50 protein-coding genes and 1 riboswitch (2 of these 51 only partly in view) are annotated in these 57,671 nt (G+C 64.3%); of the genes, 14 read left to right on the top strand and 36 right to left on the bottom strand.

All coding sequences use genetic code 11. The features are described 5' to 3' along the window. Positions 1-1,092, bottom strand: the 5' portion of a protein-coding gene (locus CXR03_RS08980; protein WP_104103460.1) for an ABC-F family ATP-binding cassette domain-containing protein. Its footprint begins 501 nt before the window's first position; the window shows 1,092 of its 1,593 coding nt (coding positions 1-1,092); it begins with the start codon at positions 1,090-1,092; its stop codon lies beyond the left edge, outside the window. 192 nt (positions 1,093-1,284) lie between these two features. On the opposite strand from CXR03_RS08980, the gene CXR03_RS08975 reads away from it, so the two are divergent. Both CXR03_RS08975 and CXR03_RS08970 read left to right on the top strand, forming a co-directional pair. Then, positions 1,285-2,106: an SMP-30/gluconolactonase/LRE family protein gene (locus CXR03_RS08975; protein WP_104103458.1), complete on the top strand. Its 822-nt coding sequence runs from the start codon at positions 1,285-1,287 to the stop codon at positions 2,104-2,106. A 104-nt stretch (positions 2,107-2,210) separates the two neighbouring features. Continuing rightward, the gene (locus CXR03_RS08970) at positions 2,211-2,792 is read left to right on the top strand and encodes a TetR/AcrR family transcriptional regulator (RefSeq protein WP_104103457.1); all 582 of its coding nucleotides are present in this window, start codon (positions 2,211-2,213) and stop codon (positions 2,790-2,792) included. Positions 2,793-3,065: 273 nt separating this feature from the next. Here the strand turns inward: CXR03_RS08970 and CXR03_RS08965 are convergent, their stop codons facing one another. The 6 genes from CXR03_RS08965 to CXR03_RS08940 all read right to left on the bottom strand — a co-directional run bounded on the left by CXR03_RS08965 (position 3,066) and on the right by CXR03_RS08940 (position 11,495). After that, positions 3,066-4,346, bottom strand: a complete 1,281-nt coding sequence (locus CXR03_RS08965) for an acyl-CoA dehydrogenase family protein (RefSeq protein ID WP_104103455.1) — start codon at positions 4,344-4,346, stop codon at positions 3,066-3,068. Positions 4,347-4,433: 87 nt separating this feature from the next. Beyond that, positions 4,434-5,672 carry a cobalamin-independent methionine synthase II family protein gene (locus CXR03_RS08960; protein ID WP_104103454.1) on the bottom strand — a complete coding sequence of 413 codons (1,239 nt, stop codon included), beginning with the start codon at positions 5,670-5,672 and terminating at the stop codon, positions 4,434-4,436. Positions 5,673-6,048: 376 nt separating this feature from the next. Further along, the gene (locus CXR03_RS08955) at positions 6,049-6,381 is read right to left on the bottom strand and encodes an Lsr2 family protein (protein WP_104103452.1); all 333 of its coding nucleotides are present in this window, start codon (positions 6,379-6,381) and stop codon (positions 6,049-6,051) included. Between the two features lie 238 nt (positions 6,382-6,619). Next, a complete protein-coding gene (locus CXR03_RS08950) occupies positions 6,620-8,020 on the bottom strand; it encodes an MDR family MFS transporter (RefSeq protein WP_258073619.1) in 1,401 nt (466 codons plus the stop codon). A 224-nt stretch (positions 8,021-8,244) separates the two neighbouring features. Beyond that, positions 8,245-10,737, bottom strand: a complete 2,493-nt coding sequence (locus CXR03_RS08945; protein WP_104103451.1) for an FtsX-like permease family protein — start codon at positions 10,735-10,737, stop codon at positions 8,245-8,247. Between the two features lie 2 nt (positions 10,738-10,739). Beyond that, complete coding sequence (locus CXR03_RS08940; protein WP_104103449.1) at positions 10,740-11,495, bottom strand: ABC transporter ATP-binding protein; 756 nt, start codon at positions 11,493-11,495, stop codon at positions 10,740-10,742. Between the two features lie 163 nt (positions 11,496-11,658). Here CXR03_RS08940 and CXR03_RS08935 point away from each other — a divergent pair, with 163 nt between their 5' ends. The 4 genes from CXR03_RS08935 (at position 11,659) to CXR03_RS08920 (ending at position 15,719) form a co-directional block, all read left to right on the top strand. Next, positions 11,659-12,966 carry a histidine kinase gene (locus CXR03_RS08935; protein ID WP_219816215.1) on the top strand — a complete coding sequence of 436 codons (1,308 nt, stop codon included), beginning with the start codon at positions 11,659-11,661 and terminating at the stop codon, positions 12,964-12,966. Next, a complete protein-coding gene (locus tag CXR03_RS08930; RefSeq protein ID WP_104103446.1) occupies positions 12,954-13,598 on the top strand; it encodes a response regulator transcription factor in 645 nt (214 codons plus the stop codon). The genes CXR03_RS08935 and CXR03_RS08930 overlap by 13 nt, the downstream gene beginning before the upstream one ends. Positions 13,599-13,810: 212 nt before the next feature. Continuing rightward, positions 13,811-14,422: a hypothetical protein gene (locus CXR03_RS08925; RefSeq protein ID WP_104103445.1), complete on the top strand. Its 612-nt coding sequence runs from the start codon at positions 13,811-13,813 to the stop codon at positions 14,420-14,422. Between the two features lie 235 nt (positions 14,423-14,657). Beyond that, positions 14,658-14,809, top strand: a riboswitch (cyclic di-AMP (ydaO/yuaA leader). Positions 14,810-14,813: 4 nt separating this feature from the next. Further along, the gene (locus CXR03_RS08920) at positions 14,814-15,719 is read left to right on the top strand and encodes a LysM peptidoglycan-binding domain-containing protein (RefSeq protein WP_181034541.1); all 906 of its coding nucleotides are present in this window, start codon (positions 14,814-14,816) and stop codon (positions 15,717-15,719) included. 148 nt (positions 15,720-15,867) lie between these two features. Here the strand turns inward: CXR03_RS08920 and CXR03_RS08915 are convergent, their stop codons facing one another. The 6 genes from CXR03_RS08915 to CXR03_RS18605 all read right to left on the bottom strand — a co-directional run bounded on the left by CXR03_RS08915 (position 15,868) and on the right by CXR03_RS18605 (position 23,748). Next, positions 15,868-16,374: a hypothetical protein gene (locus CXR03_RS08915; protein ID WP_104103442.1), complete on the bottom strand. Its 507-nt coding sequence runs from the start codon at positions 16,372-16,374 to the stop codon at positions 15,868-15,870. A gap of 117 nt (positions 16,375-16,491) precedes the next feature. Further along, positions 16,492-17,721: a HAMP domain-containing sensor histidine kinase gene (locus tag CXR03_RS08910; protein ID WP_104103440.1), complete on the bottom strand. Its 1,230-nt coding sequence runs from the start codon at positions 17,719-17,721 to the stop codon at positions 16,492-16,494. Positions 17,722-17,756: 35 nt separating this feature from the next. Then, positions 17,757-18,425, bottom strand: coding sequence for a response regulator transcription factor (locus tag CXR03_RS08905; RefSeq protein WP_181034540.1), 669 nt, complete (start codon positions 18,423-18,425; stop codon positions 17,757-17,759). Between the two features lie 39 nt (positions 18,426-18,464). Beyond that, complete coding sequence (locus CXR03_RS08900) at positions 18,465-19,526, bottom strand: FUSC family protein (RefSeq protein WP_146070477.1); 1,062 nt, start codon at positions 19,524-19,526, stop codon at positions 18,465-18,467. Between the two features lie 63 nt (positions 19,527-19,589). Next, positions 19,590-22,292 (bottom strand): ATP-dependent helicase HrpB, encoded by a 2,703-nt coding sequence (gene hrpB, locus CXR03_RS08895; protein ID WP_258073572.1) that lies wholly within the window; start codon positions 22,290-22,292, stop codon positions 19,590-19,592. Between the two features lie 43 nt (positions 22,293-22,335). Then, positions 22,336-23,748, bottom strand: coding sequence for an HNH endonuclease signature motif containing protein (locus tag CXR03_RS18605; RefSeq protein WP_258073571.1), 1,413 nt, complete (start codon positions 23,746-23,748; stop codon positions 22,336-22,338). Positions 23,749-24,566: 818 nt separating this feature from the next. On the opposite strand from CXR03_RS18605, the gene CXR03_RS18600 reads away from it, so the two are divergent. The 3 genes from CXR03_RS18600 to CXR03_RS08875 all read left to right on the top strand — a co-directional run bounded on the left by CXR03_RS18600 (position 24,567) and on the right by CXR03_RS08875 (position 26,393). Next, the gene (locus CXR03_RS18600; protein WP_258073570.1) at positions 24,567-25,181 is read left to right on the top strand and encodes a DUF4334 domain-containing protein; all 615 of its coding nucleotides are present in this window, start codon (positions 24,567-24,569) and stop codon (positions 25,179-25,181) included. Positions 25,182-25,244: 63 nt separating this feature from the next. Beyond that, positions 25,245-26,087: a putative protein N(5)-glutamine methyltransferase gene (locus tag CXR03_RS08880; RefSeq protein ID WP_104103435.1), complete on the top strand. Its 843-nt coding sequence runs from the start codon at positions 25,245-25,247 to the stop codon at positions 26,085-26,087. Positions 26,088-26,126: 39 nt separating this feature from the next. After that, positions 26,127-26,393: a hypothetical protein gene (locus CXR03_RS08875; RefSeq protein ID WP_104103433.1), complete on the top strand. Its 267-nt coding sequence runs from the start codon at positions 26,127-26,129 to the stop codon at positions 26,391-26,393. A 6-nt stretch (positions 26,394-26,399) separates the two neighbouring features. Here the strand turns inward: CXR03_RS08875 and CXR03_RS18595 are convergent, their stop codons facing one another. Together CXR03_RS18595 and CXR03_RS08865 are read right to left on the bottom strand one after the other, a co-directional pair. Further along, positions 26,400-28,847 (bottom strand): alpha/beta fold hydrolase, encoded by a 2,448-nt coding sequence (locus CXR03_RS18595; protein WP_181034539.1) that lies wholly within the window; start codon positions 28,845-28,847, stop codon positions 26,400-26,402. A 115-nt stretch (positions 28,848-28,962) separates the two neighbouring features. Then, the gene (locus tag CXR03_RS08865; RefSeq protein WP_104103432.1) at positions 28,963-30,048 is read right to left on the bottom strand and encodes an alanine racemase; all 1,086 of its coding nucleotides are present in this window, start codon (positions 30,046-30,048) and stop codon (positions 28,963-28,965) included. Positions 30,049-30,177: 129 nt separating this feature from the next. Between CXR03_RS08865 and CXR03_RS08860 the strand changes: the two genes are divergently transcribed. Further along, positions 30,178-31,791 (top strand): Na+/H+ antiporter, encoded by a 1,614-nt coding sequence (locus CXR03_RS08860; protein WP_104103430.1) that lies wholly within the window; start codon positions 30,178-30,180, stop codon positions 31,789-31,791. 27 nt (positions 31,792-31,818) lie between these two features. Here CXR03_RS08860 and CXR03_RS08855 read toward each other — a convergent pair whose 3' ends face one another. Beyond that, the gene (locus CXR03_RS08855) at positions 31,819-32,592 is read right to left on the bottom strand and encodes a hypothetical protein (RefSeq protein ID WP_104103429.1); all 774 of its coding nucleotides are present in this window, start codon (positions 32,590-32,592) and stop codon (positions 31,819-31,821) included. Continuing rightward, on the bottom strand, positions 32,593-33,432 hold the full coding sequence (locus tag CXR03_RS08850; protein ID WP_104103427.1) for a formate/nitrite transporter family protein: 840 nt from the start codon (positions 33,430-33,432) through the stop codon (positions 32,593-32,595). Positions 33,433-33,553: 121 nt separating this feature from the next. On the opposite strand from CXR03_RS08850, the gene CXR03_RS08845 reads away from it, so the two are divergent. Beyond that, positions 33,554-34,855 carry a glycosyltransferase 87 family protein gene (locus tag CXR03_RS08845; RefSeq protein WP_104103425.1) on the top strand — a complete coding sequence of 434 codons (1,302 nt, stop codon included), beginning with the start codon at positions 33,554-33,556 and terminating at the stop codon, positions 34,853-34,855. On the opposite strand, the gene CXR03_RS08840 is transcribed toward CXR03_RS08845, so the two are convergent. The 3 genes from CXR03_RS08840 to CXR03_RS08830 form a co-directional block, all read right to left on the bottom strand. Then, entirely contained in the window at positions 34,750-35,448 is a 699-nt protein-coding gene (locus tag CXR03_RS08840) for a maleylpyruvate isomerase family mycothiol-dependent enzyme (protein ID WP_104103423.1), read from the bottom strand. The two genes, CXR03_RS08845 and CXR03_RS08840, sit on opposite strands and share 106 nt — an antisense overlap. Positions 35,449-35,564: 116 nt before the next feature. Further along, positions 35,565-36,707 carry a serine hydrolase gene (locus tag CXR03_RS08835; protein WP_104103422.1) on the bottom strand — a complete coding sequence of 381 codons (1,143 nt, stop codon included), beginning with the start codon at positions 36,705-36,707 and terminating at the stop codon, positions 35,565-35,567. A 46-nt stretch (positions 36,708-36,753) separates the two neighbouring features. Further along, positions 36,754-37,314 (bottom strand): GNAT family N-acetyltransferase, encoded by a 561-nt coding sequence (locus CXR03_RS08830; protein ID WP_181034538.1) that lies wholly within the window; start codon positions 37,312-37,314, stop codon positions 36,754-36,756. 220 nt (positions 37,315-37,534) lie between these two features. On the opposite strand from CXR03_RS08830, the gene CXR03_RS08825 reads away from it, so the two are divergent. Then, a complete protein-coding gene (locus CXR03_RS08825) occupies positions 37,535-38,233 on the top strand; it encodes a M23 family metallopeptidase (RefSeq protein WP_104103419.1) in 699 nt (232 codons plus the stop codon). Positions 38,234-38,330: 97 nt separating this feature from the next. On the opposite strand, the gene CXR03_RS08820 is transcribed toward CXR03_RS08825, so the two are convergent. The 13 genes from CXR03_RS08820 to CXR03_RS08760 all read right to left on the bottom strand — a co-directional run bounded on the left by CXR03_RS08820 (position 38,331) and on the right by CXR03_RS08760 (position 53,483). After that, entirely contained in the window at positions 38,331-38,858 is a 528-nt protein-coding gene (locus tag CXR03_RS08820; protein WP_181034537.1) for a MarR family winged helix-turn-helix transcriptional regulator, read from the bottom strand. Continuing rightward, the gene (locus tag CXR03_RS08815) at positions 38,825-39,715 is read right to left on the bottom strand and encodes an alpha/beta fold hydrolase (protein WP_104103418.1); all 891 of its coding nucleotides are present in this window, start codon (positions 39,713-39,715) and stop codon (positions 38,825-38,827) included. The genes CXR03_RS08820 and CXR03_RS08815 overlap by 34 nt, the downstream gene beginning before the upstream one ends. A gap of 195 nt (positions 39,716-39,910) precedes the next feature. Next, entirely contained in the window at positions 39,911-41,362 is a 1,452-nt protein-coding gene (locus tag CXR03_RS08810) for an MFS transporter (RefSeq protein ID WP_104103416.1), read from the bottom strand. Positions 41,363-41,375: 13 nt separating this feature from the next. Then, complete coding sequence (locus tag CXR03_RS08805) at positions 41,376-42,176, bottom strand: HpcH/HpaI aldolase/citrate lyase family protein (RefSeq protein ID WP_181034536.1); 801 nt, start codon at positions 42,174-42,176, stop codon at positions 41,376-41,378. Then, the gene (gene hpaH / locus CXR03_RS08800; RefSeq protein ID WP_104103414.1) at positions 42,161-42,946 is read right to left on the bottom strand and encodes a 2-oxo-hept-4-ene-1,7-dioate hydratase; all 786 of its coding nucleotides are present in this window, start codon (positions 42,944-42,946) and stop codon (positions 42,161-42,163) included. The genes CXR03_RS08805 and hpaH overlap by 16 nt, the downstream gene beginning before the upstream one ends. 42 nt (positions 42,947-42,988) lie before the next feature. After that, complete coding sequence (gene hpaD, locus CXR03_RS08795) at positions 42,989-44,074, bottom strand: 3,4-dihydroxyphenylacetate 2,3-dioxygenase (RefSeq protein ID WP_104103413.1); 1,086 nt, start codon at positions 44,072-44,074, stop codon at positions 42,989-42,991. 42 nt (positions 44,075-44,116) lie between these two features. After that, the gene (gene hpaE, locus CXR03_RS08790; protein ID WP_104103411.1) at positions 44,117-45,634 is read right to left on the bottom strand and encodes a 5-carboxymethyl-2-hydroxymuconate semialdehyde dehydrogenase; all 1,518 of its coding nucleotides are present in this window, start codon (positions 45,632-45,634) and stop codon (positions 44,117-44,119) included. A 43-nt stretch (positions 45,635-45,677) separates the two neighbouring features. After that, the gene (locus CXR03_RS08785) at positions 45,678-46,361 is read right to left on the bottom strand and encodes a GntR family transcriptional regulator (RefSeq protein WP_258073569.1); all 684 of its coding nucleotides are present in this window, start codon (positions 46,359-46,361) and stop codon (positions 45,678-45,680) included. Then, positions 46,358-47,833: a fumarylacetoacetate hydrolase family protein gene (locus CXR03_RS08780; protein ID WP_104103410.1), complete on the bottom strand. Its 1,476-nt coding sequence runs from the start codon at positions 47,831-47,833 to the stop codon at positions 46,358-46,360. The genes CXR03_RS08785 and CXR03_RS08780 overlap by 4 nt, the downstream gene beginning before the upstream one ends. 436 nt (positions 47,834-48,269) lie before the next feature. Further along, on the bottom strand, positions 48,270-49,388 hold the full coding sequence (locus CXR03_RS08775) for an ABC transporter substrate-binding protein (RefSeq protein WP_104103408.1): 1,119 nt from the start codon (positions 49,386-49,388) through the stop codon (positions 48,270-48,272). After that, positions 49,385-51,178 (bottom strand): iron ABC transporter permease, encoded by a 1,794-nt coding sequence (locus CXR03_RS08770; RefSeq protein WP_258073568.1) that lies wholly within the window; start codon positions 51,176-51,178, stop codon positions 49,385-49,387. The genes CXR03_RS08775 and CXR03_RS08770 overlap by 4 nt, the downstream gene beginning before the upstream one ends. Beyond that, complete coding sequence (locus CXR03_RS08765; RefSeq protein WP_104103407.1) at positions 51,178-52,263, bottom strand: ABC transporter ATP-binding protein; 1,086 nt, start codon at positions 52,261-52,263, stop codon at positions 51,178-51,180. The genes CXR03_RS08770 and CXR03_RS08765 overlap by 1 nt, the downstream gene beginning before the upstream one ends. A 35-nt stretch (positions 52,264-52,298) precedes the next feature. Continuing rightward, entirely contained in the window at positions 52,299-53,483 is a 1,185-nt protein-coding gene (locus CXR03_RS08760; protein WP_219816214.1) for a PrpF domain-containing protein, read from the bottom strand. Between the two features lie 99 nt (positions 53,484-53,582). Here CXR03_RS08760 and CXR03_RS08755 point away from each other — a divergent pair, with 99 nt between their 5' ends. Beyond that, entirely contained in the window at positions 53,583-54,554 is a 972-nt protein-coding gene (locus CXR03_RS08755) for a LysR family transcriptional regulator (protein ID WP_104103404.1), read from the top strand. A gap of 318 nt (positions 54,555-54,872) precedes the next feature. Here the strand turns inward: CXR03_RS08755 and CXR03_RS08750 are convergent, their stop codons facing one another. After that, a complete protein-coding gene (locus CXR03_RS08750) occupies positions 54,873-55,532 on the bottom strand; it encodes a TetR/AcrR family transcriptional regulator C-terminal domain-containing protein (protein WP_258073567.1) in 660 nt (219 codons plus the stop codon). Positions 55,533-55,670: 138 nt separating this feature from the next. Here CXR03_RS08750 and CXR03_RS08745 point away from each other — a divergent pair, with 138 nt between their 5' ends. After that, entirely contained in the window at positions 55,671-56,540 is an 870-nt protein-coding gene (locus tag CXR03_RS08745) for a DUF4386 domain-containing protein (RefSeq protein WP_258073566.1), read from the top strand. On the opposite strand, the gene CXR03_RS08740 is transcribed toward CXR03_RS08745, so the two are convergent. Next, complete coding sequence (locus tag CXR03_RS08740; RefSeq protein WP_181034535.1) at positions 56,456-57,073, bottom strand: RES family NAD+ phosphorylase; 618 nt, start codon at positions 57,071-57,073, stop codon at positions 56,456-56,458. The two genes, CXR03_RS08745 and CXR03_RS08740, sit on opposite strands and share 85 nt — an antisense overlap. Next, a protein-coding gene (locus tag CXR03_RS08735; protein ID WP_104103401.1) for a hypothetical protein crosses the window boundary here: on the bottom strand, positions 57,070-57,671 show its 3' portion. The gene runs 43 nt beyond the window's last position; the window shows 602 of its 645 coding nt (coding positions 44-645); its start codon lies off the right edge, out of view; its stop codon occupies positions 57,070-57,072. Before CXR03_RS08735 ends, CXR03_RS08740 begins: the two co-directional genes overlap by 4 nt.

Below are 57,671 nucleotides of genomic sequence, written 5' to 3'. Positions count from 1 at the left end.
GGTTTTGCCGCTGCCGTTGGAACCGAGGACCACCAGCCGGTCCCCGCGGCGGATTTCAAAGCTCAGGTCCTGAAACAGCGTCCTGTCACCGTAGGTCTTGGCCACGGACTCCACCCGGCACAGGTTGTCCTTGACGTGCAGGCCACCGTAAATCTCCGTGATGATCTGGTCCACCGGACGCGGAGCCCGGGCTTTCTTGATCTTCGCCAACTTGCTGCCCAGGCCGTCGCTGCCGGATTTAGCCGCTTCCCGCCGGTCGGAAATGCCTTCGGCTTCAAAAGCCAGCAATTCGGACTCATGGACAAACTGGCTTTGCAGCGCCTTGAGCCGGAACTGCTTCTGGATCACGTATTCGCCGAAGTTTCCGGGGTATTCGTGCAGATGGTAATTCTCCACCTCGATGATGCGGGTCACCACGGCGTCCAGGAACTTCCGGTCGTGGGAGACGACGACGGCGGCGCCCCGGAAATCGCGGAACCAGCCTTCCAGCCACTCCACGCCGGCAACGTCCAGGTAGTTGGTGGGTTCGTCCAGCAGCAGAACATCCGGTGCTTCGAGCAGGATTTTCGCCAGGGCGGCACGGTTGCGCCAGCCGCCGGACAGGGCATCGATGGGACAGGTCCGGTGTGCTTCGCTGAACCCCAGGGTGGTCAGGGCGGCGTCGATCCGGCGCGGATAGTCCCAGCCGTCCAGCCGGTCCATGGTTTCGAACAGTTCTGACTGCCGGCGGATCAGCCGATCCAGCGCCTTGGGCTCAGGATCTGCGGCAATGGCTTCGTCTATGGAAGCAAGCTCGGCTTCAGCGGCCTTAATCTCCACGAACAGGGCGTCCAGGACCTCGGTAATAGTGGATTCACCGTTGAGCTCGGAGAACTGGGAGAAGTAGCCAATTTTCAGCCCCGTCTCCACGCTGACCGTGCCGGAGTCCGGCTGCACCTGTTCCAGGATCAGTTTCAGCAGGGTGGATTTACCCGAACCGTTTTTGCCGATCAGTCCCACCCGGTCCTTGGGCTCCAGCCGGAAGAACGCCTCACGCAGAATCTGTGTCTTGTCGAAGCCAACATTGACGTCCTGCAGCCGGATTAGGCTCATTCGGGGATTTCCTCTCGGGATGGGAACTGGTGAACGGTGCCGGCGGCCGGATGGGACGCACGGCTGGTCTTGCATCCGTTGACCAGCCACTCATCTTATCTGTTGCGGACTCTCCCTGTTCGGACCCCGGCCGCAGCGGCATACTGGACATTCCATGGCAGGTTCACCTTTACCGATTAAGAGAGGTGTTCGATGTCCGACGCGAAAACCCTTGTGTCCGGGCTGGGAATGGGCGAATCGGCACGCTGGCACGGCAGCGAGCTGTGGTTTGCCGACTGGCTGGCCAGCACAATTTCCGCTCTCGACGCGGCGGGGAACGTCCGGCGGGTTACCGGCGTGCCGTCATCACCCATTTGTTTTGACTGGCTGCCGGACGGCCGGATGGCGGTGGTCTCCGGCAGCGATGCAGCCGTCCTGCTGGAGGTGCCGCATGCAGGCCTGGTCCCTCTGGCGGACCTGCACGGAATCTCCGAGTACCCGTGGAATGAAATCGCGGTGCATCCGGCGGGCAATATCTATGTCAACGGCATCGGCTACGACTATTCCAGGGAATCAGCCGACAATGGCGCCATTGCCCTCATCCGGCCGGACGGTTCCGTGGAACAGGTTGCCGGCGGCCTCGCCTTCCCCAACGGCATGCTGGTGAGCGGGGACGGCAGCACGCTGGTGGTGGCGGAGTCCAATGCCGGGCGCCTCACCGCGTTCCCTATCCGGGAAGACGGAAGCCTCGGCGCAGGCTCACTGTGGGCTGATCTTGCCGGCGGTGCTCCGGACGGAATTTGCTGGGACGGCACCGGCGGGATCTGGTTCGCCGAGGTCCCCGGGGAACGCTGTGTCCGGGTGGCCCAGGGCGGCTCGGTGCTCGAAACCATCCAACTGGACCAGGGCTGCTTCTCGTGCGCCGCGGGAGGCGAAGACGGCGGACTGCTGTTCATGATGACGGCGCAGTGGCCTCAGGCCATGGACCCGGCGGCCGAGCGCACCGGCCACGTCATGGGGTTGCGGGTGAAGTAATCGCGGGTGAAGTAACTGCCGGGCCTGCATGGGGCCGCTGTTACGCTGGTTGCTGATCGCTCATTCAGCGACACGTCACGCACGCAGAATACGGAGCAACGGCCATGACCGACACAGCACAGCGGTTGCTCTCCTCCGCCACTGCCGCCTTCGCAGCGAAAGGGTTTCACGGCACCACTACGCGGGACATCGCCTCCGGCGCCGGGGTGACCCCCGGAGCCGTCTACGTGCACCACAAGTCCAAGGAAGATCTGCTCTACTGCATTTCCAAAGTGGGGCATGAGAAGACTTTGGAATTGGTGCGGGCCAGCGCGGGCAGCGCGAAAGACGACGGCCCGGTGGACCGGATGGCAGCCCTGGTACGGAACCTGGTGGAATGGCAGGCGGTCAACCACACCAGCTCACGCGTAGTGAACTTCGAATTGCCGGCGCTGAGCAACGAGCATCTGGCCGAAGTCCTGCAGATGCGCCACCAGGTGGAGGATGAATTCCGCTCCATTGTTGACGACGGTTTGAAGCAAGGTGTGTTCAACGTTCCGGATGCGAACATGGCGGTGGTTACCCTGCTTTCCCTGTGCATCGATGTAGCACGCTGGTACCGCGGTGACGGGCGGCTCAGCGCGGCGGAGATTGGTGAGCACCATAGCCTCATGGCTCTGCGGCTGCTCGGAGTCGACAACCTCTGAAGGATTGAACTTCGGTCCGGAACCTGTCCCCCCGGTTGCACCCTTCCCGTCCTTGATGGGTTTCGAACGTGTCGGAGGTGAGGCAAGGGGGGTGATTTTGTATGGGGTGAGGGCATTGCAGCTTATATCCGGAAAACTTTATATGAGTGGATACTAGTGGATAGCAACAACTCCAGGCAGCGGATCCCAAAAGATGCTCTACAAAAAGGAAGGCGGCGCCTCAGCGCCGCCCTCCCGTTACTCCGCTCCCACTACTCCCTCGCGGGCTCCCGCTTATGCGAACGCCGAGAACCCCGTGATATGCCTGCCCAGAATCAGGGACTGCATGCTGTCGGTGCCTTCATAGGTGAAGACAACCTCCATGTCCGTGAGGTGCCGGGCAACATGGTTTTCCAGGAGCAGTCCGTTGCCGCCCATAATGTCCCGCGCCTCCGAGCAGATCCACCGGCCCTGGCGTGCGGCAAACATCTTGGCCATGGAGGCCATGGGGCTGGTCATGCTTCCTTCGTCGGCCAGCTCGTTGAGCCGGAAACACGTCAATTTGATGGCGGTCAGCTGTGCCAGCATGTTCGCCAGCTTGTTCTGCACCAGCTGGAACCGGCCAATTTCCTTTCCGAACTGCACACGCGTCTTGGCGTACGCCACGGCAATCTCGTAGGCCGCAACCGCATGCCCGAGCGCCTCCCACGCCACTCCCCCGCGGGTGGCCGCCAGCACCTTGTTGACGTCCTTAAACGAATTGCAGTTCTCCAACCGGTTTTCCGCCGGAATCCGCAGGTCCTCAATGGTGATATTCGGCTGCAGCACGGCCCGCTTGCCTATCTTGCCGGTAATCACTGTGGCGTTATAGCCGGCCGGATGGTTACCCTCCCCGTCCTTTTCCATCACAAACGCCTTCACCGCACCGTCGGCTTCATCCCGGGCATAGATGATGACGACGTCGGCGAAGCTTGCGTTGCCGATCCACCGCTTGCTGCCGTTAAGGACGTATTCGTCCCCTTCGCGCCGCGCAGAGGTCTCCAGTGACACGGAATCTGAACCGTGTTCCGGCTCAGTCAGCGCAAAGGCACCGATTTTTTCGAACCTCGCCATGGGCGGCAGCCAACGCTGCTTCTGCTCCTCGGAGCCCAGCATGTCGATGCTGCCCATGGCCAGGCCCGAATGCACACCAAAAAACGTGTTGATGGATCCGTCCCCACGGGCCAGCTCAGCCGCTGCGGTGGAAGCGGCAAGCCGGGTCAGCCCGGGGCATCCGTGACCCTGGATGGTTCCGCCGGCAATATTCAGGGCCGCCAGCTTTGGGATCAGCTCATACGGAACCTCAGCGCGCTCCCAGTAGTCATTGATGACCGGCAGAAGATCATTGTCCACAAAGGCGCGCACCCGGCGCTGGACATCCCGCGCCTGCTCATCGAGGAGGTTGTCCAAAAGGTAGAGGTCACTGTCGACGTCCTGCACCGCGGTCGGATCGAAGCTGAAACCGGTCACCTCCGGAGTTTCCGTGGCTTCACTCGGCTCAGTAATTTCCGGTTGGTTTGCAATTCCTGCGGTCATGTCGGCTCCGGCCTGTTGTTCGGCAACTAAATGATCGTTTAGTAACCGAGTATGTCCGCGGTGCAGGACCTCGTCAAGGGTGGCGCACTAGCTGGTGGAAGACACCCCGGCGAACAGGCGGCGTCCGGCAAGCTGCGCGCCTGCACCCAGTGACTCGAGTTTCGCAGCGGCAATATCCGGATGGATCCGGCCGCCCAGACCGCAGTCGGTCCCGGCAATGACGTTCTCCCGGCCCACGAGCCCGGCAAAGCGTTCAATGCGCTGGGCCACCAGCTCCGGATGCTCCACCACGTTGGTGGCATGGGAAACGACGCCGGGAATCAGGACCTTGCCTTCCGGCAGCTGCCTGTCGCGCCAGATGGTCCATTCGTGCTCATGCCGGGCATTGCCCGCTTCAAAGGAATAAGCGCCGGCGTTGATGCCCAGGACCAGGTCCACGATGGCGCTGAAGTCGATGTCGGTGGTGTGCGGTCCGTGCCAGGATCCCCAGCACACATGGAATCGGACCTGCTCCTCCGGCAGCCCGCGAAGGGCATAGTTCAAAGCCTCAACGCGGATTTGGGTGAACCGAAGGTAGTCTTCCACGCTTGGCTCGGGATTGATCTGATCCCAGTTTTCGGCAATGGACGGATCATCGATCTGCACAACGAGACCGGCTTCTACGATGGCGCTGTATTCCTCCCGAAGGACGTCGGCCCAGGCGTAGATGAATTCTTCTTCACTGCCGTAGTAGTCATTGCCGATGCGGCTGGCAGATCCGGGCGACAGCGCCGTAATAAATCCGGTGGGAAGATCGGCGGCTTCCAATCCTGATGTGAGGTTGTCAATGTCGCTGGCCAAGGCTGCGTGGCCGGTATAGCTGATGGGTCCGGTGGCTGTAGGAAACGAGGTGGCGTTCCTGCCCAGATGAATTCCGCTTTCCGGATCCGAATAAGCTGCAGCGAATCGGGTCCAGTCCCTCCTGTCAGCGAACGACGTCAGCCGGACGTTTCCGGGTTCACTGCGCAGCGGACCGGCAGTGATGGGATTGAACTCGGTGAGTTCCAGACCTGCGGTGCGCTGGAAGCTGTATGTCCACCACGCCCCGTAGTCCACCGCATTGGACATCGCCTTGCCGTATTCGCCGTCGCCCGGAATGGTTATGCCAAGATCCTTTTGCCGCTGCACCAGATCGATTACCGCTCCGGTAAGCAACCTGTCGAATTCGGAGGTTCGTTCCAGGGTGAACCCATCGTCTGCGAAAGTGCGTGCGGCGTTGGCTGCAATCAGTTCCGGTGTCCGGGGCAAAGAGCCGGCGTGGGTGGTGGGAATGTGATCAAGCGTCATGGGGCTTCCTTCCATCGTTCCTGCCGTTAGCACCTTTTCGGAAAGGAAGTTCCGGGGGAAGCTGCAGCGTCGCGGAGGCAGGTCTCTCAGCTGCTCTGGATGGTGTGGGTAAAGCTTTATCCACTGGCAACGCGTGGGGCGCCCCCTCCCCGGCGGGTGCCGGGTGCCGTGCGGAGGGGCTCACATCCCAGCATGCACGTGCAGGCAGGCCAAATCCCAGTGGCGCGTTATATGACGCCCGGAAGCCGACATGTGGCGGAATGTTGCGCTGGATTAATGCGGACAGACCACGGCGAGAAGCCGCAGCAATGACCTCGGATCTGAATCAATGATCCGAGGTCCCTCCGGCGCAGCCCTGCGGAACTGCCCCAAACATTCAGCTCTGGGCAGCGTTGTACGCGTCCCGGATTTCCTGGCTGATACGGCCGCGCGCGCTTGGTTTGTAGCCATTTGCAATGGCCCATTCACGAATCAATCGGCTGTTGTCGCTGCGCGGCGCACTGTCGCGCCGGGAGCTGCGCCCGCTGGAACCACCCCGCAGACGGCGTCCGCTGGAGATATAAGGGCTCAGCTTTTCCCGAAGCTCAGCCGCATGCTCCGATGTCAGGTCCACTTCATACTGGGCCCCGTCCAGGCCGACTTTCACCGTTTCCTGAGCGTCTTCACCGGTAAGGTCATCAATCAACAGAACTTGAGTTCTCTGAGCCACGTGGTTTCTCTCTTTTCCGCTAATTCTGAACCACCCCTGCCAATCAGTTTAGTCAATCGGCTTCCCGGGAATAGGCTGCCGGGCACATTTTGCTTTCAGCCGGCACAAGTAATTCTTCGCGGCGGTTTCAATGCCGAGGGCGAATCGGTCAGAGTATGCGCAAAACGGATTCCGGCCCCTTGCTTTGCACAACGGCATCCGCGGCCCGGAATGCCCGGGTCCTGCACTGCGCGGGCGTTTAGTGGATGGTCACGCCGTCGGGCAGTTCATTGGTGGGCCGGCGCACAAAGAAGGACGCAGCCAGGGCCACCAGCGAGATGACCGCACCCCAGAAGAATGCAGTGTGCACACCGGCCGCAGCGGCCGGAATGCCCGCCATTCCGTCGTTGACCGCAGCCGTGGTTCCGGTGGTCATCAGGGTGATAAAGACTGCTGTGCCTGCGGCACCGGCCAGCTGCTGAAGCGTATTGATGATCGCACTGCCGTGGGAGTAGAGCGATTTGTCCAGGGAACCCAGGGCCGAGGTGAACAGCGGCGTGAAGATGAAACCCAGGCCGGCGTTGAGCAGGCAGTGGAGCACGATCACAACGGGCACAGGGCTGGACTCGTCCAGCGTAGTCATGCCCCACAGCGCGCCGCTGAGCACCAGTGCACCGGGGATCACCAGGGGGCGGGGACCAAACTTGTCGAAAAGTCCTCCAACAATCGGGGAAAGGATCGCCATGACGGCACCGCCGGGCAGGAGCAGCAGGCCGGTGTTCAATGTGCTGAGGCCCAGGACATTCTGCAAATAGAGCGGAAGAACAATCAGGCAGCCGAACAGGGCCATCATGCTGACCAGAACCAGGACAATGGCGACGACAAAGGGCTTGCTGGCGAAGGTGCGAAGGTCCATCAGCGCCCGGTCCGTGCGCTGGAGTACCAGCTGGCGGAAAACAAATCCGGCCATGGCCAGGGCACCAATGGTCAGCGGAATCCACAGCGGCATCAGGGCCTCGCCCTGGGCGGCTTCGCCGATGCTGCTCAGGCCAAAGATCAGCCCGCCGAAGGCCAGAGTGGACAGCACGATCGAGAGCGCATCAAAGGGAACCTTCTTGGGTTCGGTCAGGTTTTGCACCTTCAGTGCACCCACCACGAGGGAGAGCACCGCGATCGGCAGAACCAGCCAGAACATCCAGCGCCAGTCCAGGGCATTGAGGATGATGCCCGAAACGGTGGGGCCAATGGCGGGGGCGACGGCGATGACGATGGAAATGGTGCCCATCATGCGTCCGCGCCGGTGGGCCGGGACGGCGTTTAGCACCGTGGTCATCAGCAGCGGCAGCATGATGGCGGTCCCGCCGGCCTGAATGATGCGGCCGCAAAGCAGCATTCCGAACCCCGGGGCCAGTGCCGCGAGCAGTGTCCCCGCACTGAAGAGCGACATGGCGGTCATGAAGAGGCCGCGCATGGAGAATCGCTGGAGCAGGAACCCGGTGGCGGGGATGACCACGGCCATGGTCAGCATGAACCCGGTGGTTAGCCACTGGGCCGTACCGGCGGTGATATTCAGATCAGCCATCAGGCGCGGCAGCGCAACGCTCATGATGGTTTCATTCAGGATTACCACGAAGGACGAGACGAGCAGCAACCCGATCACGGTCTTGGTGCGCGGGTCCAGGGCGTCGGGTGCGGCCGGTTTACGGCTTTTCGCTGCGGTGGACGACGGCGGCGCGGAAGTGGCGACGGAAGACGAGTTAATGCTCAAAAGGGTGGAGTCCTGTTCACGGTGTTGGGCGTTTAAAGCGGGTCTGGCCCGGGGTGCAATCCTATGCGGGCCCCTAACGGGACCCGCAATCGGACGCAACCGGCCTTTCGGCTGGTTTATTCCCGCACCTGCCGCAGTGCAGCACGCGTGGCCACGGCGATGGAGCCCAGCCCAAGTGCCGCCGTCGTCCCTGCCAATGCGAGAAATATCCCCGGAACAATGGTGGGAACAGGCTGCCCGGAAACGTTGGAAGCGATGCCGATCAGCGGCGGCAGGGCCAGCAGGCTTCCCAGCAAAACTGCGGTTGTCACCATCAGTGCCGCCTCCACGCCGGTCATGCGACGCAGTTGCCGGTCCGTTGCCCCAAGCGCACGCAGCAGCATGAGCTCCGGTCGCCGGCGGGCGGTTGCCATGACCAAGCTGTTGACCACGGACAGACCGACATATCCCAGCAGGACCAGCAGGCCAACAACGGAAATCCAGGACTCGGAACTTCGTTCGGCAGCCCCGGCAGCACCCAGCGCGTCACGGTCCAGCATCGTCAGCCCCAGGTCTTCCATGGCAGCGCTCAGCCCGCCGGTATCCGCACCGGAGTCCGTAGTGATGAGCACATAGTCGTTGAGTCCCGAGGTGGTGTGTTCCCGCAAGGTTCCGTTGTCGATGGCTAGATCACCGAATCCCAGTCCCCGCTCATAGGTTGCGACGACGACGGCGGCAGCCTCGGTACCGTCCCCATAGTGGAAGGAAAATTCCTCGCCCACCCTGGTGCCTGAGGACCGTGCCAGGTCTTCACTGAGCGCTACGGTACCGGGCTCTGCCAGCCGTTCCAATGAACCCTCACGGGTGCCCAGATCCAGCGTTGAAAACAGGTCCTGTTCGCCCAGCCCTGAGATCATGTACGCCTCCACGGTGTCTTCCATCCCCAGGAAGGTGGTTTGCGCGAGAACCGCGGACCGGGCTACGGGTGTTGCGGCCTGCACGCCCGGCACTGCCGAAATCCGTGCGGCAAGATCCGCGGAGATACCGGCGGGTGCGGAGACCAGATAATCGGCCGTGATGGCATCACGGGACTGCTGCGCGGCTTCGGCCTCCACTGTGGGCGCCATGAATAACTGGACAGACCCCAGGGCCACCGCCAGAGCCAGCGGAACCATGCCGGCTGCCAGCCTCCGGGGAAAGGCAGCAATATTGGCCTCGGCCAGCACCATGGATGCGGACGGGCTGCGCCGCAGCAGCGGCCGTACCGCTTGGAGGACACCAGCCACAATCCGGGGGCCCAGGACTCCCGCCGCGATGATCAGCAGCAAGGCGCTTCCCGCGGCCGCCGTCAGGCCTGCCAGTCCGGGAACGGCCAGCGGTGTGAGTGCTGCACCCAGCCCGGTGCCCAGCAGGACCAGTCCGGTAATGGTCCGCCGCCGACCCAGGGCCTGGTTTTCGGTGACAGCTTCACGCAGGGCCGTGGTCGGTGTCGCCCGTACGGCTCCGCGGGCAGCCACGAGCGAGGCTCCGGCAGCGGCAGCGACGCTCAACACCATGGCCGCGAGCGCCGGGAGCGGACTGTAGGCCAGGGCAAAGTCTGCGGGGATAATCCCGCCGGTTGTGAATTGCCGTGCCAGCAGCTGTGCCAGCCAGAATCCGGGCAGTGTGCCCAGGAGCGCGGCGGCTCCTGCGACGAGCACCACTTCGCGCAGAATCAGCCCCAGGGTTTGTCGGGTTCCGGCGCCGACTGCACGCAGGAGCGCGAACTCCCGGCGGCGCGACATGATGGACAGGGACAGGGTTCCGGCCGTGACAAAGACGGCTGTCATGACCGCCGTCCCGGCCAGGGACGCGCTGAGCAGCAGCAACATGGACCGGCCGGCGGCACCGCCTGAGGCCTCCGCATCTCCGCGGCGCTCTCCGGTGTAGCCGACGACGCCGTCCACTTCCGTTTCGATGGCGGCGGCCAGTTCCCGGGGGTCAGCACCGGGTTCCGCAATCACCCCAACTGTGGTGACGGCCTTCCCGTGCGGCCACAGGGCTTCCGCGCCGGAGGAACTGAGGAAAACTGCGGGTTCGCCGGATACGGCGCCCTTGCTCCCGGTACTCCCACCAGCTGCGACGGTACCGGTCACGGTGTACTGAGCGGATTCTCCCCCGTGGGACAGTTCAATGCTGGACCCCGGTTCTGTGCCAAAGGAGCCGTCCAGCACTACCTCGTCCGCTGCCTGCGGAGCCCGGCCGGAGACCAGCGTGTAGGGTGCCAGCGCCGCCGAATCCCATGCCGCTGCCTCGATACGCTGCCCGTCTCCGGCAGCCAGCGGGATGCTAACGTTCCCTACCGCCTGCTCCACCCCGGGCACCGAAGCAATTTCGGCCACCTTGTCTTTGGGAAGCAGCACGCGCTCGGGAAAGGGCACGGCAACATCCTCAGGCACGGGCATGGACTGCGGAGCTCCGATGACAACGTCGGCACCGGCCAGGCGCTGCGGAGCGGTGCCGCCGCGCAGTCCCGATTCGATGAGGACCCCCATGGCGGTAATCAGCCCCGCGCACAGGAACACGGCAACAAAGACACCGGCAAAACCGCCGCGGTGGTGCCGGATGGATGACAGTGCAAGTGCAAACATGTTCACCGCTCCCCCAGGTAGGCCACACGCTCGGTGATGTCCCGGACGCTGGCATTGGCCATACTGCCGTCCAGCTGCCCGTCGGCGAGGAAAAGGACGTTGTCCGCCGAACAGGCCGCCGCCGGATCATGGGTCACCATGATCACGGTTTGGCCAAGATCGGTCACCGTGTGCCGCAGCAGGTCCAGGACCTGCCGGGCGGCGGCGGAATCCAGGGCACCGGTGGGCTCGTCCGCGAAGACGGCCGCCGGCCGTGTGATCAGAGCCCGTGCGATTGCTGCCCTCTGCTGCTGTCCGCCGGACAGTTCCTGCGGCTTCCGCTCATCAAGCCCGGTCAGCCCCACAGCTTCCAGAACGTACTTGAGCCAGTCCCGTTCCACGCTGTGCCCACCCAGCAGCAGCGGCAGGGTCACGTTGCGGACAACGGAAAGCTGGGGCAGCAGGTTGTAGGACTGGAACACAAACCCGACGTGGTCGCGGCGGAAAGCCGGCAAGGCCCTCCTGCGCAGGCGGGACATGTCAGTGGATCCCAGCAGCACCCGTCCGCTGTCCGGGGTGTCCAGTCCGGCGGCGCACTGCAGCAGCGTGCTCTTGCCGGAACCGGAGGGTCCCATGACGGCGGTAAAGGTTCCGGCCGGCACCGATAGGGAGACCTCCCGCAGGGCCGGAACGCGGGCATTTCCGGTGCGGTAGCTCTTGGACACTCTCTCCAGCCGCAGAGCAATCGGTCCAGGGACTTCACTGGCATCGGTGTACATGGGAATTATCCTTCTCTCGGGGTCCAGCGGCCGGTTGCCGCTGCGTATTCGCTGTCTACGACGCTACGGAGAAGGTGTTCCCGGTCCGATACAGCCAGCACCCCAATCGGAGGTATAGCTGGCTATACCCCCGCTGGAACCGGAGCAGGGCATAATCGAGTAGGTGAAGCTTCCTCCCCGTGCCAGCCTGGAGACCCGTCTCAGCGCCGTTCGTTTCCTCCTGCATGAGGCGATGTCCTGGCCCGCTTCACTGGGGGTCCTTGTAGCCGCCGTCGTCCTGCTTCCGTTCCTGCCTCTGGGCGTGGGCTTGTATCCCGTTCCCCGCCTTTTAGCAGCCCTGAACCTGCTGGCCTCCCGGGCGCAGGCCCGTGCGGCCGCCTACAGCTGTGCCGTCGTGCCCTTTGACCGCCGCCGGCTGGAGGACAGATATACCTTCGGGGAGCTGGCGGTGCTGGTGAGCGCGCCCGAAACGAAGCGTGACGTGTCCTGGCTGTTGTTCCACGGGGCTTTCGCTCTGCTGTCCGGCTGCCTGGCCGTGGCGCTGCCGCTGGCCGCGGTGCTCTACGTATTCGCGGCGCCGTTATGGATGCTGTTTCCCTCGGCGACGCCGCTTGAGCTCGCCTTTCCGGTGACCAGCTGGCCTGCGGCAGGAGCCACCGTCCTGCTGGGCCTGATCTACGGATATGCAGCCTGGCTGCTGCCTCCGTGGCTGGCGCGGCGTCTCAGCGGCGGGACGCTGGCAATTCTTTCGCCCCGCCGGTATGACGAGCTCTCCCGAAGGATCCAAGATCTGTCCGCTGCCCGTGCCAGCGCCCTGACGGCCCATGCCGCTGAATTGCGCCGGATCGAAAGGGAACTGCACGACGGCGCCCAGAACCGGCTGGTGGGCGTGGTGATGATGCTTGGGCTGGCCCAGCGCGCAGCGGAGAGCGATCCCGCCGCCGCAGCTCCCTTCATCAGCCGCGCCCAGGACGCCGCCACCGAGGCACTGGCCGGCCTGCGCGAGGCCGTGCACGACATCTACCCGCCCATCCTCGATGAGCTGGGCCTGGGCGGAGCTGCTTCAGCACTGACCAGCCGCTCTCCCATTCCGTGCTCCCTGGACGTCCATGGCCTGCTGCGCGCTCCTGCGGCTGTGGAATCAGCTGCTTACTTTGTGCTGGCTGAGGCGCTCACCAATGCGGCGAAACATTCGAATGCGTCGCGAATCGAGGTGGTCCTGCGCACTGAGGCCATACCGCGCGAAGATGTGCTGGTGATCCGGGTGGCCGACGACGGCGACGGCGGGGCTGCTGTCCCGCCGTATGGTGCGGGGTCCGGCGCCAGTACCGGTCCCGGCCCCGGGGCCGGCAGGGGCACCGGGCTGGCGGGAATTGCCCGCCGGGCCTCCGCTTTTGGCGGCAAGCTGATCCTCAACAGTCCGCAGGGCGGACCAACCGAGCTAAGGGTGGAACTGCCATGCGCCTTCTGATCGCCGAAGATGATGCCCTTCTGCGCGCCGGACTGGAGCTGCTGCTGAAGGGCGAGGGTTTCGAGGTGGTCGGCTCGGCTGACAACGCTGAGGACCTGCTCGCCGCCTTTGAGCCGGGGAGCGCGGACGGTGCGGTCCTCGATGTCCGGATGCCGCCGTCGTTCACTAATGAGGGGCTGCGCGCCGCGCTGGAGCTGCGTTCGCGCGTACCGGACTTTCCGGTCCTGGTCCTGTCCTCCTATGTGGAGGACAGATATGCCAGCCGGCTCCTGGCCTCCGGTGCGCAGGGCGTGGGCTACCTGCTGAAGGAACGCGTGGGCAAGGTGGGCGATTTCGTGGACGGCCTGAGGCGTGTCCTGGCCGGCGGAACGGTGATGGACCCGGAAGTCATTGCCCAGCTCTTCAGCCGCCGCGGCACGCAGGACCCGGTGAGGTCACTGACCCCGCGGGAGTTCCAAGTGCTGGGGCTGGTGGCCGAGGGACTCGGCAACACTGCCATTGCCCAGGCCATTTTCGTTTCCGAAACCGCCGTCAGCAAGCACATCGGCAATATCTTCGCGAAACTCGGTCTTTCTCCGTCTGACAGCGGCCACCGCCGGGTTCTGGCCACTTTGGCGTACCTTCGGTCCTAATTGACTGGGATTTACGGAAAGCATTTGCTGACCCAAACATTTTTTCTCCTGCGCACCCCGCCCGCACTCTGGACAAACGTGTCACCGGACTGTACCGCTGGTCCTTCCATCCAGTCCGCTGCGGCACAGCGAACAGGACAGGTAGGCTAAAGAGTGCCCCGGTTCCGGTTGATGCATACCCGGTCCGGCAAGATGACGAGGAAGAGATGAATATGCCAGAGCTTCAAGGGAACGATCCCGACAGTATTCGCCAAGAATTCGGTTACCTCACCGTCGCGGAAATCCTGCAGCTCTGTGCCACCCAGAAGATCCTGGACCCTTCATCCATACTGATTTCCCGCAAAGCACAGCTGGGCGAGGGTAATGTGTTTTATCCCGGAACCGTTATTGCCGTCGACGAACAGAGTTTCTGCGTCATTGGAGACCGGAACATCTTTTATCCAAGTACGTTCTTGTCTGCGGAGGACGGCGGAATGCTTCTGCTCGGCTCCGAAATCACCCTGGGGCCGGGCGGCGTCCAGCTCACGGCGGGCCGGTCGGATGCTGTTGCAGTGGGCGACCGCGCCCGGCTCACCCACGGTGCCGTCGTGACGGGAAGGTCGGTGCTTGGCTCCGGATCGCAGATCGTTGGCGCGGTCCGTGCGGAGTCAGTGGTGCTGGCCGACGGCGGGGACCATGCTTCGCTGCCGGCCGAAAAGCGCGGTTCAGTGCTGAAGGGATCCGGTGTTGCCCGCGGGCTGAGGCTTGCACCCGGTGACCTGGTGCACGGATTCGGGGAGTTGACCTCAGCCACGCTCCAGCGCCAGACGGATTCGCCTGCCTAACGGTCTCCGGCGGGCTGATTGCGGGGATCCGCCGGCTCCCCATACCCCCGGTTTCCGGGGGCGCGGCGGCCTATTGTGCCACCGGCCACCAATACCATACAGCGGCGCCACTCACACGCCTGTGCGACCTTCGTTACTAAATAGTTATCTGCCCGTAATCAGCTTGTACTGTTGAAGCCATGCCGTTACCTGAAACGGCGCCCTTGACTTGTTACCTAGCTCTGCCGCTGGTCAAGGTCCACAGATTTCACACTTCGGCAGAGGCGGGGGAACCACTTACGGGTTCCTTGAATCCTTGGGGTTAAGTCAGCCGAGGGTTTCTTCGGCGGACCGGATGACTCCCATCCGCATCCGACAGCTCACCTCGCAGGTATCGGGAGAGGTAACTCTAATGTTGAACAATACTCGTGGACGCCACCGTGCCGGAAATATCGGAATGTGGGCCGCAATCGCAAACACCGCAAGCGGCAAGGCCCGCACCGTGGGCAGCGCCGCTGCAGTCATGGCGGCAGGCTCCGGCCTGGTGCTGAGCATGGCCGGCCCCGCCTCGGCAGGCGTCATCGCAAACGACTCAACCGAGTCTTACAGCGCTCCTGCGGCTGTCACCGCGCCCGTGGAAACTCCGGCACCCGCCGCGGTCTCCACCGCGTCAACGCACGTTGTCCAGCCGGGCGACACCCTGAGTGCAATTTCAGCCACCTACGGCGTCAGCCTGGACAACGTCCTGGCACTGAACGGCCTTGCGCTGGAATCCATCATCTACCCCGGTGACGTCATCACGTACGCCGGAGGCGCTGTTGCTGAGGTAGCTGAAGCTGCCTACGCCGCACCCGCCGAAGCTGCCTACGCTGCACCGGCTGAGGCCGTCTACGCCGCACCGGCGGAAGCCAGCCCGGCCGCAGCCGACTTCAGCACCTTCAGCACCCAGGCGTCCTCCGTGACCCCGGCCGCTTCCACGGGTGCAGCTGTCACCGGCACGAACTCCATCATGCTGAACTCCGCCTACGCCCAGATGGGCGCCGCCCAGGACTGCACCGTCCTGGTGGAGGTTGCCCTCCGGGCAGCCGGCCACTCGGTGGGCGACCTGGCACCGGCACAGCTGGCTGCTTACGGAACCCCGGTTTCTGACCCCCAGCCCGGCGACATCATCTACTACGCCGACGGCGGCATGGGCTTTGCCCACATCGCCATCTACGTTGGTGACGGCCAGGCCATCCACAGCGGATGGAACGGCAACCAGACTGTCCAGCAGAGCGCCAACGTCGGTTCCGGCGCTGTCTACTACCGCGTAGCGTAATCTCGCAGCAGTAGCTCCTATCGGGGCGCAGGAAGCGAACGGACCTGCGCCCCGATAAAGGTAAGAGAACGCCCGGCCAGTTGGCCGGGCGTTCTCTTTGGTTAGTTAGGACACGCACCCGGTTGGGGTGCGCCGGTGAACTGAAATGTCAGGCCGCGGGCTCGTTCTCAGTGTTTTCGTTTCCATCGTTCCCGCCGTCTTCATGGTGGTCACCGTCGCTGTGTCGGTCCCTGGCGGGGCGGTCTTCGTCCGGGGTGCCATCGTCGAACTTGCCATCGTGATGGCGGCCGGCGTGCCCGCGTTCCGGTGCATCCTCGGGGGTGCCATCCTCGGTGGCGCCGTCGTCTGTGCCTTCCTCGACACCCTTCTTGTCGCCGTTGTCCGGCTCCTGTCCGTCGCCCTGGGCTTCCCCGTCGTCGCCGCGCATCTTGTGGTCGCCGTCGCGCATACCCTTTTCTGGCTTGGAATCAGTGTCCTGGTCCGTGTCCGGGTCCTGCTGGTTTTCCTGCTGTTCGGTCACTGACGCCTGTTCCTGGTCGACACTGTTGTCACCAGTGGCCAGGCCGGCAAAGAAGGCACCAACCAGCAGTGCCAGACCTCCCACGACACCAAGAATCCAGCCGAGCGGGCCCCTGACCTTGTCCCGGAAAGCCATCGTGTTTACTCACCTCCAATAGTGGTTTACCTACACAACTATTTTCGGAGCTGATTCTTCGAGGATTCTTAGACTTCCACGACTCTCGGGCTTCCAAGGCTCTCGGGCTTCCGCTGCTCAGAACGGGGAATGCTCCCGGGCTGCCGGAAGCCGCACTTCCAGCACACCTCCGGACCCGTTCACCGCCGGCAAGGCCTGGACGCTGCCGCCGTACCGTGCCGCAATTTCCGCCACGAGGGCCAGTCCCAGACCGTAATGCCGTGGTCCCGGCGTTTCTTCTGCCCTGTCGCGGGCCGAGGCAAACCGTTCGAAGGCGTGCCGGCTGAAACCGGGCGGAAAGCCAGGTCCGTCGTCGGACACACGAATGACCGCTTCTCCGCCGCTTTTTCGAACCGAGAAGCGCACCTGTGAACGGGCAAAGTCCAAGGCGTTGGCGCCGAGCGCCGTGAACACCCGCTGCAGCGCGAACTGTCCGCCGCGCACCAGCACCTGCGGCTCGGGGGCTTCAAGTTCCAGTGTCAATCCCCGCCGATGAGCCGCGGGTTCCAGGGAGTTGACGGTGGAGCCGGCCAGCGACACCAGGTTTACCTCCTCCAACGGTCCCGATTGGCGGGGATCAGCAGACATCAGCAAATCTTCGAGGATTCCGTTAAGCACCTTGGTGTCATCCACCACCTCGTCGGCAGCGTGAACGGCTGCCTCGCGGGACTTCGGCGCATCCGTTTCCGCGGCCAGCCGACGGCGGAGCATCTGTGCGCGCATGCTCAGGAGTGTGAGCGGTGTCCTCAATTCATGGCTGGCATCGGCAACAAAGCGCCGCTGCAGGGCCAGGGCTTCGGCCATCGGCCGCATGGCGGCCCGGGCCGCCCAGGCCGAAAGTGCACCGGCGGCAAGCCCCGCCGCAAGAACCGACACCACCAGCGCCAGAGCCAGGCGTCGCAGCTGTTCAGTGGCCTCCCGTGTGTCGACGGCAGCCTGCACCACATCGCCGCCGCGGCGGGCAGTGAGGACTTCATAGCTGCGGTCCCCGGCGGTTACCGTGTCCCGGCGGGATTCCCCGGTTCTTGCCACTTCAGCCAGCGCCTCTTCGTCCGGCAGACCCGAGGGCATGTTGCGGGACACGGCCAGCCGGCCGTCGTCGTACACCGCCAAAAACACATCCAGCGGAGCTTCCCGCGGAGAGTCGGACTCCACAGCCGAAATGAGGGTTTGTTCCACGGCGCTCCGGGTCTGGGCGGACACAAGCCCGTACACGAGAACGCCGGCCAAACCCAGCAGCACCACGGTCAGCGCCGTGAACTGTACCGCCAGGCGCAGCGCCGCCCGCCGCAGTTCAGTGTCCTCCAAACTGCGGGGTTTCCCGCTCCACGGCCGCCGAACCCTCATGACCTGGTACCGAGCCGATAACCGATTCCCCGCACCGTCAGTACTGCCTGCTTGCCCAGCTTGCGCCGAAGGTAATGCACATATGTGTCCACCACCCCGTCGTCGTCCGCTTCCGGAAAGACCGCGCTCAACAGGTCAGCCCGCGGAAACACCTGACCGGGCCGGCGGGCCAGGTGTTCCAGCAGCGCGCTCTCCCGGTCCGAGAGCACCACCACTTCCCCGGCGTCGGTGGTTACCGTGCGGCCCGCGGTGTCGAAAACTCCGCCGGGCACGGACAGGACGGGAACCCGGGCGATGTTCCGGCGCCGCAGTGCCCGAAGGCGGGCCAGCAGCTCGTCGATGTCAAAGGGCTTCGCCAGGTAGTCTTCGGCTCCGCGGTCCAGCCCCTCGACGCGGTCCGCGGGGTTGCCCAAGGCGGACAGGACCAGGGCTGGTGTCAGGATCCCGCGGCTGCGGAGCCGCGACAGCACATCCAGCCCCTCGATGGCGGGCAGCCCGCGGTCCAGGAGCAGAACGTCGAAGGGGTGGGTCAAGCCCTCGTGGAGTGCGCGCTGGCCGTCAAAAGCCAGGGTCACGGCGTAGCCCTCCGATTCCAGGAGGTCCGCCAGCATCCGGGACAGCTGCCGGTCATCTTCCACGACGAGAATCCGGGGTCGGTCCGTCATGCCGAAAGTCTATTCGCCGGGCGCCCGGCGGGCCCGGGGTCAGCTCGGGTTTGGGTACCGGTGGCCCTCGATTGCTGCTGAATCGTTCGCTATGGAGGGCGCCTGCGTTCCCCTTTGGCGCGTGGTGAGCAGGACGACGCCGACGGCGACCACCGCGCCGATGGTGGTTTCCACCGCCCGGTCAATGGTCAGTTCCCAGACCGGCTGCATGGACACAAAGCCGCCCATCAGCAGGGCCACAGGGGTCAGGAACACCATGGCCAGCGCATAGTGCCGGATCACGTAGATCTCACCGGCAAACTGCAGCAGGGTCAGCAGGACGGCCAGCTGCACCGGGGTCCAGTCCGGTTGGAGCAGCAGCGCGGAGAGCAGCACTCCGGCGTAGGTTCCCAAGATGAAATGCGCCGCCCGCAGCGGAGCACGTGCGGCGTTCACGGCAGCAATCGGGGCGCATGCCGCCAGCATCGCCCAGTAGCTGTGTCCGGGTCCAACCAGTACGGCAAGGGAACCGGCCGCTGCCACAGCAGTGACGTATCTGCCCGAATGCTGCAGGATCGCCCGCCGATCCGGCGGCGGCACGGTCGGTCGGTGCCACAGCGGGCTGTGGCGGCGCGCATGGGCCCGGCCGGCGATGCCCAGGACTATTGCCGTCGCCGCGCCGCCTCCTGCGGCCAGGGCAGCTTCACTTACGGTTCCCGTAAAGGGGGCAGCGGCAGTTGCGGTGAAAGCAAAAATATAAGTGAACGGCCCGGCGGGCCGGACCCTCAGATAATCGGCGGCAACGGAAATGGTGCCGGCGATGACTGTCGCGGCTGCAACGACTTCCCAGTCGCCTCGTCCGGCCAGGGACATCGAGACGCCTGCAACCACGGTCAGGATCATGAGCACCCCGGACTGTGATTGATGCCGGAGCCGGCGCCAGTGGGGTTCACTGCGGCCAAAGACTCCGGTCAGCGAACCGAAGATGGCGCACATGGTCAGGTCCGTGCGGCCAAGCAGGATCAGCACCAGCAATGGAACCAGAAGGCCAGCGGCTACCCGAACTGCCGGAAATCGGTGGCCACGGCCTGCCGGGACCGCCAGGAAATCTCGAATTGCCACCCAACAAGCCTATGAGCGAACTTGACCGCAGCCGCGGAGTCACCCGCGTGATACCCGTCGCAGCTACATCCTTGCCTTCGTTTTTGCCGTGGCCTTCGCCGACCAGGGATCCTCGGGCCAGGGATGTTTGGGATATCTGCCGCGCATCTGTGCCCGGACCTGCTGATAGGGTCCGGCCCAGAATGAGGCCAGGTCATCCGTTACGGCAAGGGGTTGGCGTGCCGGTGAGAGCAGGTGGAACAGCACCGGCACCCTGCCATGCACCAGCCGCGGGGTTTCTGCCCAGCCGAAGCACTCCTGCAGCTTGACTGCCACAACCGGGCGGCCGTCGTCGTCGGGGTCCGGATAAGCGATCCGCACATGGGAGCCGCTGGGAACGGCGAGCCGCTCCGGTGCAAGCTCGGCCAACTGTGAGGCTTCGGGCCACGGCAGCAGCCGGCGCAGCGGCTCGGTGAGGTCGATGCCGTTCACGGAGGCGCCTGCGGCCAGGGCGTTCAGTTCCGGTGCCAGCCAGTCCTCCAGCCTGGCCAACAGCGCCGACTCCGAAACATCCGGCCACGGCTCCCCCAGCTCCCGGCGGATCAGGGCCATGCGGCGGCGGAGGGAATCCGCGGCCGGAGAAAACCCGATGACGCCGAGGCCCTCCGATGCCAGGGCACGTGCCACTGCCGGTTTCCCTTCCTCGGCCGACGGCCGGACGGGCGTTGAGGACAACACGATCGCTCCCAGCCGGCGTTCCCGCCGCGCCGTGACACGGCCGGACACAAAGCGTGCCTCCACCGTGTCCGTGAGCAGGTGCCGTGCCGCGGAGGCAGCAGCATCCTCGCTCAACGGAGCGGCGGAACGGATCACGGCTCCCGTTCCCGCCGCGTCCCGGCCTTGGGCGCGGGTCACTTCGGCAACTGCCAGCCATTCATAGCCTGTCAGCGGGCTGCCGGCCGGCAAGCCGGCACGTGTCCCGGAGGAGAGCAGATAGCGCTCTGGTCCTTCTCCGGGCACCCGGCGGGCAATGCGGTCCGGAAACGCGAGCCCGATCACGAAGCCAACGGCGTCGGTGGCTGCCACATCAAGAGATTCTTCACGGCGCACTGCTTCTTCACGCCGGGCGATGGACTCCATGCGCCGTACATCCTCCGACCAGCGCCTCTCCCCGGGGTCCCGTCCCGAGCGCAGTGCGGTGAGAAGGCGCGTGAGGTCGGCGCCCGGAGCGCGGTGGTCTCCGGAAACCAGGGCCACCGTCTCTGCCGCCGTGCGAACGCCAACAACACCTGATCCGTCCAGCAGGGCCCGAGCCAAGCGGGGATCTGCGGGTATTCCTGCCAGCGTTTTACCCATCGGGGTGACGGCGCCGGAGGCTTCCACGGCGCCAAGATCCCGCAGCACGGTTTGAGCATCTTCCATGGCCCTATGCGGCGGTGCATCAGGCAGCGCCAATCCTTCGCCGCCCGGCGCGCCCCAGCAGGCCAGGACCAGAGCTGCAGCCGTCAGGTCCGCAACGGAGATCTCCGGTGTCTGATGTGCCGGCGCGGCTCCGAAGGTTCGTTCGTCATAGCACCGGACAACGCGTCCCGGTCCCTGGCGGGCGGCACGTCCGGCGCGCTGTTCAGCGGATGCTCGGGAACAGGAAACGGTCACCAATCCCGACATGCCGCGTGCCGCGTCCCGGCGCGGTTCCCGTGCCAATCCGGAATCGATGACCAGACGGACCCCAGGGACTGTTAGGGAGGATTCAGCCAGGCTGGTGGAGACGATGATTCGCGGCTTGCCACCGGCTGACCTCCCCGAGACGGCCCGATCCTGTTCCCGCGGGTCGATCTGCCCGTGCAGCTCCAGCACCTCGGTTCCGGCACCGGCGCTACCGCGGATGCGTGCGGCCACATGGGAGACTTCCCAGGCTCCAGGTACGAAGACGAGGGCGTCGGCCTCCGGATTTCCGGCCAGCAGTTCGCTGTGTGCAGCGGCCGCCGTATCAGCCACGTGATGCAGGAAACTACGGGTCACTCCGTGCTCGTCCAGACGCAGGGACGGCGCAGGCGCCCACCGAACTTCCAGCGGATACAGTGCCGCGGCGCAGCCGACGACGGGCACCGGGCCGGACCCGTCTCTCTCACTTCCATCCCCGCTGCCAATCAGCGCAGCAAAGCGGGGTGCATCCAAGGTCGCCGACATGGCGACCAGAGTCAGGTCATCGCGCAGTTGCCGGACCTCGGTGAGCATGCCCAGCAGCAGGTCTGTTTCCAACCCGCGCTCGTGCACTTCATCAAGGACAACGGCGGATACTCCTTCCAGCCCCGGGTCAGCGAGCAGCCGGCGCAGCAGGATGCCGGGAGTCACGAACTCAATGATGGTTTCCGGGCTGGTGTGGCTTTCTCCCCGCACTGTGTAACCAATCCGGGCACCAAGCCGGCTGTTGTCCAAAGCAGCGAGCCGGCGCGCGGCCGAACGCGCCGCCACCCGGCGCGGCTGCGTTACGACAATCCGCTGAGGCCTTTGGGCGGTGGCCGCCGGAGCAGGGCGCCCTTCGCCGGTGCTCTCCTGCCAAACCAGCAGATTGGCGAGCAACGGAGGAACCAATGTGGTCTTGCCGGTTCCCGGCGGGGCCTGCACCACGGCGGCGTTCTTCCCGTCCGCGGGGTCCAGGGCCGCCGCCAGATCCGGGAGCGCCTCGGCAAAGACCAGCCCCGCGCCGATGTGCTCCAGGTTGAAGGGAGCCTTGGCCAGAACGTTTGAACGGTCCGGATTGCCGGTTGAATGCTGTGTGCTCACCGGTCCATTCTCCCGTGTCCGGACCTGTCTTCTGCCAACACCTTTACTCCAGAGCCGGCGGACAAGGAGCAATGGACCGATAGACATGCCCTGTAGGCGTAGTGGTCACAACCGTGTGCCTGCCGTCCGGCGTGTGGTCCGCGATGTCCTGCGCGGTTCGGGCGGTCCAGCCGGGTGCTTCCTTGGCCTGATTGCAGGCCTCACACAAACCCTGAACATTCTCCGCCGACGTCAAGCCACCCTCACGAACCGGCACAACATGGTCATAATGCCGGATCGGAGCACCACACCACGGCATCCGACACACCCGGTCCCTAGCTGCGATAAACCGTGCCAAACCCTTCGGCACCAACCGTGCCTTCGAATCCATCGCCACCAACCGCCCCGACCCGGGCACCGCATACAACCGCCGCAACCACACCTCGGTCCGCGGATCCGGCCGCACCCGCGGAACGCCCCACCCCGACAATGTTCCTTCAGCGCCATGAAGATCAACCACGGCGGATAACCCTTCAGCATCGGAACCCGCCCCAGTGTCCGGCCCGCTGCCGCGGATCAGGTCCCGCGCCCACTGCGCCGGCACCACCCCGTACCCCGCCAACACCGCCGACCCCGAACCATCAGGAACACCGGCGTCAGGATAAACGGCGTCAGGAACACCGGAATCCATGGCACCGGCGTCAGGGGCACCGGAATTCATGACACCTGAATCCATGACACCCGGCGGCAGCACCCCGGCCAGCAACGCCCGGTCCGTCATGATCAACTGCACTTCCACCCGCGCATCCTCCGCCCGCGCCTGCCCCGTGACCCGCTCCACCAACGTATCGGCCATAATCTGACCCCGGCCCCGGCAATCCCCGGCAGCACGCAACCGGTCAGCTTCCCGCGACAACACCGCGAACACCCCCACCCCCTGGGCCACCGGCAACAACCCCGTCAAATACGTCATCGTGTCCGGCGCCGGACGACACGACACATACCGGCCCTCAACCGCCTTCGCCGCACGATTCACCACCGACCGCGGATCCAACCCATACGCCACCGACCTCACCCTCGCGATCAGTGCCCGATCACCCAGGCCCCCCAACCCCGCCAGGTCCCCGGCCACCACCGCATCTGCCCGGCCCCGGTCCCGCCGGGACAGACACGCCGTCTCGCGCACCAACAATGTCGCCCGCCACTCACTGAGCACCCCCACACTCAAAGCGTGCAGGGTATGCGGCATCTCCGCGGTCAGGATTCTGGCCAAACCCAGCAACCGGTTCCCCCGGTGCGGGGACTCCCTCCGGGCCAACCCGATCTGCGCGCCCACACCCCGGCCCAACTGCTCCGCCGCCAACCCCGCCCGGACCTGAGCCCGGCGGGTGGAAGCATCAAACGCCGCCGCAGCCCGAGCCTGCGCCGCCGCAGCCGCGGACTTCAGCTCCTCCAACAACCGAATCTCATCAATCAACCGGGCACGCTCAGCAGCCTCCAACACCTCCACCGACGCCGACTCAACAGCCGGGTCAACAGCCTGCTCTCCGCCGGGACCGCAGAGGCGAGCGCTGCCGACAGAAGTCCTCCCTTCAAGGGGAGGCTGACCTGGGATGACTGCGGTTTTCAATCTGGAGCCTCCGTGCCGTGCAGCTTTCACGAGTAGTACATATGTTCTATTTTAGCTTCTGGGCCCGGCACAATTGGAAGGCGGCCCTACTCAAGTTTCTTCGAAAAAATACTGGTTTTCTGGCGCCACGACTGAGTGCCGCGGGTTTCATAAGGTTTGCTCAGAGGTACCTATCACGTACATTTCACCTAACGTCGAAAACCCGTCGGATGGAAGAAGGCCCAGTGGACCACCATCGCGTTCCCATCCCCGTCCGGCTGTTTCCCGGATGGGCCGAATCTCCTATATGGCTCCCTGGCGGGCCCGTCGACTTCGGGGACTCACAGCTTAGTGAACAGCTAAAAGCGGACCTGGCCGCCTGGGAAAGCCGCTACTACGCCTCGATTACGGATGCGACAGCCGACGGTGACAAGACAGCACCACAGCGTAAGGACCGAGCTCACGGGGAGCGGGGAAGAACACTGGCCGCTCAAATTTCGGCAGAGTTGGGGAGTTCCTTTGTGGTGATTTTTGAGAACAGCAATGGAAAGGGCCGCACAATTCGCAGCAGTGCGCCTGCAACGAATCCTGCTGCCGCGCGAGCCTTCACTGTCAGATATGAGGATGAAAATTCTGATGTCCAAGAGCTTGAGATTGCTGGAGGACGTTGGGAAGCCTACGCGCCGTTGTCCGGTGCCCGCCTCGGCAGCGCCCCCGGCAGCAGTAAAGACAACGGCAGCAGTAAAGACAACGACAACACCCCAGAGCAGGTAGCCCGGCTTGACGCTCTCAGCGGCGGAACCACCTCCAGCGAAGCCCTGGCGTTTTTCGACTCCCTCCCGCCGGCGGGCATCGACGAACTCACCGGCTCATGGCAGGGAGCAGAAGTGCCAACCGGCCATCCCCTCGACGGCGTTCTCGGCAGCTTCGGGTGGCAGGGAAAGAGATTCGAGGGCCCCGAGTCCGCACACCCGCTGGTCTTCAGCGGCAGGGACGGTCACCTCTTCGAGGTGAATCCGTGGTTTGTTCCGCTGCGGACAGCCCTGAAGCTCGGCCCCATCCTGCGCCCTCCGGCCGCCGGCCGCGTCATCCGCCCGTTGCTGCGCCTGCTCCGAACGACACAGCCGAAGGCCAGACTCCGCATGATGGAGTACCGCGGCGTGGTCTCAGCCACCATGATCTACGATTCCCTGCCAATCAACGATGCCTTCCGCAGAGTGGACGCGAACACACTGCTCGGGGCGATGGACATGCCCGGACCGCATCCTCCCTTTATGTTTATGCTCCGGAGGATCAGCTAGCGGGCAGCTTCACACCCGCTTCCGTCCCTTGCCCCACGCTGCCGCAGCTGTGACAGTATCCCTGTGCATCGGAACATTCCCGAAGAACTGCTGGCCGCACGGCTCCGAGCGTCCGGTTGTGTTTTCGCCGAGGAGGAGGCCAATCTCCTTCTCGCCGAAGCCGCAAAGCGCAGCACCGAAACTGCAGGCTCCAAGAATCTGGAGCAGATGGTCCTGCGGCGGTGTGCCGGTTTTCCGCTTGAACAGGTTCTCGGCTGGGCCGAGTTTTACGGGCTGCGGATAGCGGTCTCCGCCGGCGTCTTCATCCCCCGCCGGCGGACGGAACTGCTGGCCGCTCACGCCATAGCGCTGATCAGCGACCTGACCAACCCGGTGCTCGTCGAGCTTTGCTGCGGCTCCGGAGCCGTCAGCCTGACCATTGCCTCACGCACCGGCCATTCCCTGGAGGCCTACGCCGTCGACATCCACCCCGCAGCGATCGAATGTGCACGCATCAACCTGGCCGGTCGGGTAACCGTCCTGGCCGGTGACCTGTTCAGTGCGCTGCCGCAAACCCTGCTCGGGCGGGTCGGCCTCGTCGTTGCGAATGCCCCCTATGTCCCCACTTCGAAACTGGACACCCTGCCTCCGGAAGCGCGCGACCATGAACCTGCAATTACCCTCGACGGGGGCGCCGACGGCGTGACTGTTCTCCGGCGCATCATCAGCGCAGCACCGGCATGGCTGCGCCCGAACGGATCACTGGTGGTGGAGTGCAGCAGGGAGCAGTCCGCCACCGTGGCCCAACTCATGGCGGCGCAGGACCTGCGGCCGGAAATCATCACCAGTGAGGGGCCCGAGGCAACGATCGCCGTCGGCCGCGGACCGGCCGTTACAGGGGCTGGTACGGCACAGGCCCAGATATAGGGAAGACTGGAACCTCATCATCTCTAAAGGCGGAACCACTTGATCACTCTTCAGCAGGACAACGACGGCTTCATTCGCATGGACCGGCACTTCCCCAAGTCCGCCCCCGTCAGCATCGTTTTCACTGACGGCAGCACAGAAGTACTCACGGGCGCCCGAATTAACAAGGCGTACGACGACGCCCTGGCGGATTTCCGCGCCAAGAACCACTTGGACGCCAAGGGTTTCACCCGCATCGCCAACAAGCGGGTCCTGGACAACAACAAGATCAACTTCGTTCCGGTTTCCCCCGGAATGGGCCAGTAGGCAGTCTCAGCGCGCGGACTCCTCCGCCGTCCGTCCCGCCGGAAGATGCCCGAGCATGAGCCGCAGCAGCTCGGGCACCACGGCGGGATGGAAGTAGTGGCCCATGCCGGGCACCGTCACCAGGCGTGAGCCGGCAATGGCCGCAGCGGTTGCCGCTCCCCCGCTCGGATGCACAATGGGGTCCCGGTCGCCGTGGATTACCAGTGTTGGCGCCTTGATTCCGGCGAGATCGGCCGTCCGGTCCGCAGAGGCGTTGATGGCACCGAGGTGCCGGGAACGTGCCGTTCCGTTGTCCGGATAAATGCCCCGGTCCCAGGCCAGTCCGCCGATTCTGGCCTCTTCCGCCGGGTCCGCAGGATTCACCCGCCCGGAAAGATGGCGCATCATGCCCACCCGGTCCTTGATGAACTCATCCCGGGTCCGCGGCGGCCGGGCGGCGAACCGGCGTTTGGTTGACAGTGCCGCGGCACCGATTTTCCGGGCTCCGGTGGTGGAGATAATCGAAGTCAGGGTCAGGACCCGGTCCGGATAATGGGCCGCGACGGACTGGGCAATCATGCCGCCCATGGACATCCCCGCCACGTGTGCCCGGTCCGCCTGCAGGTGATCCAGCAGGCCGACGACGTCATCGGCCATATCCTCGATCCGGTAGGCACCGGGCACGGGCCGCGCCAGGGCCTGATGCAGCAGGCTGGGCACGGGTGTATTCATTCGACTCGAACGCCCCGCGTCACGGTTATCCAGGCGGATCACCCGGTACCCGGCGGCTGCCAGTCCGTCCACAAACGCAGCGGGCCAGGACATCAGATCCAGCCCGAGGCCGGCCACGAGGACCACCGGCTCGCCGTCGTCAGGCCCGTCAACGCGATAGCACAGCCGCACCCCCGACTCCAGATTCACGAAGCGATCTTCATCCTGCGGACCGGGCAGGGACCCCTGCGGACCAGTGAACTGCAGGTGCTCATCAACCAGTGCGCCCTTTTGCAGGTCCCGGCGGTCGGCCAGAAAGTTCATGGTCATGAGCCAGGGCGCCTGCGTTCCCTGCCGCGGCAAGTCAGCCATGCTGCGCTGAATATACCCGGCGCCAAAGTCCAGCAGCGGCCGCGTGGGCATGCCGGCCGGGGCCACCGGTACGGCGGCGGTGTGGCCGAGGCGGTCCATGCGGGTCAGCAGCCGGGAGAACCATCGGGTCAGCAGCCCGACCTTCAAGGTCCATGACGCGTTGGTGTATCCGATGGCAAACGCCATGTTCGGGATGCCGCTGAGCATGACGCCGCGGTAGGCCACGGTTTCCGCAAGGTTCACCGGCACGCCGTCCAGCCGCATCTCCGTCCCGCCCAGGATCCGCAGGGCCAAGCCGGTGGCGGTGACGACGACGTCGGCCTCCACCTCTTCCCCCGACGCCAGGCGCACGCCGTGTTCGGTAAACGCGGACGTCTGCCCAGTGACCATGGTGGCGTTGCCGCTGCCCAGGGCGGTGAAGAAATCGCCGTCCGGAACCGCGCACAGCCGTTGATCCCACGGCCGGTACGGCGGATTCAGGTGCGTGTCCAGGTCAAAGTCCTCCGGAAGAACACGGGACTGGATGCCACGGATGAGCTTTCGGGCCAGGTTGGGCCACCGCTGGCAGAAGGCCCAGATGGCCCGCTGCCGGCGGGCACTGACTTCGGCCATGATCTTTCCGGTGCGCTCTGGGCCGACGACGCCGCGCAGCCGGCGCGCGAGCGGGTCCTCCGCGGGGATGGGCAGAATGTAGGTGGGAGTGCGCTGGATCATCGTCACCCGGGCGCCAAGTTCTGCGAGCGCCGGCACGAGGGTCACCGCGGTGGCGCCGCTGCCGATTACTGCAATCCGTTTGCCGGACACATCCAGATCTTCCGGCCAATGCTGTGGATGCACAATCCGCCCGGAGAACTGCTCGCGCCCGGGGATCTCGGGGGTGTACCCCTCTTCGTAGCGGTAGTATCCGGCAGCGTTGAAGATCCAACCCGCGGTCAGGTGCAGTGTTTCTCCGGTTCCCACCGGTTCGGCAGGCGCTGAGTCCGGTGCTGAATCCGGACCGGGTTCCGGAGTCCTGGTGCGCTCCACGGTGATGTTCCAGCGTGCGTCCCTGCTGGACCAATCTGCACAGATCACCCTGTGGTGGTAGCGGATCAGGGCGTCCACTCCGTGTTCGGCGGCTGTCTCCAACAAATAAGAAAGGATGCTCGGGCCGTCCGCAATAGCCTTCTCCTCCAGCCACGGCCGAAAGTCATAGCCGAAGGTGTACAGGTCTGAATCGGAGCGGATGCCGGGGTAGCGGAAAAGGTCCCAGGTCCCGCCTGCCCGGCCGCGCGATTCCAGCAGTGCGATGGACCGGCCCGGATGGTCCTGCCGCAACCGGCAGGCAGCACCGATCCCGCTTAGTCCAGCGCCGATGATCAGCACGTCCAGATGTTCAGCTTCGGTTTCCATGAGTCCCCCGTTTCCTGCCCCTGTTTTGCGGCTCCGCTGCCCGCTGCCGGACGCCGTTGTGCCATTGCGTCCGACACTAGCGGACCCGGGTGACGTTACCGGGTTCAGGCGAAGATCAGTTCATGCCCCGAGCCTCCACGGCCCAGCTTGATGACCCTGCGAACCCGCGGGCTTCATCGAACCCGCCGGCTCCACCAGCCAGCACATACTCCTCGTGCAGGTTCACGGCGTTGCAGGCATGGTTGGGCACCACCAGTACCCTGCTGCCCAGGTCCGGCAGCGGTCCGGGCATTTGTACCGTGGCGTGATGCTCCGAAGCGGCGGTGATCCGTGCGTCGGGATGCTCCAGCAGGCGCCCGTGCCCGGTGGCCCAGACCGGACGATCAGCACCCAGCGTTTTGGTTCCGGAGTCCAGGACCACCCGCCCGGCAGGCTTTGACACCACAGTGGCCACAACGGTCAGGGCAATGTCCTCCATGGAACAGGTACCCAGTTCCAGCTGCTGGGCATCATTGAACACATATACGCCAGGGCGGATGTCGGTCAGCATGTTCCGGGAGTAGGCGGCGGACGGGCTGGAACCGCCGCTCACCACCGGTGCCGCAACACCTGCACTTTCGAGACCGGCCACCGCCTCGGCGACCGCCCGGCCTTCGTCGTCGGCCGCTGCACGACCGTTGCCGGGAGCGTAGCTGTGGCCGGGGAAGGTGAAAACGCCCGCCACCTTCAACCCCACACGCCCGGCATGTGCGGCGAGCTCACCCGCGCTCCCGGGCTGGCAACCGCTGCGGTGGTGGCCGGAGTCCACTTCGATCATCACCTCAGCGGGAATGTCGAAGCGCGCCAGCTGATCAGCCGCTGCCGGAGAGTCGACGCCGATGCGCAGCAGCGTTTGGCGGGCCACCGTGTGCAGGCGCTTCGCCCGTGCCGTCGTCATCCAAAGCGGATAGGCAATGAAGATGCCCGGGGCACCGGCGGCGGCAAACACTTCCGCCTCCCCCACTGTTGCCACCGTCAGGCCCCCTGCGCCGGCCGCCACCTGCAGGCGGCCAATCTTCGCGGATTTGTGCGTCTTGGCGTGCGGCCAGAGGCCGAGTCCCCGGGTTTGAGCGGACGCTGCCATGGCACGGATGTTCGCTTCCATGACGGCGGTATCCAAGCGGAGATACGGGGCATCAAGGTCCGGGATCACTGCACTCATCTGAGCAATTCAACACCATATGAAACGCCCGCTTCCCCTTGCCGCCCCTGCCATTGGCTTTGTGACGCTTCTACCGTGGAGAAATGGAGAACTGCACCGCTTTCGCTTCGAATCCGTTGAGGGCCTAAAGTGCTTGGCTCTGAGCTGGTGGTGATCCTGTGCACGGCGGTGCTGCTCTGCACTCTTGCTGCGCGCAGGTGGGGGCTGCCGGCACCGGTACTGCTGCTGGCCTGCGGCATCCTGCTGGGCCTGATTCCGGCTCTGGCTGAGGTGGAGCTGCCGCCCGAAGCCGTGCTGTTTCTGTTCCTGCCGGTCCTGCTTTATTGGGAGAGCATCAGCACGTCGCTGCGGGAAGTCCGGAGCAATCTGCGCGGCATCGTGCTGATGGGCACCCTCCTGGTGATAGTGACAGCTTGGGCCGTAGCCGCGGCAGCCCATGCCCTGGGGCTGCCCTGGGGACCGGCCTGGGTGCTGGGCGCCGCCATTGCGCCCACGGATGCCACCGCCGTCGGCGCTCTGGCGCGCGTGCTGCCGAACCGGTACGTGACTGTCCTGCGCGCGGAGAGCCTGATCAATGACGGAACCGCGCTGGTAGTTTACGGTGTGGCCGTGGCGGCCACTGCCGGCACCGAGACACTGGATGCTGCGGATGTTTCCTGGCGCTTCCTGCTCGCTTATGCGGGCGGGATTGCCGCCGGGGCTCTCACCGCCTGGGCGGGGGTGCATGTCCGCCGCTGGATTCAGGATCCGCTGCTGAGCAACGTGGTCACCATCCTGTCGCCCTTCACGGCTTTTGTGCTCGCCGAATCGGTGGAAGCCTCGGGTGTTCTCGCCGTCGTGGTGGCCGGGCTTGCGATGGGCAGGCTGGGGCCGAGAGTTGTTCAGGCCGACACCCGCCGTCAAATGACGGCATTTTGGTCTTTGGCCACCTTCCTGCTGAACGGCGCATTGTTTGTCCTGGTTGGACTGGAGCTTCCCAGAGCAATATCCGAGCTGACCCGTGGTGAGCTGTTCCGCGGCGTGGTCCTGGTCGGCGTGGTGACGGTGGTGATCGTTGCCGTCCGTTTGGCCTATCTGTTCGGCACCACGTATCTGATCCGGCTGCTGGACCGCAGAGAAAGCCAGCTGGCCCGCAGAATCAGCAACCGGGCACGTGTCGTCAGCGGATTGGCGGGCTTCCGCGGTGCCGTCTCGCTCGCGGCTGCCCTGGCGACTCCGCGTTCCACGGCAGCCGGCACACCGTTTCCGGACCGGGATCTCATCATCTTTGTCGCAGCGGGAGTGATCGTGGTGACCCTCGTCCTGCAGGCTCCGCTGCTGCCGGCAGTGGCGCGCTGGGCACGGCTGCCGCAGGATACCGAGGCCCGTACCGAGGAACTGCGCTTCGCCCAGGCATCGGCCATCAACGACGCGCTTGAGGCCATGCCCCGGCTGGCCGCCGAGCTCGGCACCGACCAGCAGGTGGTTGATGAGCTGGTGACGGAATACAACCAACGCCTGGGTGTCCTCAGAGCGCTCGCGAATGAAACGGACGCAGACGACGACGGCGCCGCCCGTGCCCTGACCCGCGCCGGCCAGTACCGCGAACTGGGCCTGGCACTAATTGCCAGAAAACGAAACACTCTGATCCGGCTGCGGGACGAGCGTCGGATTGATGACACGGTGCTGCTTCAGCTCCAGGCGCGGCTGGACCTGGAGGAAGTTCGACTCGCGGCTCCGCACGATGCAGCTGACGAAGAATAACTGCGAGGGGCGGGCCGCAGCTGCCCGTCAGCACATCGTGCGGGCTTCCGTGAAGATCACCAGCACTTCGGATTCCGTGAAACCGCGCTGGATCCAGAACTCCTGATACTTGCGCTGCTTCTGCGGGTCATCCGCATTGGTGCAGGCCAGGGATCCGATGCCCAGTAGCTGCTCGTCGTCAACACGCTCCGGGGTCAGAGTGGGCGCATGTTCCCGCACCGCGGCGAAGAACTTTGATCCCTTGCCAAATTCATCCGGAAGCGGATTCGCAGCGGTGGGAACCTGCATGGGAAGGGTCGCCGCCGGACCCGTCCTGGCCTCCGCATGCATGCCATTCGCACCTGTGTATTGGGCGCCGAGCGCTTCCGCCACCTCTGCGACGTTCACCCTGCGGTCGGGTTCAGACCCCGCCTGCACATCGGACATGTCGGCCAGGAACCAATTCTTGCCCTCGGCAAAATACACCCACTTATCCTCTGCCGGGGTTGCAGCCGAAGCCAGCAAATAGAGCACAGCCGAGCGCTCCTGGTCGGTTTCGAACCAGAACAGCGCAACGCTGCCGGTGCACATCAGAGCTTCGCCGGTTGCGCCGCCGTCCGGCAGGTAGACGGCCGGCGGCTCCGGCGGAGTCTCATCACAGTCCGCGATCTGGTCCACCGCACGGTAAGCGTCCGCCAGCGATGTGAACTCAGGCGATTCCGGTTCGGCGGGGTCGGCCTGGACGCTGCATCCCGTCAGGGCAGCTGCAAGGCAGCACAAGACCGGGAACAAACCCCGGAAACGCAGCAGCAGGCGGGACACCTAGGCACCGCCGCGGGAAGCGTCGGGGTCCGCGGGGGCCGCATCACGGCGTTCCTTCAGCAGCTCTTTCGTCCGGACCAGGCGCAGGGCCGTGACCAGAACCAGTCCGCCCAGCATGTTGAAGAGCAGCGTGTAGCTAAACCAGGTGAGCCATTCGAGGTAGGTGATGCCGGCACCGGACTGAATGGCCCCGAAGATCAGCAGGGAATCGAGAATGGAATGGAACATTTGGAGTCCGGCAAGAAGGAACCCGCCGATCACGGTGGCTACGATCTTGGCCGGATCCGACGAGGTGCCCTGCTGCATGCGGCTCATCAGGGTAATCGTGCTTCCGCCCAGGACGGCCAGGGCAACGGTCTGCAGGGAAAACGGGGCGTCGGTGAAGTGCCGGGCCGATTCCTCGATGAGGCTTTCCCACTGTGGAAAGGCCTGCATGACAATCCACATGATGATCCAGCCGCCCGCCAGATTGCCCAGCAGTGTGACTCCCCAGAGCTTGGCGAGCTGCCGCACGCTGGCCTCTTTGGCCACCACGGCCGCCACCGGCATCAGGAAATTCTCGGTAAAGAGTTCACTGTGGGCCAGGAACAACGCAATTAGACCAACGCTGAAGGCTATTCCGGCCAGCAGATGGTCTCCGGTTTGATGCATCACGGCCAGATAGGCCATGACTCCCAACCCCACCTCGAGTCCGCCGAACACTCCGGTCACCAGGACCGCGCGGAATGTGCGGTGCAACCGTTCCGCCCCTTCGGTGATGGTGTTTTCAAAGGACTCCTGCAGTTCGTCCTCAACGGGGGCTTCCGACTCCCCGATTTCCCTGCGGCGTTCCTCGCTCATGCCGTTCCTTTCGCTGCGTTTGCATCCTGCTGCCCACCGGGACACCGGATACAACAGTAAGCCTGCTGAGTAATCTACGGGGGGACGTTGGGAGATCACCGGCCAAACTAGACTGGCAGGCATGGCTTTATCGACGACTGCTCCCGGCACGCGGCACCGCACCGCGCTTCTCTGGCTGATCCTGGGCGTACCCGCCGCCCTGGCGCTCGTAGTTTTCGGCGCCCAGATCCATGGGCTGGATTTCACCGTGTACCGCGAGGGTGCGCTGGCGTTCCTGGGAAAGAGCGAGCACCGGCTGTATGACCCGAGCCTGGTGGAGACCGACACCCGTGGGCTGCCGTTCACATATCCGCCGTTCGCCGCGCTCCTGCTGGCACCCTTTGCCTTCCTGCCCGAAGCTGCCGGACTGGTGCTGCTGACCGCAACTTCCTGCCTCTGCCTGCTGGTGACGGCGGTTCTGGTGTCCCGCCATCTGCAGCTCAATGACGCCGTCCCCGCACGGCTCCAGGCTGTGCTTGGCGGCCCGGCAGGAGTCATTGTCCTGGCCACCGTGTTGATCGGTCTGCTCGGTCCGTGGCGCGAAGGCCTGGGCTTCGGCCAGATCAATCCAATGCTCATGCTGCTGATCGTGGCTGACCTTCTCCGTCCCGCCGGCCGCGTGCCGCGCGGTGTCCTGATCGGGCTGGCGGCCGGCATCAAGCTGACTCCGCTGGCCTTCGGGCTCATTTTCCTGGTGCGCCGCGACTGGCGCTCCATCTTCACCATGGGAGCCACTTTTGCTGCCACTGTGGCCGTGGGCTGGATTGCAGCACCGGCGCAGTCACACACGTTCTGGTTTGATGCGTTGTCCGATCCCGCGCGCGTGGGCGACACCACCGACATGTACAACGTTTCGCTGAACTCGCTGATTGCGCATCTGGGCACCCCCGAGTTCCTGCAGCGCCCGCTGTGGCTGCTGGCCTGTCTCGCCGTCGTCGTGCTGGGTTTCCTGGCCATCCGCCGCGCTGACTGGCGCGGTGACAAAGTGGCGGCGATCAGCGCCAATGCCGTGGTGATGCTGGCCATCTCCCCCATCTCCTGGTTCCACCACTGGGTCTGGATTGCCCTGATCCTGCCGGCACTGTGGATGTCAGTACGACGGCGGCGGGCCGGGGTGCGCGCGATGGGGACCGCCCTGGCGGTGGCCATGGTGCCGGTGTTTATGCTCTCTTCCATCACCATCACGATGACCCTTACCGGCGAGGTCAGCGGGCAGGGACCTGCCGCGCTGGAGCTGTTCACCAGCCTGGGCGTGATCCTTCCGATCCTGGCCCTGGTTTACTGGGCAACGGATCCCGTCCCGGACGCTGGCGGTGCTGAAACCGGCGCCAGGTTCCGTTCCACCCGGGCCCTCAGCGTGGATGCCCCTGGTCCGGCGAGCTGATCCAGATACGCGGCGCGGCCGGCCAAGCTCATAACCAGGGCAAGGACCGGTCCCGTGACAAGGAATCCGTAGCCTGCGTTGAAGGCGCTGTCCGTGGCCCGGAGCTGAAGACCCTCGGCGTAGGTTTTGCTGGGAACGGCGAAGTCGCGGGAGACAAAAAACCCAGCCACCGGATCGAGCGCCTCCGGACCCGGGGTCCGCGTCAATCCCAGCGGATGGCGGATATCCTGGGTGTGCACCAGCACTTCGCCCAGGTGCGCCGCGGTGTGGGCCGAGGGGGCGGTGGTGCTGTTGATGACGGCCCGGAACCCCTGCAGTGTTTGCGCCGGAGTGGAGCCCAGATGTTCGGCAAGCCGCCGCTGGTTGTGGACGTCGGGACGGAAGCGGGCGCCGATCATGCTCCGCATCCACTGCCGCTGGTTGGTGCTTGCCGCTGCGGTGAGGTGTGCCAGGACCTGCTCAACCGTCCAGCCGGTGCACAGTGTGCCGTGCTGCCACTGTTCCTCGGACAGATTGTCGAGATCCTCGGCCAGTTTGGCGCGCTCCGTGTGAATAAGGGCCCATAATTCCCCGGTGTTCTTCCCTGTACTCATGGCTTCACTTCACAATCCTGGCTTGAATGCTGCGTCCGGACGGCTGCCCCCACCACGGCAGTTCTAGCAAAGGTCCCGCACCGGCAAAAGGTTCACCGCCAAAAGTGCCCCCGCGCTCACCAACTAATCCGCGGCGGACGCTTGTTGCGAACCCGGCCAAAGGGTTCCCAGAAGAAATCGAACGTATCGTTCGGTCCGGTCATGAAGCGCTGGGTGAAAATGACGCCAATATCCCCGTTGGGACAGACGGCGGCGCTGACCCCGGAGCCGCCGGACCAGCCCCACATGCCCGGTTCGGACCACGGAGCGCCTGCGCCGACCTGCACCGCCGTCATGAAGCCCCACGATTCGTCCGGCCCGGACATCTCGATCATGCCGGCACGCTGCGGCGAGGTCAGCTGGTCAGCCGTCATCTGCGCCCGGAGTTCAGGCGGCAGCACAGTGTCATCGGCCAACCCGGCCAGGAAAGCCAGATAGTCCGGAACCGTGGAGACCAGACCTCCGGCGAGCGAGCCGAACACCGGCGGAGCCGCAAAGACGTCCCGGTAGGACTCCGCTTCCCGCAGGCCGCCCTCAACTGCCTCATATACGGCGGGAAACTGCTCGTTCCCGGTGGGGAATCCGGTACCAGCCAGCCCAAACGGCACGGCGATCCGTTCCTTCAGGAGTTGCCCCAACGGCGTGAGCGCAACGGCCGGCAGCAGGACCGAGAGAACATCCGCCGCGGCGTGGTACATCCAGCGGTCCCCCGGCTGATGCGCCAACGGCAGGTCCGCGACCTGCGCCAGATACTCTTCGGGTGCCACCGCCGGCGGATTCGGCCCCCATAAAAGCTCGCGTGTGGCCGCCGCGTAAGGAGTGCGTCCAAAGTCGATGCCAAGCCCGGCAGTGAACGTGAGCAGATGGCGGACAGTGATCGGACTGCGGGCGGGCACGGTCAGGGACAGCGGCGCATCGGGGGTGGCCAGGACGCGCGGGGCCGCCAGCGCCGGAAGCCACCGCGCGACGTCGTCGTCCAGTTCCAGCATTCCGTCCGCCATCAGGGACAGGGCCAGCGCCCCGCCCATCAGCTTGCTGAGCGATGAAATCCGGAACGGCGTGTCTTCGGTCATCGGGGCGGATGAGGAGGTGTCAAGGGAACCCGCGGCGAAGACCTCAGTCTCGCCGTTGATCCGGACGCCTGCCACCAACCCCGGGCACCAGCCCGAACGGACCGTTTCAGCGAGCGCGTCCCACAACGGTGCAGCTCTTCCTGGCATGCGTCCACTGTCCGGCACCGGGAGACGGAGAGTCAACGGTGCCCGGCTACCGGGGCCGCTTCCTATCGGGCCCGTCCGGCCAACCGAGGGTGAAATAGATGTCCACGTCGCGCCCAATCTGGCGGTCCAGTGAGGTCCGGCGCTGCAGTCCCGCGGACCTGGCTGTTTTCACAGAGGCAAGGTTCCGGTCCGACATGCTGGCCAGCACCGGAAGCTCCGGCATCAGCTCCCTGCCCCGGCGCACCGCTTCCCGGGCTCCTTCAGTGGCATACCCGCGGCCCCAAACGGACGGATCGTAGCGGTAGTACAGGTTCAGCACCTCCCTGCCGGCAACCACTGCCCGGTGCAGCCCGGTGAACCCGATGACCGTCTCCGGCTGCTCCCGCTCCGCCACTGCCCAGTAGCCAAAACCTTCCCGGTTCCAGTGGCCGTGGAAGAACTTCAGAAGTTCTTCGGCCTTCTCGATGGTGGGCGGCTTCCGGTTGTATCTGGTGGTCCTGGGATCCGTGTGGATGCGGACGGCTGCACTGTGGTCCGTGTCCATGATGCGGCGCAGCAACAGCCGCTCGGTGGTGACCGGGGTCCATCGAGACGTGTCTTGGCGCATTCGCCCAGCATAGGCGCAGCTGTGCCCGCATCCATTGCGCGGCGGCCGGAGCCTGACATCCACCCACTGATCCGGTCGGCAACGGAAGCTGTTTCGGAGCATACGCCGGCAGTTGCCGCACAGTCGCCGGGGAAACCATGTGAGGAAACAGCGTCTTTTGCTACTTGGTCTGGGCGCGGTACTCGGGGATCATTTGCCTCTAGAAGGGAAAGGCACCACTATGAACGCATCCCCGAATCCGCTGGAGGTAACGCTTCCGTTCACCGGCACATGGAAAGTGGAGAACAGCCCGCTGCGCCGGGTGCCCAGTCACGGCACGCATCTGCTCGCGACAACGTACGCCATCGATTTTGTGGGCGTGGACGACGACGGCCGGACGGCACCCTCGGTCAGCTGGCACACGGTCCTGGGCACCGAACCCCCGGACCTCTTCTTTTCCTTCGGCCGCCCGATCCTGGCCCCCGTCAGCGGCGAGGTGGTGGCAGTCCACGACGGCGAACGCGACCATGAAGCCCGCCGGTCCCAGCTCGCCCTGCTGCCGTATCTGCTGGGGCAGCAGGCCCGGCTGTGCCAGGGAGCAGGGGCCATTGCCGGCAACCATGTCCTGATCGAAACGCCCGACGGCGGCGCAGTGGTTGGGGTGATGCACCTGAGGTCCGGTTCGCTCCGGGTGAGCTTAGGCGAGCAGGTCCGGGAGGGCCAACACATCGGGGACTGCGGAAACTCCGGCAATTCCACGCAGCCGCACGTGCATGTGCAGGCCATGGACCGGGCGGATCCGTGGACCGCCCGCGGGCTGCCGCTGGTTTTCCGTGCCTTCGATGAAAGACCGGTGGGCGGCACCGGCTTCATCCCCCGCCGAAACGCGCTTCCGCAGGAAGCCTCAACGGTCCGGAGGCCTGCACCGGGCGCCGCCTGATCAAGGACCTGCGTCAGGCCTGCTGTCCGCCGCAGCCGGAAGATCCCGGGGAGGGCCGGCCTGCAGGTCCTGGAACTCGAACCGCGGAAGGCAGCTGCTAGTCCAGCACCTCCGACACATGCCGCAGCCAGCGGGCTACCGTGGCCAGTTCCTCGGCACTGAATCCGTCGTTGATGCGGGCGTTCAGTTCGCTGATGGATTCGCGCACGACGCCGAGCGCTTCTCTGCCGCCGGGGGTCAGGTCCAGGCGGATGGTGCGGGCGTCGGCCGGAGCGGGGGTGCGGGTGATGAGGCCGGAGCCCTCCATCCGGGCAAGCAGCCCGCTCAGGCCTGCCGGCGACGCCTGCACGGCCGCGGCCACCTCGCCGGTGCTGGCGCCGGGATGCGAGGCCAGATGCAGCAGCACCCCGGCGGCGGACGCGCTGATTCCCCGGTCCCGGCCGCGGGCGGAAATCCAGCGCCGCAGCCGGCGTTCGGCAATGAGCGTCAGGGCAAACAGGCGTTGCGGGCGGGCTGTCCGCTCCGCGCGCGGCGCCTTCCCGGCGGCATCGTCGCTGCCGGCGGTCCTCTGGGGCCCCGGATGCGGGCTTACTATGGGCTCGCTCCTGCTTTGTCGTTCAACCACGTGAGCACCTCCGGCCACAGCTTCTCACGGGCACCCCGGCGGAAGAAGCCCATGTGTCCGATGGCCGCCAGGCCGGCATCGTCGGGCGAATAGGTACGCCTTTCCACTGACGCGTTCACCAGATGGCTGAAGATCGCGTCGATCTGTCCGGGCGTGGCCCAGAGATCGTCGGTAAAACCAATGACGAGGGCATCGGTCTTCACCTGAGCGGTGCGCCGCACGGCGTCCATGCTCGGGTCATCGAAGAAGTAGTTGGGTTTTTTGCTCCAGCCGCTCCACTCCAGCATTGCGCCGCCGGGCATGTCCTCGCCCAGGCCGAGTTTCCGGCCGGGCACCGCGCCCAGCAGCCGTCCGGTCAGCGGGCCAAGGAAGCTCAGGATCAGGCCCACCCGGAACCGTTCCCTGGGGTCCTCGATGGCCTTGGTGACACCGGCGTGCGACGCCACGCCCACAAATCCGCGCAGCTCCTCCAGCCCGTTGTTCAGCGCCATGGCGTGGGCGCCGAGGCTGTGCCCCACGGCCAGGTGCGGCAGGTCCGGGAACCGCCCGCGCATCCATGCGGCCGTCGCCGGGACGTCCTGGTCCATCCAGTCGCGCATCCGGAGCCGCCGGTTCGCCTTGGGACTGCCGGAGGCGCCGGTGCCGCGGAAGTCATAGGTGACCACGGCAAAGCCGTTTTCGGCCAGGTACTCGCTGAAGCCGGTGTAGAGCCGCTCGGCCACCGCGGTGGCGGGATGGACGACGACGGCGGCATGCGGGTCGCCGTCGGGCATCCGCAGGGTGCCAGCAATGGTTCCGCCGGCGGCAACCGGGATGGAGATCCGCTCAAAGGTGATCGGGGTCGCGTTATTTCGCATGCGAAGTAACCTACACGGGACGCGGGGTTTCGGGTACCCCCCGAACCGCTGGAGCTCGCCCTCCCGTTACCGGAACATGGAAAGTGGAGAACAGCCCGCTGCGCCGGGTGCCCAGTTCCCTCCCCGCCAAAACATGCTGCCCCGGGAGGCTTCCATAGTGGAAGCCGCCCGGGGCAGCATCGACGAGGTTCGGAACTAAACCCGCGTGCCCGCCGAAGCCGACGCGGAAGCAGACACAGCGTCATCGGTCGACACCCCGCGCCGCTTGTCGAAGATGGTTGCTCCGACTTCCTGCTCGGCCTGGTTGCGGATGCTCAGGTCGATGCCGGGCCGGTCGCGGAGCATCATGGTTGCCGATGCTGCCAACACGATCATGACCAGCAGGTAGGCCGAGACCGCCGTCGTCGAACCCGTTGCCTTCACCAGTGCGGAGGCGATGGTCGGCGCGAAGGCACCGCCGATGATCGCACCCAGGGCGTAGGAGACGGAGACACCGGAGAAGCGGATGGAAGCGGGGAAAATCTCGCTGTACCAGGCCGCCTGCGGACCGTAGGTCAGGCCGAGGCCAACAGTGAACAGGGCCATGCCCAGGAACAGGATCCAGATGTCGCCGGAGTTGATCAGCCAGAACAGCGGGAACACTGTCAGCGCCAGGCACGCGAAGCCGATCAGGTACGTCTTTTTCCGCCCGATCCGGTCCGCCATGAACCCGCTGACCAAGGTGAACACGAACCACAGGGCGGCGGAGCCGGAAACCGCCAGCAGCACATCGGTGCGATCCAATGCGACCGGGCCGTCCGGGTCGGTGGAGTAGTTCAGGATGAACCCGCCGGTGGTCATGTAGCCCGCGGCGCTGTTGCCGGCAAACACCAGGGCAGCCAGGACAACAAGCTTCCAGTGGTTCTTCATCAGTTCCACGATGGGCATCTGGGTCTGCTTCTTCTTTTCCGCGATTTCCTCGAAGACGGGGCTTTCGCTCACGGACATCCGCACCAGGAAGCCCACGACAATGAGCACGATGCTCAGCAGAAACGGCACCCGCCAGCCCCACTCCAGAAACGCGTCGCCCGGAGAAATGACGCCGGTCATCAGCGCTGTCACGCCGGACGCCAGCAGCATGCCCAGCGGCACCCCGAGCTGCGGGAAGGAGCCAAAGAGTCCGCGCTTGTTGCGCGGGGCGTGTTCCACGGACATCAGGACCGCGCCGCCCCATTCGCCGCCGGCGGAGATGCCCTGGATGATGCGCAGGAGTACCAGCAGGATGGGTGCCCAGAGTCCGGCAGTGGCATGGGTGGGCAGCACGCCGATCAGCGTGGTGGCGCCGCCCATGAGCAGCAGGGTCAGCACCAGCATGGCCTTGCGGCCGATCTTGTCTCCGTAATGCCCGGCCAGGAACGCGCCGAGCGGACGGAACAGGAAGCTCAGGCCCACTGACGCGAAAGTGACCAGGGTGGCAAACTCGCTGCCGGCCGGTTTGAAGAAGAGTTCGGAAAAGACCAGTCCGGCGGCGGTGGCGTAGATGAAGAAGTCGTACCACTCAACAGTGGTGCCGATCAGCGTGGCAACGGCCACTCTGCGGGTGTCTTGTGTGGGTTTTCCGGGGGTTGCTCCACCGGCGCGTGGGCCGGCTTTCGCGCTTGTTGCCATGGGGGATCCTTATTCAGTAACTGGCGCGGGCGTCGTCGTCCGCGGATGAAATATAGGTGGCGGCCAGGGCCTCGCTGCCGCGGGCCAGAAGCGCGACGTCGGCGCCGACCAGGATGAAGTCAACGCCCGCCGCGATGTAGCGCCGGGCGGTTGCCTCGGCGAAAGCGTTCACGCCCACCGGTTTGCCGGCGGCCTTGATTTCGCGGATGCAGTGTTCGACGGCGGCCACCACATCGGGGTGGTCCTGCTGGCCCAGATAGCCCATGGAGGCGGCGAGGTCTGAGGGTCCGATGAAGAGCCCGTCCACGCCGTCGACGGCGGCGATCGCGGCCACGTTCTCCACGGCGGCAGCCGTCTCGATCTGCACCAGCAGCGTCAGGGTTTCCGCAGCATTCTGCAGGTAACCATCGATCCTGTTCCAGCGCGAGGCGCGGGCGAGGGCGCTGCCCACGCCGCGGATGCCGTGCGGCGGGTAGCGGACGGCCCGGACCAGGTCGGCGGCCTGTTCCGGGGTGTCCACCATGGGGATCAGCAGGTTCTGCGCACCCAAGTCCAGGTACTGCTTGAGCAGCACGGGATCCCCCGACGGCGGGCGCACCACTGGGGCCACCGGATAACCATGCACGGCCTGCAACTGTGCCAGCAGGGATTCCAGCCCGTTGGGGCTGTGCTCGGCATCGATCAGCAGCCAGTCCAGGCCGGAACCGGCACAGATTTCCGCGACCAGCGGGCTGCCGGAGCACACCCACATGCCGGTCTGGCGGCCGCGGGCGGCGAGCCGTGCGGCGAAGGTTTCCTCTACTCGAAGCGGCATGTGATGGTTCCCAACGGTCCGTAGTCGGCAAACACGGTGTCGCCCTTGTAGACCCACATGGGCCGGGTGAAGGAGCCGGCGAGGATAATTTCCCCGGCTTCCAGCGAGGTCTGATGCGCAGCCAGCTTGTTCGCCAGCCAGTACACGCCGGCGGCCGGGTGGTTCAGCACTCCGGCGGCCACACCGGTTTCCTCGATGCCCTGGTTGCGGTAGAGCAGGGCGGAGACCCAGCGCAGGTCGACGTCGGCCGCCTTCACCGGGTTCCCGCCCACCACCATGGCGCCCATCGCGGCGTTGTCCGCGATGGTGTCCACGATGGTCCGGCCTTCCATCTCGATCCGGGAATCCAGGATTTCCAGGGCGGGAACCACGTAGTCGGTGGCATCCAGAACGTCGAAGATCGTGCAATGCGGGCCGGCCAGCGGTTTGCCCAGCACAAAGGCCAGTTCCACCTCGATCCGGGGGTGGGTGTATTCATCCCACTGCACGGTGCAGCCGTTTTCCAGCACCATGTCATCGAGGATGACGCCGTAGTCCGGTTCGGTGATGCCGGTGGCGGCCTGCATGGCCTTGGAGGTCAGACCGATCTTGTGCCCGGCGAGCCGGCGGCCGGAGGCCAACAGCCGGTCCGCCCAGAGGTTCTGCACCGCGTAGGAATCCGCGATGGTCATCTCGGGATAACGGGCGGTCAGCAGCGGAACCGGGGTCCGGGTCCGCTTGGCTTCGACCAGCTCATCGGCCACCGCCTGGAGAGTTGATTTATCTAGCACCGCACTGCTTTCTGTTCGGATGGCTGGTTGGAGTGAGCCTGCTTAGAGCTGGGAGCCGACCTTGTAATCGGTCTCGTCGCCGCGGGTGTAGGAGAAGCCGTCAGCACCCACGGTCACTTCCATTTCCGAGGAATCGGTGCGGGCCACCAGCGGCTGCGGGTTGCCGTCCAGGTCCAGGACCAGGGAGGCCTCGGTGTACCAGGACGGAACCACGGGGTTGCCCCACCAGTCGCGGCGCTGGTTGTCGTGGACGTCCCAGGTGATGGTGGGGTTGTCCGGGTCGCCGGTGTAGTAGTCCTGCGTGTAGATCTCGATGCGGTGATCATCCGGATCCAGGATGTAGAGGTAGAACGCGTTGGAGACGCCGTGCCGGCCGGGGCCGCGCTCGATCCGGTCGGAGATGCGCAGGGCACCCATCTTGTCGCAGATCTGGATGATGTTGTGCTTTTCGTGGGTGGCGAAGGCAACGTGGTGCATGCGGGGGCCGTCGCCGCCGGTGAGGGCGGTGTCATGGACGGTGTCCTTGCGGTGCATCCAGGCGGCGTAGGTGACGCCGTCGGAATCCTTGATGTCCTCGGAGACACGGAAGCCCAGGTCCTCCAGGTAGGCGCGGCCGCGGGGCACGTCGGGGGTGACCTGGTTGAAGTGGTCCAGGCGCACCAGCTCACCGGCGGAGTAGAGGTCGTAGCGCTGGGTCAGGCGCTCCACGTGGTCCACGTGGTAGAAGAACTCGTACGGGAAGCCCAGCGGATCCTCCACGCGGACCGAGTCTCCCACGCCCTTGGTGAAGCCCTCGGCCCGGCGTTCGGTGCGGCAGCCCATTTCCTTGTAGTAGGCCTCGGCCACGTCCACGTCTTCGGGGGTGCGCACGCGGTAGGCGAAGGACGCGACGGCGGCGACGGGTCCCTTGCGCAGCACCAGGTTGTGGTGGATGAATTCCTCGAGGGAACGCAGGTAGATCACCTCGTCATCCTCTTCGGTGACGTGCAGGCCCAGGACGTCCACGTAGAACTCACGGGACTTCGCCAGGTCGGTGACGATGAGCTCCATGTAGGCGCAGCGGACAATGTCCGGCGGCTGGATGCTCGGCGTGGGGATCGGGTTGGGGTTGATGGCTGAAACGCTCATGAGGTTGCTCCTTTGCAAACGGGGTAAAAGTGTTGGGGAGGCTTAGCCGGCGACCGTAGCGGCGTCGTCGGTCCCGAACTTGGGAGTGTGGACCTTGCCGAGCGTGATGTGCACGGCCTGCTGGTCGGTGTAGAAATCGATCGAGCGGTAGCCGCCCTCGTGGCCCAGGCCGGAGGACTTCACACCGCCGAACGGGGTGCGCAGGTCGCGGACGTTGTGGCTGTTCAGCCACACCATGCCTGCCTCGGTGTTCTGCGCGAAGTTGTGCGCGCGGGTGAGGTCCTGTGTCCAGACGTAGGCGGCCAGGCCGTACTTGGTGTTGTTGGCCAGTTCCAGCGCCTCGGCTTCGGTGTCGAACGGGGTGATGGCTACGACGGGTCCGAAGATTTCCTCCTGGAAGATCCGTGCGTCGGGAGCGACGTCGGCGAAGACGGTGGGAGCAATGTAGTTGCCCTCCTCCAGGCCTTCGGGGCGGCCGCCGCCGGCGAGCAGCCGGCCTTCGGTCTTGCCGATTTCCACGTAGGAGGCCACCTTCTTGAAGTGCTCGGGGTGCACCAGGGCGCCCACCTGGGTCTTCGGGTCATGCGGGTCGCCGACGACTATGGTCTTGGCGCGGGCGGCGAAGCGTTCGCAGAACTGGTCGTAGACCGGGCGTTCCACCAGGATGCGGGAGCCGGCGGTGCAGCGTTCGCCGTTGAGCGAGAAGACACCGAACAGGGCGGAATCGAGGGCGGCGTCCAGGTCTGCGTCAGCGAAGATGACGCAGGGGCTCTTGCCGCCGAGTTCCATGGACATGCCCTTGAGGTTCTCCGCGGCGTTGCGGAAGATCGTCTTGCCGGTGGTGGTCTCGCCGGTGAAGGAGATCAGCGGTACGTCCGGGTGCTTGACCAGTGCGTCACCGGCTTCCTCGCCCAGGCCGTTGACCAGGTTGAAGACGCCTGCGGGAACGCCTGCTTCGGTGAAGATGTCCGCCCAGAGGGAGGCGGAGAGAGGGGTAAATTCAGCGGGCTTGAGCACAACGGTGTTGCCGGTGGCAAGGGCCGGGGCGAGCTTCCAGGATTCGAGCATAAACGGGGTGTTCCACGGGGTGATGAGCCCGGCGACGCCGATGGGCTTGCGGTTCACGTAGTTGATCTGGGAGCCGGGGACCTTCATGGCGTCGTCGAACTGGGCGACGATCAGGTCAGCGAAGAAGCGGAAGTTCTCAGCCGCGCGCAAGGCCTGGCCCTTGGCCTGGGTGATGGGCAGGCCGGTGTCGAAGGTTTCCATTTCCGCCAGGCGTGATTCCTGGGCTTCGACGGCGTCGGCGATCTTGTTCAGGATGCGGGCGCGTTCGCGCGGCTTCATCTTCGGCCACGGCCCGTTGACGAAGGCTTCGCGGGCGGCAGCGACGGCGGCGTCGATGTCTTCCTTCTGGCCTGCAGCTGCGGTGGCGTAGTTCTTGTTGGTGACCGGATCCAGGACGTCGAAGGTGGCGCCGTTGACGGAGTCCACAAACTTGCCGTTGATGAAGTGCTGGATATGGGTGGGGAGGTTCTCGGGGACGAAGTGTTCAGCCATGGGGTTTCCTCTTTCTGCGTTGAAAGTTCGTGGTGGATCTGGATCAGATGGGTGACGGGGGCTGGCCGTTTTGGGCCAGGAAGGCGTTGAGCGTATTGGTGCGGTGCGCGCGGGCGGCGTGCTCGACGTCGGACGCCGGGGCGCCGGATTCGATCAGGTTCAACAGGTTCTCGTGTTCTTCCACCGAGGCGTGGGCCCGGCCCGGCACGTACCGGAAGGTGGAAGTGCGCATCCGGCCCAGCCGTGCCCACCCCCGGTGGACGAGGTCCAGGATGTGCGGATTGGGGCAGGGTCCGTACAGCAGGGCGTGGAACTCGGTGTTCAGCTGCGTGAAGCGGATCGGGTCGAAGTTTGCCAGGACCTCGTGCATCTGGTTGTTCAGGTCCCGGGCCTGCGCCAGATCCTCGGTGCTGATGCTCGGGGCGGCCAGCGCGGTGGCGGCACCCTCGATGATGCTGAGGGTCTGCATGGTGTGCAGGTAGAGATCCGGGTCGATGCCGGCCACGGTGGCTCCGACGTTGCGTTCGAAGTGCACCAGGCCTTCGGCTTCGAGCCGGCGGATGGCTTCCCTGACCGGCACCACGCTGAAGCCCAAGTCGTTGGCGATACTGCTGAGCACCAGGCGGTAGCCGGGGCTCATTTCACCGCCGAGGATGCGGGTCTTCAGCTGTTCGTAGGCCTGCTCCGATTTGGAGCGGGTGCCTGTGCCTGTGCCGGTGCTGCTCACGCCTGTTCCGCCGCCCAGGCCTCGTACTTTTCCTTCCACGCCGCGTTCATCGGGTAGAGGCCGTCCACGCTGTGACCGGCCTTCACCATTTCGGCGATGAACTCTTCCTGGTGCTCCTGCTTGATGCAGGCTTCCACGAGTTCCTCGGCGATGGCCGGCGGGATGACCAGGATGCCGTCGTCGTCGGCCACGATGATGTCGCCGGGCTGGACGGTGGAGCCGCCGCAGGCGATGGTGATGTCCGTGTCCCAGGGGATGTGCCGGCGGCCGAGGACGGCGGGGTGCGGGTTGGCGCAGTAGACGGGCAGGTCAAAGCTGGCGACGGTGGAGTAGTCGCGGACGCCGCCATCGGTGATGATGGCTGCGGCGCCGTTGTGCAGGGCGCGCAGGGCGAGGATGTCGCCCAGGGTACCGGTGCCCTTTTCGCCGCGGGCTTCCATGACCAGCACTTCGCCGTCGCGGACGGAGTCGATGGCGCGCTTCTGCGCGTTGTAGCCGCCGCCGTGGGTCTTGAACAGGTCCTCGCGGTTGGGGACGTAGCGCAGGGTACGGGCGGTGCCCACCACCTTGCAGCCGGTCTTAGTGCCGGTGAGGCCGTCGATGGAGACGTTGTTCAGGCCGCGGGCACGCATCTGCGAGCTGAGGGTGGCGGTGGCGACCGATTCCAGCTTCGCCTTCAGCTCGGGGGTGAGGGTTTTCTGCTCTTCCACGGGCGCCAGGCCGGCCTTTTCCGCGGAACCCCAGGCTTCTTCGCGCTGCTTGTCGTCAATCTTGGGCTGCGCGCCGAAGGTGGCCAGCGGCGTCGTGCCCTCGGTCACCGTGGTGGTGAGGCGGCCGGTGGTTATGTCCGTGGCGGGGACGTCCACTTCGATTTCCATGACGTCGCCCGGGACGGCCACGGAGGCGCCTGCGGGGGTGCCGGTGAGAATGATGTCGCCAGGCTCAAGGGTGAGCAGCTGGGAGAGGTCGGCCACCAGCTGGCTGAACGGGAACAGCAGGTCTGCGGTGGTGTCGTCCTGGGCGAGTTCGCCGTTGACCCAGGTACGGATGCGCAGTGCTGCTGGATCGATGGCGGCGGCGTCGAGGATGGCGGGGCCGACGGGGGTGAAGCCGTCGCCGCCCTTGGAGCGGAGGTTGGAGCCTTTGTCTGCCCAGCGCAGGTCGTACACGCCCAGGTCGTTGCTGGCAGTCACTCCCCCGACGTGGCTCCAGGCATCCTCGATGCTCACGCGGCGGGCGGTCTTGCCGATGATCAAGGCGATTTCGCCTTCGAAGCCGAGCAGTTCACAGCCGGCCGGGCGCTCCACGCTGCCACCGGTCAGGGCCAGGGAGGTGCCGGGCTTCAGGAAGTAGGAGGGCTGCTCCGGAGTGCGTCCGCGTTCTGCTGCCCGCGAGGGGTAGTTGATGTGGACGGCGATGACCTTGCCGGCCTGCTTCAGCGTGTCCGTGGTGGCTACGTTGCTCGGGGACATGTCTCTCCTGGATCAAGTACGAAATCGTATATCATCCAGAGTGCCATGTGGTGCGGGTCACGTCAAGGCGGATGAAGCTCAGGCTTCAAGCCCAGGTAGAACGGTGCAGAAAGGCATACCGAGATCTACATTGGCGATCGCCCCTGGGCGCCGAATCGGAGTGGACTAGTGGCGCCGTGGCTGACTACTGCTCCCCCTGCGCGACGAGAGTCTGTTTCTCGACCGTCACCATGTAGATGGCCACTTACCTGGTGACTGGGGCTCCGATGTGGATGCAACTCCTCGAGGGCGGAGGCCAAAAGGATCCGCTTCTACAGTGAACACAAGTGGTGTGGATCACTTCCGGAAGGCCTGCCTCATCGCACTGAACGCGATCCTAAACGGCGGCAGCGAGGCCACCTCCATGGCCTCGCTGCAGGCGATTCTGCTGTTCGCTTCAGCCTATGTAGCCGAAGATTTCGTTCCAGATGGCCTGATCGTCCTTTCCGTATCGCGCCAGGTCCTCCGGCATTCCGCGGCGAGGAAGCCCTGTGTCAATGGCAGGCAGCTGGATGTCCATCACCACGGGAGGCGGCGCATTCGAATCGGCCGGATATTCGCCAATCTGGGAGAACACGCTCGCTCCGCGCTTACTGAGGTTCCAATTCATGAACACTTGGGCAGCCGCGGGATGCTGCGCCTCCGGAGTCATGCCGAGGAAATAGTCGTAGAGTGCAAATCCCTCTTCAGGGACCACAAACTTGACCGGAGCGTTGTTGCTAGACGCGATGTTCACACTGCTGACCACGGCCGTAGCTACCAGGATCTCACCCCGTGACAGGCTCTCCTGCTGCGCACCCGAGGAATCAAAAATCCGTGGCTGCTGTGCGGCGTAGCCTCTCAGATAGTCTTCACCGAGTGCATCAAGTTGGAAGCGAACCAGGGAAGCCGAGCTACCGCCGGCACCGACCTGAGTTGTGCCAATCTTTCCTTTCCACTTCGGATCCAGCAGGTCCTGCCAGGACTTGGGTGCATCGGCCTCGCTGACCAGTGCAGTGTTGTAGGCGAAGGTGAAGGCCGGGTCGAAAACACGGTAGAAACTACCGTTTTCGTAGGCAACCGTCTCATCCAATTGGTCGAAATTTGGCACCTTGTAGGGAGTGAAGGCGCCGGCTTCATTCATGGCTGACACCGAGGAATACTCGGAGGTTCGGATCACATCGGCTCCGAGTTTGTTGGCCCCCTGCTCGCTGAGCACGCGCTCCAACAGGCGGTTGGGCACCAATCGGACGAGGTTCACTTTGATGCCAGTGTCCTGGGTAAAAGCCTTAATAACTTCCTTTTCACTATTTTCCACGTAACCGCTATACAGGCTTAGTGAACCCTCGGCCTTGGCTTTCGCGAACAAGTCGCTGTCCGCCACTGTTTCACCGTCGATTACGAGTCCTGCGGTAGTGGAAAGTGATTCGGCCTCGCCGACTAGAGTGACGGTTGTCGGTGCGCTGCAGGCGCCGGCCGTGACCGCCAATACAGCTGTAGCCACCATTGTCGTTACTGTTTTGCGGATATTCTTCATCGTGCTTCTCCGTTGGTTGCGCGTGCCCCAAAGGCCTTAGCGATAAGAACCAGTGTCAGAATGACCAGAATGTAGAGCAGGCTCGTTGATGCCGCGGAGCGAAGCGCACCGTTGTCGTAGTTGTCAAAGACCACGATTGCCAGCAGCCGGGTATCCGAGGTGAAAAGGAACAGCGCAGCGGACAGCTCGCGCATCGCCAGCATCAGTAAGAGCAGGATGGTGGACATGACACCTGTCTTCATCAACGGCAGTGTTACGTACGAGACTGCACGAGCTCGAGTTGAGCCTAGAAGTACCGCACTGTCTTCAAGGTCTTTGTCCACCTGCAGAATGCTGGCAGACATGCCCCGATAGCCCTGGGGAAGATATATCGCTATGAAGGCGATAATCAGGACCACGATGGTCCCGTACACGGGAAACGGCAATACTAGCCAGGTCCAGAGAAGGCCAAGACCCATGACGATTGCTGGGATCGCCAAGGGAAGCATAGCCACGAACTCCAGGCTCTTCCGCCCAGGCGTCTTAGTTCTGTACACGATGTAACTGAGATAAAAGGCTAGGGCGGCACCCACGACTGCGACACATGCCGCCACTACGACGCTATTGCGTGCCGCATCGAGAAATGTCGCGGACTGCAGCGTTTGGAAAAGCGACCAGAACGAGAGCGCATCTTCACCCCACAGCTGGCCAAGATTCGATACGTAAGGCGAGGATTGCAGGGAGGCCAGCAGTAGGGCCACCACTGGCAGCACGATTGCCAGGGTGAAGTACACCATGGCAAAGGCCAGCCCTGCCCAGCGGAGTTTGCCGATGTCCATCATCCGAGGTTTCATGCCTTTGCCAGAGACCGTGGTGAAGTTCCTTTTCATCACGACGCGCTGCTGAATTGCGGTGACCGCTATCAGAATGACGGTCAGGACCACAGCCACGGCGGCAGCTTCATTACCTCGTGCTGGAGCCGAGTTCATCAGGCGGTAGATGAAGGTGGGAAGTGTTTCGATCTGGCCTGGCGTGCCGATCATCTGTGCGACTGGAAAATTCTCCATTGTCAGGGCAAAGATCAGAACACCGGAACCGAGAATGGCGGGGGTGACGAGCGGGAAGGTAACGGTGCTCAAGATTTTTTTGAGAGAGCCTCCATGCACACTCGCGGCTTCCTCAAGGTCCGGGTTCATGAGCGTCATGGCGCCGTGAATGAGCAAGAACGCATACGGTGCGTAATACAAAGCCAGGACGAGTATCAAGCCGGGCATCGTGTAGACGTTGAACACGTTGCCCATGCCGATAGCGCGTGTGAGCAGGTTCAAGTATCCCGTGGCGGGTCCGGCAAGAAGGGACCAGGCAAGGGCGCCCACTAAGGAAGGAAGAAACATCGGCGCTATCCCAATGAAGTAGATAACCGCTTTACCCCAGACATTGGTCCTGGCTGCAAGGAAGGCCAAGGTTCCGCCAATCAACATGGCAAGCACCGATGCACACATTGCCACCACCAGGGAATTTCCCATCGCCTTCACTGACTGGTGTGAGGCGAGGACATTGAAATTCTCGAGCGTCAGGCCGTTGAGCCCGATCGATCCCGGCCGCGGCGTGGAACTGCTGAACGCAGAGATCAGTATCAGTGCCACCGGCATGAGAATCAGCATTGCCAGCAGTGCCAACATGAGCCACGTCGGCATGGATCGTCTGAGTTGACCGGCCAGGCGATTTTTTGTCAGGTCCCCCCGCTTCTCAACGGGTGGCATCCCCTGCTTTTCTGACAGGTCGGGCAGGTCAGTGATGGGCGCGGACATCAGGCCACCTCGGCGGGGAGTATCTGGACGTCTGAGGGGCTTGCCGTCACCCAGACCCTGTTGCCTTTTTCGGCCCGTGGGCCGTCGCGGCGGGAAACGAGGGCCTCGATGGCGGGGCCTCCGTCGAGCTCGATCATGTATCTGACATTTGACCCCTGGTAGCTGGACACCGACACTTCACCGGCCCAATTGTTGGAGTCAGCCTCAGACCGGCTTGGGGAGACAATGATGTCCTCCGGACGAATACAAGCCTTAATCGCATGGCCATCCAGCGGGTAGTCGACAGTCGATAGTTCGAGCTTGTGATCCGCCATTTTGTACGTTCCCGGCTTGCCGTTCTTCTGCACCGAGAAGATGTTAGTCACCCCGAGGAAATCTGCAATGGACGCGCTCGCAGGGTTTTCATAGATCTCGCTGGGACTCCCGACCTGAGCGAGTTTCCCGTTCTGCATCAGTGCTATACGGTCCGCGAGGGCCAAAGCTTCGCCTTGGTCATGGGTGACGTAGACGCTAGTAAGATTCAGCTTCTGCTGCAGGGCGCGAAGTTCAATCCGCAAACGGTCTCTGAGCCGGGCATCTAGATTAGAGAGGGGCTCGTCCAGCAGCAGGACGCTGGGGCGCATTACGAGGCTTCGCGCCAATGCCACTCTTTGCATCTGCCCACCGGACAGAAGGCTTGCGCCACGTTTTTGGAGTCCATCCAGACCTACGAGTTCGAGTGCTTCGTCGACGCGGTCCATAACCTCCTTCTTGCCCAGCTTCTTCATTTGGAGAGGAAACGCAACATTTTCGAAAATGGTTCTATGAGGCCATACGGCGTAAGACTGGAATACCATGCCTACATTGCGTTTGTGGGAAGGGATGTTGATATTCTTCTCGCTGTCGAACACCACCTGGTCTCCAATGGTAATTCTGCCCCGATCAGGGGTTTCCAACCCGGCGATGCACCTCATAGTGCTAGTTTTGCCGCAGCCAGACTTGCCCAACAGCACCAAGGAATGTCCGTCCTCGATTTCAGCATTGATGCCTTTGACCGCATAAGTATCACCATATTTCAGGTCGATGTTTTCCAAGGTAACTTTCATCGTCCGACTCCTTTGTCTAGATATATCTTGATCAGTTAGGCACTATTCCGAACTGCTGCAGTCTCTCGAGTAAAGATAATGGACTCACTGATGACGCGGGCTGCCCTCTCCAGTCCAATCCGGATCGGGTGGCCGGACGGGTTGAGCGTTGCGACGGTGGCTATAACCCCAGCGGCTGTGCCGATTCGCAATGAGACGGCAGAGCCGCTCGGTTCCAGACGCACTCCGCCTGCAAGCGCGGCGCTGACGACAGTGCCGGCAGTGATAGCGGCGGTGGCAATGCCGACGGCGGAGGTCAACCCAATGGCCGGATGCAAGGTATGCATTGAGAGCGTGCGGACCGACACGTCATACGCGGTGCCGCTGACTAGCTGGCCGGCCGTCGTGAAAAAATCGGCAGGAGGACCAACGATTCCTACCTTGGGCACCGCATGGTTGACTGGTGAGCCGGCACCCCTGAGCCCCATGCGCACAGCCGCAATGTTCCGTATCTCGGTGAGGACCGGAATAGTTTTCGAGAGGTCAGCCAGACTTTCGCTTCCATGGAGGCCCAGAGACTCGGCCGCCACCAGGACCATCGGCGCTCCCGCATCGATCATGGAGACCAAGAACCGCTGGCCACCGACGGATAGCTCCTCGCATGCGTTTTGGGTGGGCAGTGTTGAACCGGTGCTGCCACCGGCGGGGTCAAGGAAAGCAAGAGTGACAGGTACTCCGGTGGCGAGCGTGCCGGGAACCTGCGCATCGCCAAAGGCCGGTAGTTTGCCGTCCGGGGTTGTTACATCAGCTTCAAGGCGAGTGCCGGTGTTCAGGTTGCGCATCCGGACGAGCGTTATTCCCGACGTGGCGTGAACAAAACCATGGTCGACTGCATAGAGAGCAATAGCGGTGGCGCAGTTTCCACAGTTACTGCCCCATTCAACGCTGTCATCGCCAATCCCCACCTGGGCGAAAAGATAGTTGACATCCACGTCGTCTTCGGAGGCGGCCGAGATGACCGCAGCCTTGGAGGTTGTGGATGTACCCCCTCCAACGCCGTCGATCTGGCGTGGGTCAGCGGCGTTGAAAGTATCGATAAGAAGGGTTTCAAGCTGGTCCCTTGACGCTGGAACATCTTGGCTGTCGAACAGCCAGCACTTACTGGTTCCACCCCTGACCAAGGTTGCTGGAATTCTCATTGGGTTTCTCGATTCGAACGAAGTAGGTTTGTTGGCCGCCATGAGTTTCCCCGCTGCGGTCATACCTACCTTTGACGCCAAATGCGTTGAGAACAATGTGCAATCTCTTGAAGTGGCTTAACTTGAACTACACTCTGGGACATGAACCTTGATGTTCGTCGCCTGTTCCTGCTTGCCGAAATTGCCGAGCATGGATCCCTGACCGGAGCCGCAGAAGCACTGATGTACACGACATCTGCGGTCTCCCAACAAATGCGTCGTCTTGAAGCAGAGGCCGGGCTGGTGTTGTTTGAGCGGCACGCGCGAGGCGTTGTTCTCACCGACGCCGGCGACGCCCTTGTGGCTAGAGCTCGGGCTATCCAACGTGAGCTAGCAGGCGCCAATATCGACCTCGAAGCCCTGCGAGGGCTACGAGCGGGCAGTCTACGAATTGGGTCCTTCCCCACGGCATCTTCGTCCATATTGCCGCTTGTTCTCACCCAATTCGGCAGAGAGCATCCCGGTATCGCAGTGTCTGTTAAAAGCGCGCTAAGGGACGCCCTGCGTGAGCTGTTGCTCATGCGTGAGGTGGAGTTGGCCCTGCTTTGGGAATACGACTGGAGTCCGTTCATCGAGGAGGGAATTGAGACCCAAAAGCTCGTGGACGATCCAACCGTACTGGTGGTGGCGCGGACTAGCGATGTTGGGCGAAGTGGTCCAGTGGATCTCAGCTCGCTTGCTTCTGCCCGCTGGATTATCCGGGCGGACGGACATCCCGTCGCAGATGTACTGACCAGAAGCTGCCACGCTGCCGGCTTCGCGCCAGACATTTCGTATGACGCCCATGACTACCAGGAAGCTCAGGCAATGGTGGCAGCGGGGCTCGGCGTCGCTCTGGCTCCTCGGCTCTCACTCACGAACCTTCGAGACGACGTTCGACTGGTGCCGCTCGATCCACGGATACCCGTTCCGGTGCGCCGTATTCTGTTAGGTCACCTCAAAGGACGGAAGGCAACACCTGCAATGCTTGGCTTCCGGAAAACCCTGGAAAAGGCCGCTGGCGCCATGCCTCAAGCCTTCGACCACCCGGGCCAGCTCGGCTCGGTCAACGCCAGCACGAGCGGAGTTTCCTAGGGCAACCGCAGGAGCGGGCTGCAAGTTTGGCCAACGCCACGCTCTGGATCTTGAACCGCCGCATTGCTAATCCCGCCCGCCGCGGTCCCCTTAGAGGAAGGCCAGCGCTGCGGACCCACTCAGCCAGCCGATTCCTGAGAAGGGATGTGAGGGCCTCAATGTAGCCTCGAACGCCGTCGTCAGACATGATGGCCCTCTTTATATCGGTCCAGTGGGTTGCAGACGCGGGGACAATTCGGGGCTCTGGGGGTTTGGCCCCCTACTGTTACCCGAGGGGACCTCCAGGGTGTCATCAACGTTCGAGGCAGGTGTTTCACGCTAGTCTCGCCAAGAACCCCGCAGAGCCTCGACGCCATCCAACAGCACATCGAGCCCCACGGCAAATTCGGCGTCGTAGTCATATCCTTCCCTTGCCAGCTCCCCCACCACTTCGAGCAGATACGGATACCTGGCCGCCACTTCAGCGGATTCAGCATCCTGGGTTGCCGCGGCAGCCGCAGCCGACTCCTCCGGTGTCTCGAAGGAGAGCGTTTTCTGCTGCAGGGCGAAGCCGTACACGTAGGCATCCAGCAGGCTCATAACGTGGACGGTGGTGCGGAACGAAAACCCGCTCTGCCGCAGACATCCCAGCATCGCGTTGTGCTGCCGCAGGTTCTCTGGTCCCGGGCGTCCCGCTGCCTCCATCAGACCCACTGCCCAACGGTGCCGGACGAGAGCATCGCGGAGAGAGACGGAACGATCACGCACTCCCTGCTTCCAGCTGCGCGCGGGGTCAGGCTCCGTGACCTCGCTCCAGACGAGATCCACCATACCCTCGAGCATTTCCTGCTTGTTGGCCACATGCTTGTACAGCGCCATGGGAACCACCCCGAGCTCCTGCGACAGGGTGCGCATGGTGAACCCCTCGATACCCACCTGGTCAGCCAGTTCGACGCCGGCGCGCAGCACGGTTTCCCGGTTCAGGCGCGCTCGGGACACGGATGGCTGCTGCCGGTCCTTGGATACCTGTACCAATGAGGCCACCTTCCTGGGAACTGATGCTTGACAAAGTGTACGTCATACACCTAGGTTCATCGCACACGGTGTACTTCGTACACCTTTGGCGATGGGAACACCATGCAAGCCTCCAATCGGACAGCCCGGATCGCCGGGATCCTCTTCGTCCTGACCTTCATCTCGGCCATCACCGGGGCCGCCCTTTACGCACCGCTGCTCACTAACCCGGACTATCTCACCGGTCCCGGCGCGGACACCCGGATCCTCCTCGGCGCCGTGTGCGAACTGGTACTGATCATCACCAACATCGGCACCGCCGTCGTACTCTTTCCCGTGCTGCGCCGCTACAGCGAGACGGCGGCGATTGGCTACTTGGCGGCCAGGATTGTGGAATGCACGTTCATTGCCATCGGCATCCTCAGTCTCCTGGCGGTGGTGACGCTGCGGCAGATCGCCGGTGCCGACGCCGCGGAGTATCTGCCCGTTGCCCGGGGCCTGGTGGCCGTGCATGGCTGGACGTTCCTGCTGGGCCCGGGGTTTGTGGTCGGCATCGGGAACGGGCTACTGCTGGGATTCCTGATGTACCGCTCGCACCTGGTGCCGCGGCCGATGGCACTGTTCGGCCTGGTTGGCGGTCCGCTGATGTCCGCTCTCCGGCATTGCCGTGCTCTTCGGAGCCTATGGACAGACCTCGGTTCCCTCTGCCCTCGCTACCCTGCCGGAGATCATCTGGGAGTTCTCACTGGGGATCTATCTGACGTTCGTCGGCTTCCGCCGGCCGCGGAACCCCGGGACCACCGCATCAGCTCTCAAAGAATCGCCGGCGACGGGCGCCACTTCCAAAAAGCGCCATGCGGCACGTGGTTGAAGTTGTTCGCCGCCGAGCACAGTGGGGCACCGCCAATCTACCTGCGGACCTCAATCCTCAGCGGCGAGCAGAGCCGGGTCAGCCAATCGGCGTCATCCGGCAGTGCGAACGCCCTCCCGTAGGCCGGGTCCACTGCGAAATCATCCTCACGCACGCGGTCACCGAAGAACACATAAGCCTTCTCCGTGTCGCACTGGCGACTCATCCAGGCGATGCCCTCAAAACCCGCCGCATGCGCAGCTTCCGCCCACAGAACAGTCTCCGCGTAGCGGCTGGCCTGCGTCCGCGTTACATCCTCAGCGGAGGCCCCCATTGTCCTGAATCCAGCCCCCATGAACGATGCCAAGCGGAGCGGCCGCTGCGCTATCAACCGGCCCATCACCTTGTTCTGGTAGTCCCCCGGCAGCAATGCCCCACCGCCGGAAGGAATGTCATGCAGCAGAGTCTCGGATATCGCAGCGATCTCTGATTCTCCGGCGTAGAGAACCGGGATGGCCGGGTCTCCGAAGAATGCAAAGCGGGTCGGAGTCCCGAAGCCCGGATTGAAGGTGCCCGCATGCCTGTCCGGGCTGTTGCTGAACAGCCGGTACAGGTGCGCCCCTTCGTCCAGTATGTGTGTGTCGGCGGTGAGTGGTCCGGAAGGGCCAGCAGTCACCACTCGACTCCGAAGTGCCCTTGCGCAGCTGCCAGGACAGCGTCAGCGTCCTGCAATCGGTCCACGGGCCGGTCCCCTTCGAGGTAGCCGGACGGGAGGCAGATCCACTGGGCAAGGTCCTCGTCGCTGCGGCGGGCGAAGTGGGCCAGCTGGATCAGGGCGGGGATCACCTTGTGGACGTCCCCGTACTTGTCGAACTGGAACCCCGGGTAGAGGACGGCGTTACCGCGGCGGACCCCAAGCAGCTGCCCGCTCTCGCGCCGGTCGTGGGCGAGGGTGCTGCGGCCCTTGGCGCGGGACCCCAGGGCCCTGGAGGCATCTTGAGCCTTGAGCAGCCCAAACTCCTGCTCCATGGCGCGCCAGGCGTTCTCCGTGGCCATGGCTCCTTGAGCCAGTTCAGGTGTAACAACGGCGGAGAGGGACGCCAGCGCGGGGCGGAGGGCATCGAGGCTGCGCTGCGCGTTGACGACGGCGTCCAGGGCAGGCGCCAGAGCCTGTGAGCGGCGCACGAGAACTTCGACCAGCAGATCGACGCCGACATCCTGCGCTTCGATCATCTGGAGGGCATTGTCCAGTGCGTCCTGACGGCTATCCGGGT

This window comes from Arthrobacter sp. 08Y14, assembly GCF_002929455.1.
In the GTDB taxonomy this organism is placed as follows: Bacteria; Actinomycetota; Actinomycetes; order Actinomycetales; family Micrococcaceae; genus Arthrobacter_B; species Arthrobacter_B sunyaminii.
The sequence above is the reverse complement of the archived record's forward strand: the minus strand, read 5'-3'. Positions and strand labels throughout refer to the sequence as shown.

Bases quoted from the DNA above. Each gene is read 5' to 3' on its own strand.
- CXR03_RS08975 (WP_104103458.1), top strand. From the start codon at position 1,285: ATGTCCGACGCGAAAACCCTTGTGTCCGGGCTGGGAATGGGCGAATCG.
- CXR03_RS08970 (WP_104103457.1), top strand. From the start codon at position 2,211: ATGACCGACACAGCACAGCGGTTGCTCTCCTCCGCCACTGCCGCCTTC.
- CXR03_RS08965 (WP_104103455.1), bottom strand. From the start codon at position 4,346: ATGACCGCAGGAATTGCAAACCAACCGGAAATTACTGAGCCGAGTGAA.
- CXR03_RS08960 (WP_104103454.1), bottom strand. From the start codon at position 5,672: ATGACGCTTGATCACATTCCCACCACCCACGCCGGCTCTTTGCCCCGG.
- CXR03_RS08945 (WP_104103451.1), bottom strand. From the start codon at position 10,737: ATGTTTGCACTTGCACTGTCATCCATCCGGCACCACCGCGGCGGTTTT.
- CXR03_RS08940 (WP_104103449.1), bottom strand. From the start codon at position 11,495: ATGTACACCGATGCCAGTGAAGTCCCTGGACCGATTGCTCTGCGGCTG.
- CXR03_RS08930 (WP_104103446.1), top strand. From the start codon at position 12,954: ATGCGCCTTCTGATCGCCGAAGATGATGCCCTTCTGCGCGCCGGACTG.
- CXR03_RS08925 (WP_104103445.1), top strand. From the start codon at position 13,811: ATGCCAGAGCTTCAAGGGAACGATCCCGACAGTATTCGCCAAGAATTC.
- CXR03_RS08920 (WP_181034541.1), top strand. From the start codon at position 14,814: ATGTTGAACAATACTCGTGGACGCCACCGTGCCGGAAATATCGGAATG.
- CXR03_RS08915 (WP_104103442.1), bottom strand. From the start codon at position 16,374: ATGGCTTTCCGGGACAAGGTCAGGGGCCCGCTCGGCTGGATTCTTGGT.
- CXR03_RS08905 (WP_181034540.1), bottom strand. From the start codon at position 18,425: ATGACGGACCGACCCCGGATTCTCGTCGTGGAAGATGACCGGCAGCTG.
- CXR03_RS18595 (WP_181034539.1), bottom strand. From the start codon at position 28,847: ATGGAAACCGAAGCTGAACATCTGGACGTGCTGATCATCGGCGCTGGA.
- CXR03_RS08865 (WP_104103432.1), bottom strand. From the start codon at position 30,048: ATGAGTGCAGTGATCCCGGACCTTGATGCCCCGTATCTCCGCTTGGAT.
- CXR03_RS08850 (WP_104103427.1), bottom strand. From the start codon at position 33,432: ATGAGCGAGGAACGCCGCAGGGAAATCGGGGAGTCGGAAGCCCCCGTT.
- CXR03_RS08845 (WP_104103425.1), top strand. From the start codon at position 33,554: ATGGCTTTATCGACGACTGCTCCCGGCACGCGGCACCGCACCGCGCTT.
- CXR03_RS08840 (WP_104103423.1), bottom strand. From the start codon at position 35,448: ATGAGTACAGGGAAGAACACCGGGGAATTATGGGCCCTTATTCACACG.
- CXR03_RS08835 (WP_104103422.1), bottom strand. From the start codon at position 36,707: ATGCCAGGAAGAGCTGCACCGTTGTGGGACGCGCTCGCTGAAACGGTC.
- CXR03_RS08830 (WP_181034538.1), bottom strand. From the start codon at position 37,314: ATGCGCCAAGACACGTCTCGATGGACCCCGGTCACCACCGAGCGGCTG.
- CXR03_RS08825 (WP_104103419.1), top strand. From the start codon at position 37,535: ATGAACGCATCCCCGAATCCGCTGGAGGTAACGCTTCCGTTCACCGGC.
- CXR03_RS08815 (WP_104103418.1), bottom strand. From the start codon at position 39,715: ATGCGAAATAACGCGACCCCGATCACCTTTGAGCGGATCTCCATCCCG.
- CXR03_RS08810 (WP_104103416.1), bottom strand. From the start codon at position 41,362: ATGGCAACAAGCGCGAAAGCCGGCCCACGCGCCGGTGGAGCAACCCCC.
- CXR03_RS08805 (WP_181034536.1), bottom strand. From the start codon at position 42,176: ATGCCGCTTCGAGTAGAGGAAACCTTCGCCGCACGGCTCGCCGCCCGC.
- hpaD (WP_104103413.1), bottom strand. From the start codon at position 44,074: ATGAGCGTTTCAGCCATCAACCCCAACCCGATCCCCACGCCGAGCATC.
- hpaE (WP_104103411.1), bottom strand. From the start codon at position 45,634: ATGGCTGAACACTTCGTCCCCGAGAACCTCCCCACCCATATCCAGCAC.
- CXR03_RS08780 (WP_104103410.1), bottom strand. From the start codon at position 47,833: ATGTCCCCGAGCAACGTAGCCACCACGGACACGCTGAAGCAGGCCGGC.
- CXR03_RS08775 (WP_104103408.1), bottom strand. From the start codon at position 49,388: ATGAAGAATATCCGCAAAACAGTAACGACAATGGTGGCTACAGCTGTA.
- CXR03_RS08770 (WP_258073568.1), bottom strand. From the start codon at position 51,178: ATGTCCGCGCCCATCACTGACCTGCCCGACCTGTCAGAAAAGCAGGGG.
- CXR03_RS08765 (WP_104103407.1), bottom strand. From the start codon at position 52,263: ATGAAAGTTACCTTGGAAAACATCGACCTGAAATATGGTGATACTTAT.
- CXR03_RS08760 (WP_219816214.1), bottom strand. From the start codon at position 53,483: ATGGCGGCCAACAAACCTACTTCGTTCGAATCGAGAAACCCAATGAGA.
- CXR03_RS08755 (WP_104103404.1), top strand. From the start codon at position 53,583: ATGAACCTTGATGTTCGTCGCCTGTTCCTGCTTGCCGAAATTGCCGAG.
- CXR03_RS08745 (WP_258073566.1), top strand. From the start codon at position 55,671: ATGCAAGCCTCCAATCGGACAGCCCGGATCGCCGGGATCCTCTTCGTC.